Annotated in this window: 55 protein-coding genes, 1 tRNA gene and 4 pseudogenes (2 of these 60 running past the window's edge); 16 read left to right on the top strand and 44 right to left on the bottom strand. The window is 64.9% G+C overall.

Going from position 1 to position 57671, the window contains the following annotated elements; all coding sequences use genetic code 11:
• Together HQ354_RS01325 and HQ354_RS01330 are read left to right on the top strand one after the other, a co-directional pair.
• Positions 1-141, top strand: partial view of a cupin domain-containing protein gene (locus tag HQ354_RS01325; RefSeq protein ID WP_222634025.1) — the 3' end only. 309 nt of this gene lie to the left of the window's left edge; the window shows 141 of its 450 coding nt (coding positions 310-450); the start codon falls outside the window, past its left edge; its stop codon occupies positions 139-141.
• Positions 142-243: 102 nt separating this feature from the next.
• The gene (locus HQ354_RS01330) at positions 244-954 is read left to right on the top strand and encodes a GAF and ANTAR domain-containing protein (RefSeq protein WP_222634026.1); all 711 of its coding nucleotides are present in this window, start codon (positions 244-246) and stop codon (positions 952-954) included.
• Between the two features lie 6 nt (positions 955-960).
• Here HQ354_RS01330 and HQ354_RS01335 read toward each other — a convergent pair whose 3' ends face one another.
• Both HQ354_RS01335 and HQ354_RS01340 read right to left on the bottom strand, forming a co-directional pair.
• Positions 961-2442, bottom strand: a complete 1482-nt coding sequence (locus HQ354_RS01335) for an MFS transporter (RefSeq protein ID WP_222634027.1) — start codon at positions 2440-2442, stop codon at positions 961-963.
• Positions 2439-3035, bottom strand: coding sequence for a PadR family transcriptional regulator (locus HQ354_RS01340; RefSeq protein WP_308115259.1), 597 nt, complete (start codon positions 3033-3035; stop codon positions 2439-2441). Before HQ354_RS01340 ends, HQ354_RS01335 begins: the two co-directional genes overlap by 4 nt.
• A 232-nt stretch (positions 3036-3267) precedes the next feature.
• Between HQ354_RS01340 and HQ354_RS01345 the strand changes: the two genes are divergently transcribed.
• From HQ354_RS01345 to HQ354_RS01360, 4 genes are all read left to right on the top strand, one after another.
• The gene (locus HQ354_RS01345) at positions 3268-7452 is read left to right on the top strand and encodes a molybdopterin-dependent oxidoreductase (protein WP_374107367.1); all 4185 of its coding nucleotides are present in this window, start codon (positions 3268-3270) and stop codon (positions 7450-7452) included.
• Positions 7453-7601: 149 nt separating this feature from the next.
• Entirely contained in the window at positions 7602-8513 is a 912-nt protein-coding gene (locus tag HQ354_RS01350) for a TIGR03619 family F420-dependent LLM class oxidoreductase (RefSeq protein WP_167678998.1), read from the top strand.
• 64 nt (positions 8514-8577) lie between these two features.
• Positions 8578-8859 carry a hypothetical protein gene (locus HQ354_RS01355; protein ID WP_167678996.1) on the top strand — a complete coding sequence of 94 codons (282 nt, stop codon included), beginning with the start codon at positions 8578-8580 and terminating at the stop codon, positions 8857-8859.
• Positions 8860-8878: 19 nt separating this feature from the next.
• Entirely contained in the window at positions 8879-9271 is a 393-nt protein-coding gene (locus tag HQ354_RS01360) for a VOC family protein (RefSeq protein ID WP_068420479.1), read from the top strand.
• Between the two features lie 7 nt (positions 9272-9278).
• On the opposite strand, the gene HQ354_RS01365 is transcribed toward HQ354_RS01360, so the two are convergent.
• Both HQ354_RS01365 and HQ354_RS01370 read right to left on the bottom strand, forming a co-directional pair.
• Positions 9279-10739: an aldehyde dehydrogenase family protein gene (locus HQ354_RS01365; protein WP_167678992.1), complete on the bottom strand. Its 1461-nt coding sequence runs from the start codon at positions 10737-10739 to the stop codon at positions 9279-9281.
• Positions 10740-10779: 40 nt separating this feature from the next.
• Entirely contained in the window at positions 10780-11334 is a 555-nt protein-coding gene (locus tag HQ354_RS01370) for a CbrC family protein (protein WP_068420475.1), read from the bottom strand.
• A gap of 84 nt (positions 11335-11418) precedes the next feature.
• Here HQ354_RS01370 and HQ354_RS01375 point away from each other — a divergent pair, with 84 nt between their 5' ends.
• The 4 genes from HQ354_RS01375 to HQ354_RS01390 all read left to right on the top strand — a co-directional run bounded on the left by HQ354_RS01375 (position 11419) and on the right by HQ354_RS01390 (position 15823).
• Complete coding sequence (locus tag HQ354_RS01375; RefSeq protein WP_206031308.1) at positions 11419-11817, top strand: ASCH domain-containing protein; 399 nt, start codon at positions 11419-11421, stop codon at positions 11815-11817.
• Positions 11818-11968: 151 nt separating this feature from the next.
• Entirely contained in the window at positions 11969-12343 is a 375-nt protein-coding gene (locus HQ354_RS01380; protein ID WP_222634029.1) for a hypothetical protein, read from the top strand.
• Positions 12344-12495: 152 nt separating this feature from the next.
• On the top strand, positions 12496-13767 hold the full coding sequence (locus HQ354_RS01385; RefSeq protein ID WP_222634030.1) for a diguanylate cyclase: 1272 nt from the start codon (positions 12496-12498) through the stop codon (positions 13765-13767).
• Between the two features lie 259 nt (positions 13768-14026).
• Positions 14027-15823, top strand: coding sequence for an alkyl/aryl-sulfatase (locus HQ354_RS01390; RefSeq protein WP_068420471.1), 1797 nt, complete (start codon positions 14027-14029; stop codon positions 15821-15823).
• 250 nt (positions 15824-16073) lie between these two features.
• On the opposite strand, the pseudogene HQ354_RS01395 reads toward HQ354_RS01390, so the two are convergent.
• The 3 genes and pseudogenes from HQ354_RS01395 to HQ354_RS01405 all read right to left on the bottom strand — a co-directional run.
• Positions 16074-16334, bottom strand: a pseudogene (locus tag HQ354_RS01395) (SulP family inorganic anion transporter); the annotation flags it as partial.
• 39 nt (positions 16335-16373) lie between these two features.
• Positions 16374-17035: pseudogene (locus HQ354_RS01400) on the bottom strand (GAP family protein).
• A gap of 325 nt (positions 17036-17360) precedes the next feature.
• Positions 17361-17433: transfer RNA gene (locus HQ354_RS01405), tRNA-Asn, on the bottom strand.
• Positions 17434-17594: 161 nt separating this feature from the next.
• Here HQ354_RS01405 and HQ354_RS01410 point away from each other — a divergent pair.
• Positions 17595-17843, top strand: coding sequence for a hypothetical protein (locus HQ354_RS01410; RefSeq protein ID WP_068420463.1), 249 nt, complete (start codon positions 17595-17597; stop codon positions 17841-17843).
• Here HQ354_RS01410 and HQ354_RS25995 read toward each other — a convergent pair.
• The 8 genes and pseudogenes from HQ354_RS25995 to HQ354_RS01445 all read right to left on the bottom strand — a co-directional run.
• Positions 17840-18343, bottom strand: a pseudogene (locus HQ354_RS25995) (DNA primase); the annotation flags it as partial. The gene HQ354_RS01410 and the pseudogene HQ354_RS25995 overlap by 4 nt on opposite strands.
• Before the next feature lie 71 nt (positions 18344-18414).
• A pseudogene (gene dnaG / locus HQ354_RS01415) lies at positions 18415-19765 on the bottom strand (DNA primase); the annotation flags it as partial.
• 31 nt (positions 19766-19796) lie between these two features.
• On the bottom strand, positions 19797-21068 hold the full coding sequence (locus HQ354_RS01420) for a deoxyguanosinetriphosphate triphosphohydrolase (protein WP_206031311.1): 1272 nt from the start codon (positions 21066-21068) through the stop codon (positions 19797-19799).
• Positions 21069-21070: 2 nt separating this feature from the next.
• Entirely contained in the window at positions 21071-21679 is a 609-nt protein-coding gene (locus HQ354_RS01425) for a YdcF family protein (protein WP_254303370.1), read from the bottom strand.
• 166 nt (positions 21680-21845) lie between these two features.
• Entirely contained in the window at positions 21846-22454 is a 609-nt protein-coding gene (locus tag HQ354_RS01430; protein ID WP_068420457.1) for a response regulator transcription factor, read from the bottom strand.
• Positions 22451-23569 (bottom strand): sensor histidine kinase, encoded by a 1119-nt coding sequence (locus tag HQ354_RS01435; RefSeq protein ID WP_261768603.1) that lies wholly within the window; start codon positions 23567-23569, stop codon positions 22451-22453. The genes HQ354_RS01430 and HQ354_RS01435 overlap by 4 nt, the downstream gene beginning before the upstream one ends.
• A 22-nt stretch (positions 23570-23591) precedes the next feature.
• Positions 23592-24374: an ABC transporter permease gene (locus HQ354_RS01440; protein WP_167678981.1), complete on the bottom strand. Its 783-nt coding sequence runs from the start codon at positions 24372-24374 to the stop codon at positions 23592-23594.
• Positions 24371-25282, bottom strand: coding sequence for an ABC transporter ATP-binding protein (locus HQ354_RS01445; protein WP_167678979.1), 912 nt, complete (start codon positions 25280-25282; stop codon positions 24371-24373). Before HQ354_RS01445 ends, HQ354_RS01440 begins: the two co-directional genes overlap by 4 nt.
• A 113-nt stretch (positions 25283-25395) precedes the next feature.
• On the opposite strand from HQ354_RS01445, the gene HQ354_RS01450 reads away from it, so the two are divergent.
• Positions 25396-27324, top strand: coding sequence for a TPM domain-containing protein (locus HQ354_RS01450; RefSeq protein WP_222654523.1), 1929 nt, complete (start codon positions 25396-25398; stop codon positions 27322-27324).
• A gap of 87 nt (positions 27325-27411) precedes the next feature.
• Here the strand turns inward: HQ354_RS01450 and HQ354_RS01455 are convergent, their stop codons facing one another.
• A complete protein-coding gene (locus HQ354_RS01455; RefSeq protein ID WP_114332122.1) occupies positions 27412-28797 on the bottom strand; it encodes a glycine--tRNA ligase in 1386 nt (461 codons plus the stop codon).
• Between the two features lie 205 nt (positions 28798-29002).
• Here HQ354_RS01455 and HQ354_RS01460 point away from each other — a divergent pair, with 205 nt between their 5' ends.
• On the top strand, positions 29003-29392 hold the full coding sequence (locus HQ354_RS01460; RefSeq protein ID WP_068420448.1) for a metalloregulator ArsR/SmtB family transcription factor: 390 nt from the start codon (positions 29003-29005) through the stop codon (positions 29390-29392).
• Positions 29393-29397: 5 nt separating this feature from the next.
• Positions 29398-29820 carry a Fur family transcriptional regulator gene (locus tag HQ354_RS01465; RefSeq protein ID WP_068420447.1) on the top strand — a complete coding sequence of 141 codons (423 nt, stop codon included), beginning with the start codon at positions 29398-29400 and terminating at the stop codon, positions 29818-29820.
• A gap of 1 nt (position 29821) precedes the next feature.
• On the opposite strand, the gene HQ354_RS01470 is transcribed toward HQ354_RS01465, so the two are convergent.
• The 27 genes from HQ354_RS01470 to hrcA form a co-directional block, all read right to left on the bottom strand.
• Entirely contained in the window at positions 29822-30217 is a 396-nt protein-coding gene (locus tag HQ354_RS01470; protein WP_068420445.1) for a hypothetical protein, read from the bottom strand.
• Positions 30210-31028 (bottom strand): isoprenyl transferase, encoded by an 819-nt coding sequence (locus tag HQ354_RS01475; RefSeq protein ID WP_068420444.1) that lies wholly within the window; start codon positions 31026-31028, stop codon positions 30210-30212. Before HQ354_RS01475 ends, HQ354_RS01470 begins: the two co-directional genes overlap by 8 nt.
• Positions 30985-31809: a DNA repair protein RecO gene (recO, locus tag HQ354_RS01480; protein WP_084423493.1), complete on the bottom strand. Its 825-nt coding sequence runs from the start codon at positions 31807-31809 to the stop codon at positions 30985-30987. The genes HQ354_RS01475 and recO overlap by 44 nt, the downstream gene beginning before the upstream one ends.
• A complete protein-coding gene (locus HQ354_RS01485) occupies positions 31806-32579 on the bottom strand; it encodes an urease accessory protein UreD (RefSeq protein ID WP_114332118.1) in 774 nt (257 codons plus the stop codon). Before HQ354_RS01485 ends, recO begins: the two co-directional genes overlap by 4 nt.
• Entirely contained in the window at positions 32576-33190 is a 615-nt protein-coding gene (gene ureG, locus HQ354_RS01490) for an urease accessory protein UreG (protein WP_167678809.1), read from the bottom strand. The genes HQ354_RS01485 and ureG overlap by 4 nt, the downstream gene beginning before the upstream one ends.
• On the bottom strand, positions 33187-34890 hold the full coding sequence (gene ureC / locus HQ354_RS01495; RefSeq protein WP_261768625.1) for an urease subunit alpha: 1704 nt from the start codon (positions 34888-34890) through the stop codon (positions 33187-33189). The genes ureG and ureC overlap by 4 nt, the downstream gene beginning before the upstream one ends.
• A complete protein-coding gene (gene ureB, locus HQ354_RS01500) occupies positions 34890-35528 on the bottom strand; it encodes an urease subunit beta (protein ID WP_114332115.1) in 639 nt (212 codons plus the stop codon). The genes ureC and ureB overlap by 1 nt, the downstream gene beginning before the upstream one ends.
• A gap of 22 nt (positions 35529-35550) precedes the next feature.
• The gene (locus HQ354_RS01505) at positions 35551-36201 is read right to left on the bottom strand and encodes an urease accessory protein UreF (RefSeq protein WP_222634034.1); all 651 of its coding nucleotides are present in this window, start codon (positions 36199-36201) and stop codon (positions 35551-35553) included.
• Complete coding sequence (locus tag HQ354_RS01510) at positions 36198-36674, bottom strand: urease accessory protein UreE (protein WP_068420433.1); 477 nt, start codon at positions 36672-36674, stop codon at positions 36198-36200. Before HQ354_RS01510 ends, HQ354_RS01505 begins: the two co-directional genes overlap by 4 nt.
• Complete coding sequence (locus HQ354_RS01515) at positions 36671-38086, bottom strand: amidase (protein ID WP_167678807.1); 1416 nt, start codon at positions 38084-38086, stop codon at positions 36671-36673. Before HQ354_RS01515 ends, HQ354_RS01510 begins: the two co-directional genes overlap by 4 nt.
• A gap of 28 nt (positions 38087-38114) precedes the next feature.
• The gene (locus HQ354_RS01520; RefSeq protein WP_068420430.1) at positions 38115-38312 is read right to left on the bottom strand and encodes a hypothetical protein; all 198 of its coding nucleotides are present in this window, start codon (positions 38310-38312) and stop codon (positions 38115-38117) included.
• The gene (locus HQ354_RS01525) at positions 38309-39724 is read right to left on the bottom strand and encodes an amidase (protein ID WP_068420429.1); all 1416 of its coding nucleotides are present in this window, start codon (positions 39722-39724) and stop codon (positions 38309-38311) included. Before HQ354_RS01525 ends, HQ354_RS01520 begins: the two co-directional genes overlap by 4 nt.
• Positions 39721-39903: a hypothetical protein gene (locus HQ354_RS01530; protein WP_068420428.1), complete on the bottom strand. Its 183-nt coding sequence runs from the start codon at positions 39901-39903 to the stop codon at positions 39721-39723. Before HQ354_RS01530 ends, HQ354_RS01525 begins: the two co-directional genes overlap by 4 nt.
• The gene (locus tag HQ354_RS01535) at positions 39900-40712 is read right to left on the bottom strand and encodes an ATP-binding cassette domain-containing protein (RefSeq protein WP_068420426.1); all 813 of its coding nucleotides are present in this window, start codon (positions 40710-40712) and stop codon (positions 39900-39902) included. Before HQ354_RS01535 ends, HQ354_RS01530 begins: the two co-directional genes overlap by 4 nt.
• Before the next feature lies 1 nt (position 40713).
• On the bottom strand, positions 40714-41592 hold the full coding sequence (locus HQ354_RS01540; protein WP_068420424.1) for an ABC transporter ATP-binding protein: 879 nt from the start codon (positions 41590-41592) through the stop codon (positions 40714-40716).
• Positions 41589-42512 carry an ABC transporter permease gene (locus tag HQ354_RS01545; RefSeq protein ID WP_114332109.1) on the bottom strand — a complete coding sequence of 308 codons (924 nt, stop codon included), beginning with the start codon at positions 42510-42512 and terminating at the stop codon, positions 41589-41591. Before HQ354_RS01545 ends, HQ354_RS01540 begins: the two co-directional genes overlap by 4 nt.
• Entirely contained in the window at positions 42509-43468 is a 960-nt protein-coding gene (locus HQ354_RS01550; protein WP_068420421.1) for an ABC transporter permease, read from the bottom strand. The genes HQ354_RS01545 and HQ354_RS01550 overlap by 4 nt, the downstream gene beginning before the upstream one ends.
• Positions 43465-45069, bottom strand: a complete 1605-nt coding sequence (locus HQ354_RS01555; RefSeq protein ID WP_068420420.1) for an ABC transporter substrate-binding protein — start codon at positions 45067-45069, stop codon at positions 43465-43467. The genes HQ354_RS01550 and HQ354_RS01555 overlap by 4 nt, the downstream gene beginning before the upstream one ends.
• Before the next feature lie 280 nt (positions 45070-45349).
• Positions 45350-46078: a response regulator transcription factor gene (locus HQ354_RS01560; protein ID WP_068420419.1), complete on the bottom strand. Its 729-nt coding sequence runs from the start codon at positions 46076-46078 to the stop codon at positions 45350-45352.
• Between the two features lie 183 nt (positions 46079-46261).
• On the bottom strand, positions 46262-47176 hold the full coding sequence (era, locus tag HQ354_RS01565; protein WP_068420902.1) for a GTPase Era: 915 nt from the start codon (positions 47174-47176) through the stop codon (positions 46262-46264).
• The gene (locus HQ354_RS01570; protein WP_068420418.1) at positions 47169-48491 is read right to left on the bottom strand and encodes a hemolysin family protein; all 1323 of its coding nucleotides are present in this window, start codon (positions 48489-48491) and stop codon (positions 47169-47171) included. The genes era and HQ354_RS01570 overlap by 8 nt, the downstream gene beginning before the upstream one ends.
• Positions 48488-49030: an rRNA maturation RNase YbeY gene (ybeY, locus tag HQ354_RS01575; RefSeq protein ID WP_068420416.1), complete on the bottom strand. Its 543-nt coding sequence runs from the start codon at positions 49028-49030 to the stop codon at positions 48488-48490. The genes HQ354_RS01570 and ybeY overlap by 4 nt, the downstream gene beginning before the upstream one ends.
• Positions 49031-49071: 41 nt before the next feature.
• Positions 49072-50073: a PhoH family protein gene (locus tag HQ354_RS01580; protein WP_261768622.1), complete on the bottom strand. Its 1002-nt coding sequence runs from the start codon at positions 50071-50073 to the stop codon at positions 49072-49074.
• Positions 50074-50208: 135 nt separating this feature from the next.
• Positions 50209-50967, bottom strand: coding sequence for an alpha/beta hydrolase (locus HQ354_RS01585; protein WP_222634036.1), 759 nt, complete (start codon positions 50965-50967; stop codon positions 50209-50211).
• Entirely contained in the window at positions 50964-51740 is a 777-nt protein-coding gene (locus tag HQ354_RS01590; protein WP_222634037.1) for a 16S rRNA (uracil(1498)-N(3))-methyltransferase, read from the bottom strand. Before HQ354_RS01590 ends, HQ354_RS01585 begins: the two co-directional genes overlap by 4 nt.
• A 2-nt stretch (positions 51741-51742) precedes the next feature.
• A complete protein-coding gene (dnaJ, locus tag HQ354_RS01595) occupies positions 51743-52897 on the bottom strand; it encodes a molecular chaperone DnaJ (RefSeq protein WP_222634038.1) in 1155 nt (384 codons plus the stop codon).
• 74 nt (positions 52898-52971) lie between these two features.
• Positions 52972-54015 carry a heat-inducible transcriptional repressor HrcA gene (gene hrcA, locus HQ354_RS01600; protein WP_068420403.1) on the bottom strand — a complete coding sequence of 348 codons (1044 nt, stop codon included), beginning with the start codon at positions 54013-54015 and terminating at the stop codon, positions 52972-52974.
• 119 nt (positions 54016-54134) lie between these two features.
• Here hrcA and HQ354_RS01605 point away from each other — a divergent pair, with 119 nt between their 5' ends.
• Positions 54135-54440: a type II toxin-antitoxin system VapB family antitoxin gene (locus HQ354_RS01605; RefSeq protein WP_068378754.1), complete on the top strand. Its 306-nt coding sequence runs from the start codon at positions 54135-54137 to the stop codon at positions 54438-54440.
• Positions 54441-54444: 4 nt separating this feature from the next.
• Here the strand turns inward: HQ354_RS01605 and hemW are convergent, their stop codons facing one another.
• On the bottom strand, positions 54445-55653 hold the full coding sequence (hemW, locus tag HQ354_RS01610) for a radical SAM family heme chaperone HemW (RefSeq protein ID WP_222634039.1): 1209 nt from the start codon (positions 55651-55653) through the stop codon (positions 54445-54447).
• A 377-nt stretch (positions 55654-56030) separates the two neighbouring features.
• Between hemW and HQ354_RS01615 the strand changes: the two genes are divergently transcribed.
• Positions 56031-57671, top strand: partial view of a nitrite/sulfite reductase gene (locus HQ354_RS01615; RefSeq protein WP_222634040.1) — the 5' portion only. Its footprint extends 93 nt past the window's final position; the window shows 1641 of its 1734 coding nt (coding positions 1-1641); the start codon lies at positions 56031-56033; the stop codon falls past the right edge of the window.

The following is a 57671-nucleotide window of genomic DNA, read 5'->3' on the forward strand; positions in this document are numbered from 1 at the left end:
ACCATCGCCGAGGAGGTGGGCGGCGATCACGTGCACGAGGGCATCAATCTGGGCGACGTGCCGGTCGTGCTGTACGCCGCGTACATCGAACCGCCGGGTAAGCCGTTCGCGGAGGATGCACCTGCGCCGGCATGTGCCTGACCAGGCCAGGATTTCAGCCGTCCGGCTACCGTTGGGTATCGTTGCCGCGAGGTACGACCCCGCGACGCGCGTGGTCGACCTGGAGTGTTCAGGGAGGACACGATGTCGAACGAGAGTTCCCCTGCGGATCCTCGTACGGTGTTCAGCGCTTTGGCCGACATCGTCTATCGCGGGACGAACGCCGACGAAATCTATACGGCTATCTGCGTTGCGGCCACGCTCCTCGTTCCCGGATGCGACCACGCAAGCCTGATGCTCGTTCGACGCGGTACGCCGGTGACGGTCGCCGCGTCCGACCACATCGCACGCACAATCGACGACATCGAGCGCGCGACCGGCGAGGGCCCGTGCCTCGACGCACTCTCCAGCGAGACCGCTCAGATCGAACCGGACTTCCTGGCGCCGTCTGCCTGGCCGGCGTTGGGCCGCGGCGTCGTCACTCGCACACCGGTTCGCGGCGCGATGGGCTTCCGGTTGATGCTGGACAACAAGAAGGTCGGTGCGCTGAATCTGTTCTCCGACACACCGAATCGGTTCGACAGCACCGTGGCCGACGACGCCATCGTCCTGACGGCGTTCGCGGCCGTCACCGTCTCCGCCATCATGAACGGCGAAGAAGCGGACACCCTGCGTGTGGGTCTCGAGAGCAACCGCGAAATCGGCAAGGCGATCGGTCTGCTGATGGCAACGCACAACGTGACCGACGACCAGGCGTTCGAGATGCTACGTAAGACGTCGCAGGACATGAACGTCAAGATCGCGGCGCTCGCCCAATCCGTGGTGGCGGCTCACACGCGCGATCTCGACGCCTGACAGCTTCTATCCGCGTGCAGGAGCCCGTCGCGAATCGACACGCTTGGGCAGCGCGAAGACCAGGAGCAGTGCCAGCACTCCGAACGCCGCGCTGACGCCCATCGCCACCGCCGCGGCGTGCATGAAGCCGCTGGCGACGGTGTCGGGTCCGGTGATGTGCAACGACCCGAACAGAACGCTGCCGATCACCGCGATACCCGCGGCACTGCCGACCCGCTGCATCGTCTGGATGACGCCGCTTCCCGCGCCCGCATCCTGCGGATCGACCGTCGCGACGATGAACTGCGCGTTGGGCGCGATGAAGGCCCCGTTGCCCAGTCCGCCGATCAGCAACGGCGGCAACAGCATCCACCCGCTCAGATCCGCGGCGTTCACGGTGGCGAGCAGGATCCACAGCCAGATCAAGGCGACCGCGACGAACGACGTCCCGAGCAGCAGCACCCCGCGCCCGAGACGCTGCGTGAGCTTGTTGCTCTGCGACGACGCGATGATGCTGCCGATCGCGAACGGGACCGTCACGATGCCCGATGCCAGGGCGGAGTTGCCGAGCCCGGTCTGCCACAGCAGCGACAGCGTGAAGAAGATGCTGGTGAATGCGGCGAAGTAGACGAGTGCCAGGATCGTGCCACCGGTGAAGGCGGGGTGCGTGAACAGCTTCGGCGGAACCAACGGGTTCAGACCACGCTTGGTGTAGGACACTTCCCACGCGCCGAACACCGCGATGAGCACTACGCCCCCGACGAGCGAGACGTACGTCCAGGTCGGCCACCCCTGATCCTGTCCCTCGATCAGCGGGACGAGCAGTGCGACGAGACCTGCGGTGATGAGCGCCAGACCGACCCAGTCGATGCCGGACTGCCGCGGCTGACCCGAGTCCACACGCTGCGGAAGCAGAAGGGCCGCAGCGATCAGCGCGACGACTCCGATCGGAAGGTTGACGAAGAACACGCCGCGCCAGCCGTCGGCCTCGCCGAACGCCTCGATGATGAGACCACCCACGATGGGGCCGAGTGCGGTGGATACACCGATGACCGCGCCCATGATCGCGAACGCCTTGCCGCGCACCGGCCCCGGGAACAGGAGCTGGATGAACGCGGTGACCGCGGGCACGAAGATGCCGCCTGCGAGTCCCTGGACGACGCGGGCGAGCACCAACTGGATGTCGTTCTGCGCGAGACCACACGCGAGGCTTGCAAGGGTGAACAGTGCGAGCCCGGTGAAGAACACCCACTTGTGGCCGATTCGGTCACCGACCTTGCCCGCCGGAATGAGCGCCAATCCGAATGCGAGTGCGTAGCCGGAGATGATCCACGACAACGTCGCTTCCGACGCGTCGAGGCTGGTTTCGATCGTCGGCAGGGCAACGTTGACGATCGTCGTGTCGAGCAGCGCCATGAACATTCCGAGCAGCAGGACTATGAGCGCCTGCCATGCCCGGCGTGGGACTTCCACCGAAGGCGCCGAAGCGCGAGAGTTGGTTTCGGTCATGTCGTACAGCCGTCCTTGGTGTTCGGTAGGGGTGGAATTTCTCGGGTTCGTTCGTCGGCGACGATGTCGGGAAGCGCCGCGACGAGGTTCTCGTGCCAGTCGATCTCGGCACGTAAGCGTGCCTCGCGGTGGGCAAGGGCGAATTTCTCCGCGACGGACAGATAAGGCTGCGCTCCTGCGTTCGCGGTTTCGGCGTCGACCAGATGTTGCTTCAGCAGCGCCACCCGCGCGGCGATCACGTCGGGTAGAACGTCGAGACGAGCGGGATCCAGCCTGGTCAGCCCCAGATCGAATGGATCGGGACGAAGCGCGAAGTGACTCAGGGCATCGCTGCGCAACTGCTCGAGTGCGGAGCGCCCGGTGTCGGTGATTCCGTAGACGACGCGGGCTGGGAAGTTTCCCGCCTGCTCGGTTCGGATATCCGCGATGAGCCCTTCGGCGTGCAGTCGCTTGAGCGCGCCGTAGAGGCCACCCACGGAAATGTCGGTCCAGAGGTGTACGTGCTCTTCCTCGGCGAGCAACCTCAGCTGGTGCCCATGCATCTCGCCACGCTGCGCGAGCGAGCCGAGTATGAACAGCCGGATGGAAGACACGCGACTACTCTCGCACGAGTACTCTCACCACGTCAAACGGCTGCACGCCTCTGACCTGCCTTTTGTCCGATTCATCCCATCCTTGGGGGCGAGTTCTGCCGTGCGTCCACAACAAGGATTCGGCCGGAGGCGCAAATATCACCGGCGCCGGCCACCGACGGTGAGGACAACGTCACGCGCGGCTAACGGTCGTGTCATGGATGCGAATCGTCGGATTTGCATCGTGGAGGGCGTGACGGAGACAGGCGTGGCAACCGGAGTGGTCGAGCCCGGCGTGGACACGGTGAAGACAGTGTGCGCGTATTGCGGCGTGGGATGCGGAATCACCCTGCAGATCGGTCGACCCTCCGATTCCGAGCTCCGCGTGATCGACAAGTCGGTCGGCGATACGTCACATCCCGCGAATTTCGGACGCCTGTGCACCAAGGGCTCGACCACCGCGGACATGCTGGCAGCCCCGGGACGCCTCACCACAGCGCGCGTGCGACTCGACCGCGGCGACGACCCCGTCGACGCCGACGTCGTCGACACCATCAAGAAGACGGCACAGAAGCTGCGTGCGCTGATCGACGACCACGGACCCGACTCGTTCGCGATGTATGTATCCGGACAGATGTCCATCGAGGCTCAGTATCTGACGAACAAGCTGACCAAAGGCTTCATCGGCACCAACCAGATCGAGTCCAATTCGCGGCTCTGCATGGCCAGTGCAGGGACCGGCTACAAACGGTCGCTGGGGTCCGACGGGCCGCCCGGGTCGTACGAGGATTTCGACCACGCGGACGTCTTCTTCGTCTCCGGTGCGAACATGGCCGACTGCCATCCCATCCTGTTCCTGCGCATGATGGATCGCGTCAAGCAAGGCGCCAAACTGATCGTCGTCGACCCGCGTCGCAACGCGACCGCCGACAAAGCTCACCTGCATCTGCCGATCGCGCCTGGCACCGACCTCGACCTGCTCAACGGTCTGCTGCATCTCCTCGTCGCCGGAGGACACACCGATCCGGAATTCATCGCGGAGTTCACCGACGGCTGGGACGGCATGGAGGACTTCCTCGCCGACTACACGCCGGCTGCGGTCAGTGCCAGGACAGGAATCGCCGAAGACGATCTGCGGACCGCCGCACGATGGATCGGCGAGGCCGGCAACTGGATGAGCTGCTGGACGATGGGCCTGAACCAGTCCACCCACGGCACGTGGAACACGAACGCACTGATCAACCTGCATCTTGCGACCGGCGCGATCTGCCGGACGGGCAGCGGACCGTTCTCGCTCACCGGCCAGCCGAATGCCATGGGTGGCCGCGAGATGGGCTACATGGGCCCCGGACTTCCCGGCCAGCGCAGCGTCCTCGTCGACGACGACCGCGCCTTCACCGAGGAACAGTGGAACCTCCCGCCGGGCACGCTGCGCACCGACGTCGGTGGCGGCACCGTCGACATGTTCGCCAAGATGGCCGACGGCGACATCAAGGCATGCTGGATCATCTGCACCAATCCCGTTGCGTCCGTGGCGAATCGCAAAACCGTCATCGCCGGCCTCGAACGTGCGGAACTCGTCGTGACGCAGGATGCATTCGACGACACCGAAACCGGCGGATACGCCGACGTGGTTCTGCCTGCAGCGTTGTGGACCGAGTCCGACGGCGTGATGATCAACTCCGAACGGAACATGACGCTCTTCCGCAAGGCAACGGATGCGCCGGGACAGGCGATGCCCGACTGGAAGATCATCGCGATGATGGCGTCGGAACTCGGATACGCCGAAGCGTTCGACTACGCGAGCGCCGAGGACGTGTTCGAAGAAATCAAACGCTTCTCGAATCCCAAGACCGGGTACGACATTCGGGGCGTGACCTACGAACGTCTCGCGCGGACGCCGCTGCAGTGGCCGTGCCCGCCCGACGACGACCGCGACCGCCACCCCATCCGCTATCTGAACGATGGCGTCAGCCAGACGCTGCGGACCCTCGAGGACGGCAGCGTGCCCCGCTTATCCTTCCCGACGCCGACCGGGCGCGCGCAGTTCTTCGCGCGTCCGTCGATGACACCCGCCGAGATGCCCGACGACGACTACCCGTTCCTGCTGAACACCGGTCGGCTGCAACATCAGTGGCACACGATGACGAAGACGGGCAAGGTCGCGAAGCTCACCAAGCTGAACCCCGAGCCGTTCGTCGAAATTCATCCACTCGACGCGGAAAGGATCAAGTGCGTGACTGGCGACCGCATCGAGGTCGCGTCGCGTCGTGGCCGGGCCGTGTTGCCTGCGCGCGTCAGTGACCGGGTCCGCCCGGGCGACTGTTTCGCACCGTTCCATTGGAACGACTCGTTCGGCGAGTACCTGGCGATCAACGCCGTCACCAACGACGCCGTCGACCCGTACTCGCAGCAGCCGGAGTTCAAGGTGTGCGCGGTGACACTGACGAAAGTAGCTGGGCACCAGGCACACGACGCAGCATCCACCCAGAATGCAGTGTCCACCGAGAACACAGTGTCCGCCGAGAACACAGGGGGAACGATGTCTCCGATCGATGCCCTCGCACAGCTTGTCGGCGACCATTCGGGGCCGGACCTGCCCTTGCCCCTGATCGAACAACGGTATGTCGCAGGGTTGTTGGCGGGCTTACGCTCCGACGGGTCGGCGGCCGGAGTCCCGACGTTGCCGACGGCCTCTCCCCTGTCGCCGGAGACGCACGCGTGGTTGAGCGGGCTGCTGGCCGGCGTCTACTCTCGGGCCGACGTCTCCTCCCCCGGCTCGGCTGTAGCCGAGACCGGCGTGATCTCCGAGACCGCTCCGGTTCTGGTGCTGTGGGCGTCACAGACCGGGAATGCCGAAGAGTTCGCGTCGTCCTGCGTAGCCGCACTCGATTCCGCCGGATTCATCGTGAAAAGCCATGTCATGGACGATTTTTCAGCGTCCGACCTGACACGATACCGTGACGTTCTGCTCGTCAGCAGCACCACCGGCGACGGCGACGCACCGGACAACGGCGCTGCGTTCCTGGACGGGCTGACCGGCGACGACGCGCCCGACCTGTCGGGAATTCGGTTCGCCGTCCTCGGGTTCGGCGACTCGAACTACGACGACTTCTGCGGCAACGCCCGGCGACTCGAAAGCCGGTTCGTCGACCTCGGAGCGGAGCGCCTGGTCGGCCGGGTCGATTGCGAGCCGGACTACGACGAGGCGGCCTCGGTCTGGCTCGACCGCGTCCTGGCGAAGCTGGGCTCGTCCGACAGTCGGGCCGTCGCCGATTCTGCCGTGCCCGTCGCGCCCAACGCACCGAAACTCGTTGCGACCTATGGAAAGAAGTCACCACTGCCGACCGCACTGGTCCGCAACACACGGATCAGCGCCCCCGGATCCGCGAAAGATGTGCGCCAGTTCGGATTTCACCTTCCCGAGGGCACGGTGAGCTACGAGGCAGGTGATGCGCTCGGAGTGTGGCCCCGCAACAGCGACGCCCTGGTGGACGAGTGGCTGGATCTGACGAAATTGGACGGTGAGACCGTCGTCGACCTGGCCGGACACGACTCGATGCCGCTGCGGACCGCGCTGCGTCACCGCCTCGAAATCGCGAAAGCTACTCCCGCCCTGCTGAAGTTCGTGCATTCTCGAACCAGAGACGCCGACCTGGAACGGTTGTTGTTGCCCGAGAACAAGAGTGCGCTGTCCGATTGGACCTGGGGTCGCCAGTCGGTGGATGTACTCACCCACCTGCCCGTCCGAGCAGGTATCGACGAGTGGTTGGAGGTGCTGAGTCCGCTTCAGCCGCGGCTGTATTCGATCTCGTCGAGCCCGAAGGTCGATCCCGACGAGGTGCAGCTGACGGTGTCGACGGTCCGCTACAACGTGCATGGCGTGCCGCGGCGCGGAGTCTGCTCGACGTACCTCGCCGACCACGCCGAGGACGAGGACGTGGGCATCTTTGTACAGAAGTCGACACACTTCAAACCACCGGAGGACCCGACGGCACCGATGATCATGATCGGCCCCGGCACGGGCGTCGCGCCGTTCCGTGCTTTTCTCCACGAGCGTCGCGCTCTCGGACACACCGGCCCGAACTGGTTGTTCTTCGGTGAGCAGCACGCCGCGACCGATTTCTACTACCGCGACGAACTGACGGCCATGGTCGACGACGGCTTTCTCACCCGCCTCGATCTGGCGTTCTCCCGCGATCAGAGCTCCAAGATCTACGTGCAGGACCGCATGGCCGAGCACGGCGCCGAGTTGTGGCGCTGGATGCAGCAGGGCGCGAACTTCTACGTGTGCGGCGACGCGTCGAGAATGGCCAAGGACGTCGACGGCGCGTTGAAAGGCATCGTCGCGCAGCACGGGAAATTGGCCCCGGCCAGTGCGGATGCCTACGTGAAGGCCCTGGCGGCGGAGAAACGATACGTGCGCGACGTCTACTGAGTCGGGTACGAAACCTGTCGACGGGCGCTGGGGTCGTAGGATCCACGCGAGGTGTGAGCCACCCGGCAATTAAGCCGACTCCAACCGGACGGCAAGCATCGGCGAGCACTCTTTCTCGTGACACCTCGTACACGAGAGAGAGGTCCACGATGGACATCGGAATCTGCCTACCCCAGCTCGGATCGCAGAGCGGCGGTACCCGCGTCGCCGAGTTCGCCTACACCGCAGAGAAACTCGGCTACCGATCGCTGTGGGTCGGCGACCGCGTCCTGACGCCGTTGCAACCGACGGACCTCTATCCGCTCGGCGGCACCCCGGAACATCCGTATCCGCCGGAGTTCACTGCGGCGCTCGATCCGTTGCTCACGTTGACGGCCGCCGCGGTTGCGACGAGCGCCGTCCGACTGGGTACCAGCACCGTGAACGCGACGTGGCACAACCCTCTCCTGCTGGCACGTGCGGTGACGAGCCTGGATCTGATCTCGAACGGTCGCCTGGTCCTCGGACTCGGCCTGGGGTGGATGCGCGACGAGTACCACGCCGTCGGTGTTCCGTGGACCGGCAAGTCCGAGCGGTTCGACGAGACACTCGACGTGCTGCATACGTTGTGGACCGAGAATCCCGTCGAACATCACGGTCCGTTGTTCGACATTCCGACGTCCGCCGTCGATCTTCGGCCCGCACAGGCGGGTGGCCCACCGGTTCTGCTGGCTGGATTCTCGGAGGCGTCGATGCGACGGATCGGTCGGCGCGCGCAGGGATGGGTGAATTCGTCGGACATGCCCGCGGAATACGCCGCCTATCTGTGGTCGATCGCGCGTTCGGCTGCCGTCGACGCAGGACGTGACCCCGATGCGCTGCGTCGCGAGACCCGAGTCAACATCGCTGAAGGTCGAAGCATCGACAGCCTCGTCGCGGTCGTCGAGTCGTTGGCAGCGGACGGCGTCGACGGCGCGTTCGTCGACCTGCACTATTCGACCCGCTCCGTCGACGAAGCAACCGACCTCGCCGCGCGTATCGCGGAGCGTCTCGGACTCGCGAGTGCGGCCGTGCCTGCGTGACGCTGCACCGGCCCGGGGCAACACATCACCCGTGGACCTCGGTCGGCGTGGTTGACTTCTTCCCATGTCCCAGGAGATCGAACACACCGAGGACGGGCGGTACATCATCGTCAAGGGCCGGCGTTGGCGTGCAACCGATCCCGCGATTCCCGAAGACCGAGGCGCTGAACTCAGATCGATCCTGATGGCGTGGCGACGGGAAGTGAAGCGTACTGGCGGCGCACCCGAATCCAGAGCTGGTGTGCAGGCCACGAAAGTGGCGCTCGGAGAACGTGGCACGCCGTGGTGGGAACAATCCGACGACGAGCGCCGACAACGATGGGAAGCTGATGTGCCGCGGCCCTGAAGACTCCGAAGGAGACACGATGGACATGAAGCTCGAACTGGTTCCGATCGCCGTGAAAGACGTCGACCTGGCGAAGGAGTTCTACACCGAACAGATGGGCTTCGTCGCCGACGTCGATGTACAGCCCGCCCCGGGCATACGCGTCGTACAGCTGACGCCGCCCGGTTCGGCCTGCTCCATCGGCATCGGTACCGGGCTGCCTGCGTACGACATGCCGCCCGGGTCGACGAAGGGGTTGCACCTCGTCGTCGAGAACATCGAGTCGACGCGTGCGGAGTTGATCGAGCGGGGTGTCCACGTCGAGGAGATCCAGGACGTCGGTGGCGGAGTGAAGTATGCGGCATTCGCCGACCCGGACGACAACACCTGGACATTGCAGGAGATGGCCTGGCGTACCGGCAAAAAGTTCTGACCCCGCGTCAGATCGCGTACTGCCGTCGGGAGTGTTGTACCCCGATCCAGTGGTCGGTGGTGAATTCGTCGATCGCCCAATCGCCACCGAATCGGCCTATGCCTGAGTTCTTTTCACCGCCGAAGGCCGTGTTGGGTTCGTCGTTGATCGTGGTGTCGTTGACGTGTGTCATTCCGGCGTCGATCCGGGCCGCGACGCGCACCCCTCGGTCCACGTCGCGGGTGAAGACCGCGCTGGACAGTCCGTACTCGGTGTCGTTGGCGAGTGCGACGGCGTCCTCCTCGTCTCGGGCGCGGATGACGGTCGCGACCGGACCGAAGACCTCTTCCGCAGCGGTCGCCACCTCGTTCGTGCCGAGCACGAGGTGGGGCCCGAGTACCCGCTGGGCCGGTCCGGATCGTGCGCCGCGCACGCGCACTTCCGCACCATCGGCTTCGGCGCGCGAGATCTTGTCCAGTATCGAGTCGACCTGCGAATCGTTGATGATCGGCCCGATCTGCGTCGACGGGTCGGACGGATCGCCGACGGTCAGCGCGCGCACTCGATCGGTCAGACGGTCCACGACCTCGTCGTGCACGCTGTCGACCGCGATGATGCGGTTCGTCGCCATACACACCTGGCCCTGATGAAAGAAGGAACCGAAGATCGCCGCGTCCACCGCCGCCTCGAGGTCCGCGTCGCCCAGGACGAGAAGCGGCCCGTTGCCACCGAGTTCGAGAGACATCTTCGTCAGCGGGGCAGACTCGGCAATCCCCTTGCCCACCGGCGTCGACCCGGTGAACGACACGAGTCGAGTGGTCGGATGTTGCGCTACGGCGTCGCCGATCTCGCTGCTCTTTCCGACGACGACCGACAGTACGCCGCTCGGAAGTCCTGCCTCCTCCAGGATCTTGGCCAGGAGAAGCCCACCGGTCACCGGGGTATCGCTGGCGGGTTTGAGGACGACGGCATTTCCGAGCGCGAGCGCAGGCGCGACCGAACGGTTCGACAGCTGCATCGGGAAGTTCCACGGGCTGATGACGGTGACCACGCCCAGCGGCTGTCGGTAGACCCGGTTTTCCTTTCCGTCGATCAACGCGGCGGGCAGAATGCGTCCGGCGGAACGCGTCGGATAGCTCGCGGCTTCGAGCATCACCGCGCGGACGGCGAGCCATTCCCACTCCGCCCGCGGCCTGATGCCTCCTGCTTCACGGATCAGCCAGTCGACGATCTCGTCCTTGCGCGCATCCATCACCTGGGCGGCACGGAAGAAGACCTCGGCCCGCTCGGTCGGCAGCGTGGCAGCCCAGTCACGTTGGGCGTGAGCAGCAGCGCGAAACGCGTCGTCGACGTCGTCCGCGTTCGCGAGCGGGAGGGAAGTCAGGGTCTCGTCGGAATAGGGGTTCACGTCGTCGGAGACCTCGCCGTAGCTGCCCGCCCGCCACGTCCCGGCGATGGGCATGGTGTCGAATCCGGTGTATGCAGTCATGTTGTTCGGGTGCCCGATCGGTCGACAGGCAAACCGCGGGTCAGCTCGCGTCGACGTGCAGGCGGTGCGCACCGCAAGACAGGCACCGGAACAGGTACCCCGCCAGGTCGCCCTCTCGTTCGAGGAAGGAGCGCACGACCGTCGTGTCGTAGCCGGTGCCGCCGTTCACATCAGCGGCGAAATCGTGTTCGTGCAGGTAGTTCTGAAGGTCGTCAGCGCCGACATCGCCCACGAACGCGCATGGACGCCCACAATGGGACTTCCATTGCTCCTGCTGCCACGTCGGGTACGACGGTGTCCGCTCGGAGACTTCACGCGATTCGTCGACGTCGATGGTGATCGGTTCGTCGGGCGACGACGGAACCCCCTCGATCCCGAGCCAGTCGTTGAACTCACCTCCGAACGTGCGCGCGGCGGTTCCGTCGGCGACGCACCACGGGCACAGGTAGTCGACCTCGTCGACGCAGTAGAACGAGCCACGGTACTTCAGTTCGCGTTCCCGGCCGCACGCATCGCACTTCCCCGATTCGTTCACGAAGTAACCGAGTTCGTATGCGCGAGGGTTGAATCGGAAGTTCGGAAGGTCGGCAGTCACGCATCGATTATGACTGCGTACGTCCGTCTACTGTTGCACGATGGTCCAGTCGGTCGAGCCCGACTGTCGCGCAGAGCAAGGAGCATGATGTTTCCGAGGATCGACGGTCTCCGCGTCATGGAGATCGGAACACCGGGTGCGAGTCGCGACGGGCTCACGTCGCTGATTCGGCAGGGACTCAAACGCGGCACGGCGGGGCTGCGGTCCGAGTACGACGCCGAGGGCGAAGAACTGGAACATGTCGGCGAACGCATGGTCCTCGTCGACAGCAGTGGTCGCGGTATCGGTTACTTGACGATCTCTGCAGTCGTGGTGACCACCTTCGGTGCAGTCACGTGGGAGTTCGCACAATCCGAGGGCGAAGGCGACGCAGACATCGAGCAGTGGCGAGAGAGTCACCGTCGATACTTCGCGCGCGCACATGGATTCGACGTGGCCGATTCGACACCTGTCGTCTGCGTGTCGTTCGAGTACAGCCCCTGAACGCACGTGTGCGGCGTGGAACCACACCCAGGGTTACATCGTCGCCCCCACGCGGGTCGACGAACGTCCCCCTCGGGGGTGTTATCGGGCACCGACTTTCCGGCAAAAGTAGAGCTCGTCCGAAACACACCCCGATTACAGGAGTCCCGCAATGTCCACGATCACCACCCGAACCGCAGCCGCAACCGCAATCGGCGTCGCCCTCGGGTTCGGTGTCGCATTCGCGCAAAGTTCCACTGCCGCAGCAACACCTGCGCTTGCCGGCGCGCCGCAGACCCCGGAGACAGTGCACGTCCGCGACCGCATCGGTTGCGCGAATGCCTGGCCCATGGTGGCATGCGACGCCCCGGACGAGGACGTACCCGAACAGATCGAACTGTACGAGCCGGGCACGTCACTCACCCAGCCCGGCGGCGTCGACCTCATGGGACCGGCCAGCACTCCCGTCCACGCCGCGAGCTATCCCCTCGAGCCCGACGACGGCGTGATCTCTCACCCGCTCGACCCCGACATGCCGTGGATGTGACGTGCCGACCCCACACACGACGTCCGATCCGGTCCGAACGCCGGGCAAGCCGGATATCTTTCGGTCAGGACGCCTGTAACGACCCCGGAATCGGTGTCGACGTGCACACTGAGGATTCTTACCGGTCGGGGTGATGGGTACGAGGTACAGCGATGGACGAGACCACACCGGCCGCCCCGGGTGTGTCGCAGATCGACCCCGACGGTCCGACAATCGGCATCACCCGATTCCATGTCGGTACCCGGACAATGACCTGGGATGCCCGGGCCGCCGCGCTGTTCGACGACACCGGGGACCGGCCACCGTTCGAGATCTGGGCCGAGCGCGTCCACCCGGACGATCACGACGTCGTCGCCGACCTGTACCGGGACGCGTTGGCCTCCATCGGCGCCGAATGCGTCTACCGCATCCGCCGCCCCAACGGCGAGATTCGCTACGTCCTCACGCGTAGCGTCGCCATCGAACCCGGCTCCTGGGGCGGTCCGGACGTGCTCACCGGAGTCGTTCTGGAATTGGACCCGGAGTTGGGTCGCGAAGCGTTGCTCACCCACGTTCTCGACAACGTCACGCTGGGGTTCGTCATCCTGGGCCGTGACATGACCGTCCGCTACATCAACGCGCAGAGCGAGAAGCATCTGGGCGTCCGCCGAAGCCACGTCCTCGGCCACCACATTCACCACGTACTACCGGCGTTGAGAGACACTTATCTCGATTACCTGCACCGAGAAGTCCTCCGCACCGAAGGGGAGGTGACACTGCGCACCGAGTCGATCTACCTTCCCGGCACCACGATGGAAGTGACCGCCACCTGCGTCGACGACGTCGTTGCCATCAGCTATCGCGATGTCACCGAGGAAACGCGGGCGCATTCGAGCACGATCGAGGCATATCGAGAACTACTCATCCGATCCCGGCTCGACGACCTCACCGGTGTCCTGAATAGGGCCGCCCTGTTCGAGCGGATCGCCCGAATCTCCGACGAGCTATCGGTCCCGGATGCGTTGTTGTTCATCGACGTCGACGACTTCAAAACCATCAACGACACGTACGGGCACATCACCGGCGATCTCGTGCTCCGTACGACCGCGCAACGTCTGTCCGCGGAATGCGATTCTTCGATGGTGATCGGCCGGATCGGTGGCGACGAATTCGTCGTCGCCCTGTTCCCGCGCACCGAACTCGGAAGTCCCACTGCTGCAACCGATGTGGCCGACCGGATGCACCGGTCCTCAGCGGCGCCGATTTTCACCGCCAGCGGCGAGATCGGCGTCTCCATCTCCATCGGTATCGCACAGAACCACGCCGGATGCGCAGTCGAGGAATTGCTGTCGAGCGCGGACGACGCGCTCTACCGGGCCAAGAAAGACCACCACCCATCCGATCCGGTGACACCGATCCGGCCTGTTCGACGCCGGCCGCGGTAGCCCGCAAATCGAAATCCACTGGGGACCGTCTTCACTTGATTCGCGACGTGGCCGCCTATCCGCTCGCAGACCTCGAGCACGCAACACTCACCCGTAACGGGCGAGGTCGTCATCTCTCTGTGGGTGCATGCTGTCAATCGGAACAGATCGCGGTCACCGATTCGCGACGGCATGCAGCATCTCGTCCGCCAACCCGGATTGGGTTATCGATGCCCGTTGGTCGACACCTTTGCAATCCTGTGTCCACCGAGGAGGATCGATGTCCGCCGATTTCGCCGACCGCACCGATTTCGCCAACGCCAACCGTGGTCTGATCGACGTTCTGGACCCCGCTCGAGTTCGCACTCCAGACGGCCGGATGGTCTACGACGCTGCGAATTTCGAGGCCGCGACGGCGGGAGAATGCCCCGACACCGTCAATCCGAGCTTGTGGCGGCAAGCGCAGCTCACCGCCATCCACGGACTGTTCGAGGTCACGAACGGGATCTACCAAATTCGTGGTTACGACCTGTCCAACATGACCCTCGTCGAAGGTGACACCGGTGTCATCGTCATCGACCCCTTGGTGTCGGCCGAATGTGCATCCGCAGGCCTCGCGCTCTACCGCCGACATCGTGGAGACCGCCCGGTGACCGCCGTCATCTACACCCATTCGCACATCGATCATTTCGGTGGTGTGCTCGGCGTCGTCGACGCCGACACCACGGTGCCGATCGTGGCGCCCGAGCATTTTCTCGAGCACGCAGTCTCGGAAAACGTATATGCCGGGAACGCCATGCTGCGCCGGGGGATGTATCACACCGGAGTCGTACTTCCGGTGGGCGCAACCGGAACACTGGGCGCTGGGCTCGGGCCCAGCACATCGACTGGAACTGTCGGCCTCCTCGCCCCTACGCTGGACATCACGCACACCGGGCAAACCGAAACCCTCGATGGCGTTCGTATCACCTTCCAGGTCACGCCCGGCACCGAAGCGCCGTCGGAGATGAACTTCTGCTTCCCCGACCACCGAGCTCTGTGTCTTGCAGAGAACGCCACGCACAACCTGCACAATCTGCTGACACTGCGAGGCGCGGAAGTTCGCGACGCACGCAACTGGTCGAGATACCTCGCCGAAGCAATAGAACTATTCGCCTACGACTGCGACGTCGCGTTCGCCTCGCACCACTGGCCGACCTGGGGCACCACCGAGCTCGTCACATTCCTCACCGAGCAGCGAGACCTGTACGCCTACCTGCACGATCAGACATTGCGGCTACTCAACGATGGTTTGGTCGGAACCGAGATAGCCGAAGACTTCTCGATGCCGCCCGCACTCGACGCCGCATGGCACACCCACGGGTACTACGGATCGGTCAGCCACAACGTCAAAGCGATCTATCAGCGCTATATCGGCTGGTACGACGGCAACCCCGCGCACCTATGGCAACACCCACCGCAGGCGGCGGGCGCACGCTACGTCCGTGCGCTCGGAGGCATCGATGTAGCGGTGGCGCGAGCGAAGGAGTTCGCCGACGAAGGCGACCTTCGCTTCGCGGCCGAACTTGCCGCCCACGCGGTGTTCGCCGAGCCAGACCACGCTGAGGCCAAGGGGGTACTCGAGAGCGTGCTGACACGCCTGGGATACGGCTCCGAATGCGCAACCTGGCGCAATAACTTTCTCGTCGGCGCGGACGAGGTGAACGGATCGAACCACCCAGCGGAAGTCAGCGCAGCTGGAATGGCGGCAGCTCTCACCATCACGCAGGTGTTCGACAGTATCGCCATCCGCATCGATGGCCCGAAAGCTTGGGACACAACGATTTCGATCCGTTGGCATTTCACGGACGTCGATGAAATCTATCGAATGGAACTGCACAACGGCGCCCTCATCCACTACCCGACACGTCGAACGGACCCAGCCGACCTCACGGTCACGCTGACGAAGCCGCAACTACTCGGCCTACTCGCAGGCCACGACACCGAGGCCACCATGGACGGCGACACTTCGACCATCAAACGAATTACCGACCTGACCACCCGACCCGACACCTCTTTCTCGATCGTCACACCATGAGCACGAGCATGCATCGCTGGTGCGGATCCCTGATGCAGGACGCCCGAGCCGTCGAGTCTTGGAACGTCGACGCCGTTCGATGCGGCCGTCACTGAGTGCACGGGGGGTCCTCCGCCGACAAGGCGTCGGCGATCGACACGAACACCGGTAGTGGATCTCCTTCTCCGGTGGTTACGAGAACGTCGCGAAATTGTCCGGTGTCACGGGCGATGCGGAACGCAAGGCCCCTGCGCTCCAGTTCGTTTCGTAACGCCGACAGCGCGGCGGTCGCGGACATCGGCCCCACGATCAGGTGTCGCGAACTACCCGCTGCCGCATAGAGAATGAGGGCGGGGACCGCCGCATACAGTCCGACGACAGGCGGAACGCCCGCGATGGTTGCGTAGGCCAATGCTTCTGGGACCAGGACAGCCCACACCGTGAGACCGGCGAGAATATCCGGACGCAGAAAACGAGCCCGATATCCGAACAACGAGGAGAACACGATGTGACGGGGGTAGTGGTTGCTCATCGACCTATCGAGTCCCCTCACGAGTTCTTGCGCTGCGGGTCAGAACAACCCGCCTATGCCTTTCCCGATCAAGACCACCGAAATCACCAGAATCAGAACGCTCATGACGGCGGTATTGTTCGTTTCCAACCATTCTTTGAGCGATGCCAGTGTGGGCGCCATCCGCTGTGCTGCAGCGTGATACGCGATGACGGGTACCGTTACTGTCGAAGCGGCGAGGACGGTGAAAACGGCGACTGCGGTGATGGTCTCCCCGGTGCCATTCGCGCCGCCGCCGATGGTGATGCCTGCAGCGATGCACATCAGTACGTTCTTCGGGTTGATTGCGGCGAGTGCGAAACCAACGCCGGCCCTTTGCCCGCAGTCATGTCGTCGATCGCAGCCATCCATTTGGGTGCCTCGTGCCGGGCTGCACGCGAGCGCCACTGACGAACACCGAGTGCGAGTAGGAACGCGCCGAGGATGAGCTTGATCCACGACGCCGTCGTGGACGGTTCGTCGTCCGGTCCGGTTGCAGCGCCGCCAACGACGGCGAAAATTGTAGTTACGACGATGATCCCGACAACCCATCCAACTGCGAAGCCGATACTGGTGCTGGCAGCTCGTTTTCCGAGCAGCACCAATATCGCCGCGATGATCGGAATCGGAGATATCGCTACCCCCACTGCCAGTGGCAGAAGCTCTCCGATGACCGTTCCCATGGTGCGGTCTCCGTTCAGGAAAGAGAATCGTCGGCTCAGTAGACGGTAGAAGCGGCTCCGCCGAGTGACTTCATCTGTTGCGGGTGAGGTCCGGCCTTCGAAGTGACTCGGTGCGACAGTCGCCGCATCTCGATCACCGTGAGGCCCAGGGTGTCGAACTGACCCGCTATTCCCGACGCGTGGGCTCGGCGGCCCCGGCCACGCGAAATCTACCCTCCTGTTGTGCGCTTTCACGCCCCCCGGACCGCACAACAGGAGGGTAAATTTCCGAACGGCACCGGAACGCGAAAAACCCCCACCCAGTGAACTGGATGGGGGCTCAGCGCTCCCCCGGCTGGACTCGAACCAGCAACCGTCCGATTAACAGTCGGAAGCTCTGCCAATTGAGCTACAGGGGATTACTCCGTGGCTTCGCACTCTCGTGCGGCCGAGAGAAACAATAGCGCACACCCCCATGGAAGTACCAAATCGCCCCCGTCAGGCAGGATGGACAGCACGTGAGAACGGGTATGGCGTGTGGAGCCTGCGGACGACCTGCCGGACATAGAGGAGGACAGTGATGATTCGTGTGGTTCTGGCTGCCGGGGCAGCGTATGTACTCGGAGCCAAGGCGGGGCGTGGTCGCTACGAGCAGATTCGCAAGACCGCGGCCGCCGTGGCGGGCAGTCCGGCGACGAAGAAGGTCATCGAGGTGAGCCGCCAGAAGTTGTCCGACTCGCTGAACACGCAACCGAGGCTCGAGCCGATGAAACCCATCGACGACGAGACCCAGCTGTACATCCCCCAGGATCAGTTGCGTAAGGGCTAGCCGGCGGCGGAGTCGTCCTCGACGTTGCCGATGGCCTGCTCCAGCAGACTCCGTCGGTACTGTTCGAGGGCGATGACGTCCCCGAGCAGCGCGTAGTACTCGTCCTGATTGTCGGCCGGTGACATGCGCTGCATCTTCGACTTCAGTTCGGCGACCTGTTCACCCACCCACACCTCTTGCAGACGCGCGAGCACTCCGCCGATGTAGCGGGTGAGCGCCGCGTCGGCCACGTTGATGTTCTCGACTGCGAGTTCCATCACCAGCGACTGCACGACGGGTCCGTCGGCCTGCTTCGCGACGGCGTCGACCCATGCTCCCCCACCCAACCCGGCCGCGGTACCGCCCGCGGCGGCGACAGCGGCACTGACGGCCGCGTACGCGGGGTGTGTGAACGTCTCCGGCGGCAACGAATCGAACACCGACCCCGCGATCGCCGGATGCTGCAGCACCGACTTGAGCGCGTCGCGCTGCGGCCACAGGACCGGGTCTTTCGGGTGCGGTCGCGCAGGACCCGACGCGACCTCCGGCTCGTTTCGGGGCTTCTCGAACGGCGCCCGTTTGCCTCGGGCATCCCCGCCGCGCGCACCCTTCTTGGCCTCGTCCCGCACGCGCTTCAGCACCATCGCGGTGTCGTCCCACCCGGCCCAGCCGGCGAGCTGGCGTGCGTACTCGTCTCGCAGCGACGCGTCCTTGATGCGTGCGACGACCGGAACCGTGCGACGCAACGCTTCGACGCGTCCCTCGGGCGTGTCCAGATCATGTTCGCTCAGAAGCGATTTGACGACGAACGCGAACATCGGAGTCCGACGCGCAACGAGATCGCGCACCGCGCCGTCACCGGACTTCTGCCGTAACTCGCACGGGTCCATGCCCTCCGGCGCGATGGCGACGAAGGTCTGTCCGGCGATCTTCTGGTCACCCTCGAACGCCTTCATCGCGGCGGCTTGACCGGCGGCGTCGCCGTCGAACGTGTAGATGACCTCGCCACGAAAGTAGCTGTCGTCCATCATGAGTCGTCGCAGCATGGCGAGGTGGTCCTCACCGAACGCCGTGCCGCACGACGCGACTGCGGTCTTCACGCCGGCGAGATGCATCGCCATGACGTCGGTGTAGCCCTCGACGATGACGGCCTGATGCGACTTCGCGATCTCCTTGCGCGCGAGATCGAGGCCGAACAACACCTGAGACTTCTTGTACAGCATGGTTTCCGGCGTGTTGATGTACTTGCCGGGCATGGTGTCGTCGTCGAACAGCTTGCGCGCACCGAAGCCGATGACGTCGCCGCTCTGGCTGCGGATCGGCCAGACGAGCCGTCGACGGAATCGGTCGATGGGTGTTCCGCGCTTGCCCGGCGTCGCCAGGCCGGCGTCGATGATCTCCTTGGCCTCGAAGCCTCGACCGAGCAGATGCTTGGTGAGCGTGTCCCAGCCGTCGGGCGCATACCCGCAGCCGTACGTCAAAGCCGCCTGGCCGTCGAAGTTGCGCTCGGTGAGATAGTCACGGGCGGTCTGCGCATCCGGTTCACGCAGCCGCGCTGCGTAGAACTCCTGCGCGGCGGTGTTCGCAGCTATCAGACGCGCCCGCGTGCCTCGGTCACGTTGGACCGAGGTTCCTCCGCCCTCGTAATTGATCGAGTAGTTCAGTCGATCCGCGAGTTGCTCGACGGCCTCGACGAACGAGATGTGTTCGATCTTCTGGAGGAAGGAGTAGGCGTCGCCGCCCTCGCCGCAGCCGAAGCAGTGAAAGTGCCCGTGATTCGGCCGCACGTGGAAGGACGGCGACTTCTCGTCGTGAAAGGGACACAGCCCCTTCATCGAGTCGCCGCCCGCGCGCTTGAGCGAGACGTAGTCACCGACGACGTCTTCGATCCGTGTGCGTTCGCGAATGGCGGCTATGTCACGTTCAGGAATTCGGCCGGCCACGCACGGCAGTCTAGTACTTCCTGCGGTCGGCTCAGCCCCAGCTGGCTTGAGCTCCCAGGCTGCGCTTGTCGACCAGCTCGAGCCGACTCTCGGTGTAAGACGCGATCTGATCGACGACCACGCGTGTCCGTTCGCCGTCGCTTCCCGCCGCATTCCACGCGGGAACCAGGATCGGGTCCAATTCGGCGGGCGCAGAGCGTAACAACCACTCGGCGACGCGGTGAATCCGGTCACGTTGGCGTCCTTGGCGCACTTTGTGACTCGCGTCGGACATCACGTAGCGCAGCGCCATCGTCTTCAGCAGCGCGACCTCGGACGCGACGACCGCGGGGATCTCCAGATCGGCGTCGTACCGCGACAGCGGATCGGTCCCCCACTTGACCCGGGTGGCGTCGATCGCAGCGGTCGCGAAGCGACCGACCAGTTCACTCGTCAAATGCTTCAGCGCGACCGATGCGGCGAGCGTTCCGTCGTACGTTCCGACCGCGACGACGACGGGCATGCGGGACAGTCTGTCGGCCGCCTCGATCAACTCTCCGGCGTCGAGACCGCGAAACTCGCGGACACCCAGTTCGGCCAACTCGCGCTGAGCTGTCGGATCGCCCAAGGCTCGCAGATCGATGCGGGCATCGATGACGCCGTCCTCGACGTCGTGCACCGAGTAGGCGACGTCGTCGGCCCAGTCCATCGACTGCGCTTCCAGGCATCGCCGACGGTTGGGCGCGCCGTCGCGCACCCAGTCGAGAATCGGCTTGTCGTCGTCGTACGCCCCGAATTTCGCACCGGGCGACGGCCGAAGCCAGGGGTACTTGATGGCTGCGTCGAGCGAGGCGCGCGTGAGGTTCAGCCCGACGCTCCTGCCGTCGTCGCCCAGCACCTTCGGTTCGAGTCCGGTGAGGATGCGCAGGTTCTGGGCGTTGCCCTCGAAGCCACCGCAGTCGGCGGCGATCTCGTCGAGCGCCCTCTCACCGTTGTGGCCGTAGGGCGGGTGGCCGATGTCGTGCGCAAGCCCTGCGAGGTCGACCAGGTCGGGGTCCGCGCCGAGACCTTCGCCGATGCTGCGGCCGATCTGCGCGACCTCGAGCGAATGGGTCAACCGTGTACGTGGGGTGTCGCCGTCGCGTGGGCCGGTGACCTGGGTCTTGTCGGCAAGTCGCCGGAGCGCCGCGCAATGCAGCACGCGGGCGCGATCACGGGCGAACGCGCTGCGGTGCGACGCGTTCTCATGGGTCGCGTCGAGCCCGGCTGTCTTCGGCGCCTCGGCGACGAAGCGCTCGTAGTCGTGTTCGCTGTAGGAGCTCAAGTTCACTGGCCTGCCGTGTAGGAGAAGTCCGCATTGAAGTGCGTCAGTTGGTACCAGAGCAACGCGCCGGTCTCGCGAGCGATTCCGTGCGCCTGCGACTCGCGGGTGTAGACGGCAGGGCCGGTACGCGTCGGCGACGTCCATGCGTCGAGGCCTGCGTCGCGGGCCATCGTGCGCGTGCGCAGCGAATGCCAGGGGTCACTGACCAGTACGACGGACGATTTGCCCTGCGCGAGCAGCGTCTGGCTGACGGCCTCGATGCTCTCGAGCGTGTCCGAGCCCTCCTCGACCGCGATCACGCGATCGGCCGGGACACCCTGCTCGATGAGATAGTTCCGACCCGACGCAGCTTCGGTGTACAGGTCGCCTTCCTGCTTGCCGCCGACGGTGACGACCTCGGGCGCGACGCCCTGCTCGAACAGGTCTGCAGCCTGGGACAGTCGCGCTTCGAACACGCTCGACGGTGTCCCCGAGTACTGAGCCGCGCCGAGCACGACGATCGCGTCGGCGGCGGTGTTGTCGTCGATCCGGGCCACTTGCCACACGCGGAAGGCGGTACCACCGACGACGAGCAGACCGATCAGCACGACGCCCAGCAAGAGCCGTGACACCCACCGTCCGAGCGTGCCGAAGAAGCCGAGCCGCGTGGGCTCGGGATCCGGCGGACCGTACGGGTCGCCGTAATGATCTCCGTACGGATCACGGTCGAGAGTCGAGTTCACCCCTCGAGTTTGCCAGCCACGCCGGCGAGCGCGACACGACGACACGCAGACCGGGTCACAGCCACCCGCGGCTCTCGGCCACTCGAATGGCCTCGGCACGCGTCGTCGTACCCGTTTTTCCGATCGCCGAGGACAGATGGTTGCGCACGGTTCCTTCGGACAGATGCAGCGCCGCGGCGACGCGAGCAGCTGTGCCACCGGCCGCGGCTTCGCGCAGAACATCCCGCTCACGGGCGGTCAGCGGCGAGACGCCGTCGGTGAGGGTTTCCGTCGCCAACGTCGGGTCCACAACGCGCAAGCCCATGTGGACGCGTCGGACGGCGTCGGCGAGCTGGCGGGCGGGAGTGTCCTTGACGACGAATCCATCGGCGCCCGCATCGATGGCACGTCGCAGATATCCGGGCCTGCCGAAGGTGGTGACGATCATCACCCGACACGACGGCACCGCCCGACGCAAGGCTGCAGTCGCGGCGATCCCGTCGAGACCCGGCATCTCCACGTCGAGCAACGCGACATCGGGTAGATGCCGGGCGGCGGCAGCCACGACTTCGTCTCCTCGGCCGACTTCCGCGACGACCTCGAGATCGGACTCCAGGTCGAGCAGGGCGGCCAGCGCCCCGCGCACGAGCGCCTGATCGTCGGCGAGCATCAGACGAATACTCATGGGCACTCCACCTCGAGACTGAACCCACCCGCCGCCGATCGGCCGACGGACAGCGACCCCTGTGCCGCGCGGACGCGATCGGCCAAGCCGCGCAACCCGTTTCCGTCCTCCCCCGAGCGACCGGTCATGCCGGAACCGTCGTCGGAAATTTCGATGCGCGTCGCACCGAGGACAACGGTGCACCGCTCGGCGCCGCTGTGCCGAATCACGTTGGTGACGGCCTCGCGCAACGTCCATCCGAACAGTTCGCGGTTACGCAGCGGCACGACGTCGGCGTCGGCTGGTAGATCGGGTTCGATTCCCGCGGTCGCCAGTGCAGAACGCGCACTGGCCAATTCGGTGGCGATGTCGACCTTGCGCAAGCCTCCGACGGTCGACCGGACGTCGCTCAACGCCTCACGGGCGAGCGACTCCACCTGCCCGATCTCGACGGCAGCACGGGCAGGGTCGATATCGATCAACCGCCCGGCCAGTTCTGCTTTGACCGTGATGACGGTCAGCGAATGGCCGAGGATGTCGTGCACGTCGCGGCCGACGCGTTCCCGCTCGGCGACGATCGCCAGGTCTGCGAGTTGCTGACGCGCAGCGGCAAGTTCGTGATTGCGCTTGAACACCTGCGTGATCCCCCAGGCGGCGACCGCACTGATCACGAGTTGGAACGCGAAGAACGTGCCGGGATTCCATTCGGGGACGAGGCGGGGAACGATCTCGACGACGGCGACCATCACGGCAACCGTCGTCCAGGCCTGTCTGCTGGGCAGCGTCATGACGGCGAGGACGGCCATGTAGATCGTCGCGCCGAACGCCTGGGTACCCACCATTACCGCGAGAGCAACGACGAGAGCGCCCATCACGCCGAGTCCTGCCCACGCGTAGCTCGACCGAATTCGTCGGTGAGCTCGATTCGCGTTGCGGAAACCCCAGAACGTCGCGACGAACGTGGCACCGAACGCGATGATCACGAGCGTCGCGAGCACCTTCTGCCACACGTCCGGCAGTGAAAGAGCTTCTCCGAGTGGGTAAGCGAGGTAGAACAGCCAGATCATGCCGAAAGCCCAGCCGAAACGGGACATCCGACCCACGTTCTCGGATGCCTCCGTCTCGGCTGGTGTCATGGTGCTCACGGTAGTACCGGCCTCAGACACGCCGAGTGTCGCGTCGGAACAACATCGCGGCGCCGACGACGAACACCGCAGCCCACACGACCAGGTTCACCGCGGCGATCGCGAGCGTGCCGGACGACGGTTCCGTGAACGGCGCGCGGGCGACGGTCGCGAGTCCGTACAGCGGGGTGAACCTCGCGAGAATCGGGAACCAGCCGTTGTCGGCGAGCGGAACGAACAACCCGCCCGCGAATGCGAGCACCGCAAGCACGGGTCCGAGTACCTGCATGACGTTCTCCGACGGCAGCAGGTATCCCATGAACAGCCCGAACGCGGCGAACACCGAGCTGCCGAGCCACGCGATGACTCCCGTCGACAACCACACCCACAGCGGCATGTCCGCCCCGAACGCGGCCGCAACGGCGAACACGACGACCACCGACGCCAGTCCCATCGTCATCGCGATTAACATCTTCGTGACGATGTAGGCGACAGGACGCAGCGGGGTCAGTCGCAGTTGTCTACTCCAGCCCTGTGCACGTTCGACCGACACCATCGCTCCCCCGCTCGTCGCGGCGAGCATCGCACCGTAGACCGCCATGCTGATCGCGACGAACGCCGTGACGTTGCCGTTCGCGAACGCGTAGTTGCTCGTGTAGTCGGACTGCGTCCCGAAGATCACGAAGAACACCGGCGGCATCACCAACGTGAACACGACGGTCCGTCGATTGCGGATCAGGCGTGTGATCTCCAGGCCGAGGAACGTCAAGCTGAAACCGCCCAGCGGCAACGTCTTTCGAGATGCAAGCGTGGTCATGTCCAGCTCCCTACGAGGTCGGCGGAACGATCGGTGGTCAGTGCGAGGAACGCGTCCTCGAGATTCCTGGAAACGATTTCGAGATCGGTCGCGCCGACGTCCAGCAAGTACCGCGCGACGGCATCGGAGTTCCGTCCGTGGACGAGTACGCGGTCCCCGCGCGTCTCCACCTTGTCGACGCCGGGCAGCTGCAGGACCGCGGATCGATCGATGCCCGGTGCGGTCGCGGTGACCGTGCGGCCCGATGCGAGATTCTTGACCTCGGCTGCACTGCCGTCGGCGACGATCCGGCCATGGCGCAGCAGCACGATCCGGTCCGCATACGCGTCGGCCTCGTCCAGGTAGTGGGTAGCGAACAGAACGGTTCGGCCGCGGCGGGCGTCGTGACGGATCGCATCCCAGTAGTCGCGTCGGCCTTCGACGTCCATGCCGGTCGTGGGCTCGTCGAGAACGAGCAGGTCCGGTTCCGGCAGCAACGCCAGCGCGAATTTCAGACGCTGCTGCTGGCCGCCCGAACATTTCCCGACGCGTCTGCCGCCGATATCCGCGATGCCTGCCCGCTCGAGCACGTCGTCGACGGGTTGGGTTAGAGGAAACAGCGCTGCGGTGAGACGCACCGTCTCGCGCACGGTCAGGTCACGGATCAGCCCACCGGACTGCATGACGGCGGCGACGCGTCCCGCGCTGATCGCGTCGGCCGGGGAGGTCCCGAAGACTTGGGCGCTGCCGGCGTCCGGGGTCGCGAGACCGAGCATCATGTCGATGGTCGTCGTCTTGCCTGCGCCGTTCGGACCGAGGAACGCGACCACTTCCCCGGGTTCGACGCGCAAGCTGACGTCGGCGACAGCCTGCACGGACCCGTACGACTTGTTCAGATGCTCGAGAAGCACTGCTGGTGTCGTTGTCATGAGAACAACTCTGCTGTCGATGCAGGCCCGGAGCCTCGTTCGAGCGTCACGACCCTGGCATGACAACTGTCACGACTCCGCCCGGAACGACCGTCCCGGTAGATTCTTCTCCCATGGCAGTCCGGCGCTTCTTCGCAGTCAGTGTCCTCACGACGATTCTCGGATTCGCAGCGTTGCTGGGTGCCGCGGCACCGGCGTCGGCCGACCGACCGTCCCGGCTCGCGGGTCAGATCACCGACACCGTACAAGCTCTCGACGACGGTCAGATTGCCGACGTGCAGGCTGCGATCGACGACCTGTACGACTCCGATCGTGTCCGGTTGTGGGTGGTCTACGTCGCCGACTTCGACGACACCGATCCATCGGCGTGGGCACAGGCGACGGCTCAGGCCAGCAGCTTCGGCGATCGCGACGTCCTGCTCGCAGTCGCGACCGTCGACCGTTCCTACAGCATGTGGGTCCCCACCGGGCTGACCGAGATCACCGACGCCGAGATCACGGAGATGCAGACGGACAACATCGAACCCGCTCTGCGCGAGGAGGACTGGGCAGGGGCGGCGATCGTCACGGCCGGCTCCCTCTCCGACGCCTATTCGTCCTCCGGATCCGGTGGATCTGCGACTCCGTGGCTCATCGGCGCGGGTGCGGTCGTCGTCGCCGGTGGCGGTGCCGTCGCCTATTCGTCGCGACGGAAGAAGAAGCACCAGCAGGCAAGCATCGAGGCCGCGGAACGAATCGACCCCACCGACACCGCTGCACTGTCGGCTCTGCCGCTCGACGTGCTCGACGCGCGGGCTCACTCCATGCTCGTCGAGACCGACAACGCGGTACGGGCCAGCGAAGAAGAACTCGCGATCGCGCGATCGGAGTTCGGCGACACGACGGCGGCCCCGTTCATCACCGCGTTCGAGGAGGCGAAGAAGGCGCTCGGCGCCGCGTTCGAAGTTCGCCAGCGTCTCGACGACGCGATTCCCGAAACCCCGGATCAGCGCCGTTCGATGCTGATCCAGATCATCTCGTCGTGCGGCCGGGCCGATCACGAACTCGACTCTCGCGTGGCCGAATTCGAGCAGATGCGTGACTTGCTGATCAACGCGGGGTCGACGCTCGACTCGCTGACGCAGGCGGTCGTCGCGCTGACCGTCCGTGTGCCCGAATCGGAGGCGGTGCTGGCTCGGTTGCACACCGAATTCGCCGAACCGGCCCTCGCATCGATCTCGTCGAACATCGTGATGGCCCGCGAGGACATCGAACTGGCCGAGCGCAACATCGAGGTGGGCCGTGCAGCAGCCGCGAAACCCGCAGGCCAACAGGGCGAACTCGTCTCCGCCGTGCGCACGGCAGAGAAAGCCGTCGACCAGGCGCGGTCGTTGCTCGACGCAGTCGACCACGCGCAGAACGACATTCGGAACGCCATCGCGACGCTGCCAGCGGCGATCGAGGACGTGCGACGCGACATCGCGAACGCGGCCACGCTGACCGAGCACGGCGGTCAGGAACTGCAGACCGCCCGCGCCGCGGCCGAGGAGGCGCTACGGAGCGCGGTGGCGTCGCAGTCCGCCGATCCGCTGGGCAGCTTCAACCGACTCGTGGAGGCGGATCGGCATCTCGACGCCGTGATCGACTCCGCGACCGAAGCCAAGACGCAGGAGGACCTTCTTCGCGCTCGGCTGCAGCGGGACCTCGGCGGCGCACAATCCCAGATCACCGCCGCCAAGGACTACATCTCGACCCGGCGTGGTGGTGTCGGCGCCACTGCCAGGACACATCTCGCCGAAGCCGAACGGCACTTCGACGCGGCACGGCACCTCGAGGCGTCGGATCCCGCCACGGCACTCCAACATGCCCAAGCTGCAGCACAATTGGCGTCGCGGGCGTCGCAGCAGGCACAGGCCGACGTCCGGGACTGGGAAGACAGCCGACGCCCGCGCGGAGGATCCGGGGGCGGTACCGCAGGTGCTGTCCTCGGCGGCATCCTCATCGACAGCGTGCTCCGCGGCAGCCGTGGGGGCGGCGGACGCGCAAGCGGTGGCCGGTTCTAGTCCGCGGGTTCCCCCGGATAGAGCGAATGACGCCCTCGGTCACTCTGAGTGACCGAGGGCGTCATTCGGTAGTGCTGCTAGCCGGAATCACGCACCCAGCAGGCGCGCTCCCAGGTAGGCCTCGACCTGATCGAGGGCGACCCGCTCCTGCGCCATCGTGTCACGCTCACGGATGGTGACGGCCTGGTCGTCGAGGGTGTCGAAGTCGACGGTGATGCAGAACGGTGTACCGATCTCGTCCTGGCGACGGTAGCGACGGCCGATGGCACCGGCGTCGTCGAATTCGACGTTCCAGAACTGACGCAGCTGCTGAGCGAGGTCCTTCGCCTTCGGCGTCAGGTCGGCGTTACGCGAGAGAGGCAGAACCGCGACCTTGACCGGCGCCAGACGACGGTCGAGCTTGAGCACGACGCGCTTGTCGACGCCGCCCTTGGCGTTGGGGGCCTCGTCCTCAGTGTACGCGTCGACGAGGAACGCCATCAGCGAACGCGTCAGACCTGCTGCAGGTTCGATGACGTACGGCGTGTAGCGAGTGTCGGTGGCCTGCTCGTAGAAGCTGAGGTCCTGGCCCGACGCCTTCGAGTGCACCGACAGGTCGTAGTCGGTGCGGTTGGCGATGCCTTCGAGCTCGCCCCACTCACTGCCCTGGAAGCGGAAGCGGTACTCGATGTCGACCGTCCGCTTGGAGTAGTGCGACAGCTTCTCCTGAGCGTGCTCGTAGAGACGCAGGTTCTCCGGGTCGATGCCGAGGTCGGTGTACCACTTCATGCGGTAGTCGATCCAGTACTGGTGCCACTCGTCGTCCTCGCCGGGCTTGACGAAGAACTCCATCTCCATCTGCTCGAACTCGCGCGTGCGGAAGATGAAGTTGCCGGGGGTGATCTCGTTGCGGAAGCTCTTGCCGATCTGACCGATACCGAACGGCGGCTTCTTCCGCGACGTCGTCAGCACGTTGGCAAAGTTGACGAAGATTCCCTGTGCCGTTTCGGGGCGCAGGTAGTGCAAGCCCTCTTCGTTGTCGACGGGACCGAGGTAGGTCTTGAGCAGACCGGAGAACGCGCGCGGCTCGGTCCACTGGCCAGGGTCGCCGGTTTCGGGATCGCGGATGTCGGCGAGGCCGTTCTCGGGAGGGTGCCCGTGCTTTTCCTCGTACGCCTCGATGAGGTGGTCGGCACGGTAGCGCTTGTGCGTGATGAGCGACTCGACCAGCGGGTCGGAGAACGTCTCGACGTGGCCGGAAGCCTCCCACACCTCACGCGGCAGAATCACCGACGAATCGAGGCCGACGGTGTCTTCGCGACTGGTGACCATGTTGCGCCACCACTGCTTCTTGATGTTGTCCTTGAGCTCGACGCCGAGGGGGCCGTAGTCCCAGGCAGACTTGGTACCGCCGTAGATCTCGCCGCAGGGGTACACGAGTCCTCGACGCTTGGCGAGGTTGGCGACGGTTTCGACTTTGGACTTGGGTGCCACTGGCGGAGCTCTCCATCTTGTGTCTGGTGAGAGGGACTTTCTTCAGGCACCGAGCCTATCGGTCGTGACCACTTTCTCCGAACACTGCCTACCTCGTTTGACATGCGCACTTGTGCATATCAAAATGGAAGTGATTTGCATTAACAGTCGCTGGACTAGTCTGTAGCGATACCCCGACACCACCCGAAGGAGTTTTCCGTTGGCAATGCTGGAAACCGACCCTTCACCTCTCGGGGACGACGATCGCACGGACGAGGGCCTGGCTGCCCACTCCCACGACCCGTTCGCGTCGGTCCCCCCTGCTCCCGTTCCTCCGAAGGACACGCTGGTCGCAGCCGGTGACATTCTGCGCGCATTGGCAGCGCCCGTACGCATCGCGATCGTTCTCCAACTGCGCGAGTCCGAGCGATGCGTCCACGAGCTCGTCGGTGCGCTCGGCGTCACCCAGCCCTTGATCAGCCAGCACCTGCGTGTGCTCAAGTCGGCAGGTGTGGTCCGCGGTGAACGCAACGGTCGTGAGGTGCTCTATCGTCTCGTCGACGATCATCTCGCACACATCGTCGTCGACGCCGTCGCCCACGCAGAAGAGAGCTGATATTCGTGACCGAATCTCCCGCGCCGCGCAAACCTGTGGCCGTCGGCGTCCGCGCAACCAAGCAGCGCAGCGCCATTTCCGATCTTCTCGACAACATCGAGGAGTTCCGGTCGGCACAGGATCTGCACGACGAACTGCGCAAGCGCGGTGAGGGAATCGGCCTGACCACGGTGTACCGAACGCTGCAGACGCTGGCCGACGCGGGCACCGTCGACGTATTGCGCACCGACACCGGCGAATCCGTCTACCGACGCTGCTCGTCCGGTCACCACCATCACCTCGTGTGCCGCGACTGCGGTTACACGGTCGAGGTCGAGGGCCCGACGGTCGAGAAGTGGTCGCAGAACGTCGCCGAGAGCAACGGGTTCAGCGACGTCAGCCACACGATCGAGATCTTCGGCACCTGCAGCGAGTGCAAGGCCAAGTAGCTCAGGGCAGGAGTCCCTCGCGGGCCTTCTCGACTCCGGCCAGGACGAGAACGAGCATTGTCATCAACGGCTCGTCGTTCAGGCCGGATGCCGGAAAGATGTAGCGCAGCAACACATCTGCCATCTTGCCGTGTACGTTCACGGAGATGGATCCGAACTGCGACTCGGAATTGCGATCCGCCACCTTCTTGTGCAGCGATGCTTTGACGGGCCGATCCCACGCCAAGACCGCCGTCAACGACAGCACTTCCAGACCCGGTGCGAGCTCGACGGACCTGAGCGAGCACAGCGCGCCCGCATAATCGAATCCGAGCGAACCGTCCTCCCCCACGTTCACGGTCGCGAACTGCGACAGCGCGATCTCGGCTCGTGACTGCAGCGTCAGGCCCTCACTCATACTTGACTCCCCCGAATCTGCGGTCGCGAGAGGCGAATTCGACACACGCTTCCCATAGGTCTCGGCGGTCGAAGTCCGGAAACAGCTTCTTCTGGAACACGAACTCCGCGTACGCCGACTGCCAGATCAGGAAGTTCGACGTGCGCTGCTCCCCCGACGGGCGCAGGAACAAATCGACGTCGGGCATGTCGGACTCGTCGAGATACTTGGCGACGGTTGCCTCGGTGATTCGTTCCGGATCCAACCTACCTGCCGCGACCTCGCGTGCAATTTCCTTTGTCGCATCGGCGATCTCGGCGCGGCCGCCGTAGTTGACACACATCGTCAACGTCATGACGGTGTTCTTCTTCGTCAGTTCCTCGGCGATCTCGAGTTCCTTGATGACGCTGCGCCACAACCGCGGTCGTCTACCTGCCCACCGGACCCGAACACCCATCTCGTTCATCTCGTCGCGTCGACGACGAATCACGTCGCGGTTGAAGCCCATCAGGAACTTCACCTCGTCCGGACTGCGCTTCCAGTTCTCCGTCGAGAACGCGTACGCCGACAACCACTTGACGCCGATGTCGATGCATCCGCACACGGTGTCCATAAGCACTGCCTCGCCACGCTCGTGGCCCGCAGTACGCGGCATGCCACGTTCCTGCGCCCAGCGACCGTTACCGTCCATGACGAGTGCGACGTGCTTCGGAATCAACTCCGGCTGCAGGATCGGCGGCTTGGCCCCCGACGGGTGCGGATCCGGAGGACGTACCCCCCGCATCCCGTCAGGCTGAGTGCGCGGCTCGCGTCGAAGAATCACGGTCTTCATCCTGCCCGACGACCGGCGCCGGGGCCGAATCAGGCTCGCTGCGATGCGGCGCTTCTCTTTCGATGAGCGGCAACGTCCGCAGTTGCCGCTCCAGATGCCACTGCAGGTGGGCTGCGACGAGACCGCTGGCCTGACCACGCACGGCCACCGACGTCGTCTCGGTGAAGGCCCACTCCCCGCGTTCGAGCGCGACCATCAAGTCGAGGACACCGCTCGTCGGCGTCGCCGAGCCGGGAGGCCTGCAGTGCACGCACACCGAACCACCCGCGGCGACGTGAAACGCACGATGCGGTCCAGGCGCCGCGCAGCGTGCACATTCGGTCAACGACGGCGCCCAGCCTGCGAAACCCATCGCACGCAGCAGGAACGCGTCGAGAATCAGTTCGGGGGGCCGAGTGCGGTCGGCCAATGCACGCAATGCCCCGACCGTGAGCTGATGCAGCCGCTTCGCCGGCGCGTGTTCTTCACCCGCGAGCCGCTCGGCGGTCTCGAGGATCGCGCAGCCGGTGGTGTAGCAGCCGTAATCGGTGACGATGTCGCCACCGAACGCGTTGACCGTGTGCACCTGGGTGATGATGTCCAGATTGCGGCCAGGGTGGAGCAGAACGTCGATGTGCGCGAACGGCTCCAACCTCGCGCCGAATTTCGATTTCGTGCGGCGCACCCCCTTCGCAACGGCTCGGACGATGCCGTTGTCGCGCGTCAGGAGCGTGACGATGCGGTCGGCTTCGCCCAGCTTGTGCTGGCGCAGCACGACTGCGTTGTCCCGGTAGAGCCTCACGTGGTCCAGTGTCCCACGACCTCCGCCATCGCAGCTCGCAAGAGTCCTCCTCCTGTCGCTGCGAGCCGAACCGCACGCCCAACGCCGTTCGGCAGCGAGGTCACCGCTGCGTAGACGCCGGATCGACCGTCCATCTTGTCCAGTGGTGCGGTCGTACGCTTCATGACCGCATCATCGGGGCGACGCCCAAGCAAATACACCGTTGCGAAGGCACGCAGGCCCGAGCGTGGAGACGGCAACGACGACGCATGCTGGGCGTCGAGCGCCAGGATGCGACCGGCCGTAGTCACCCTGACACACGAGCGAAAGCTGCCGAACGTCTCGGCCGTCACCTCGGTGTGCACGACGACCGCGTCGGTGAGCACTACGATTCCCGACCCCAACTTCACGTGCGTGTCCTGACGCGCATGCGCGAACGCAGTGAGTATCCGCGGTTCGGGTCGGAAGGCCAGCTCCGCACCGTCGTCGACGCGTAGCTCGGTGCGCTCGGCACCTGCGCGACCGTCGGGCACACCGGTGACGAGCATCGCCCCCTGCCCGACGACCTCGATGCGGGCGCCAGTCGTTGCCGCGATCCGTTGTCCGATCCGATCCCCCGGATGCAGCGACGCACCCGAGTTCTGCACGATGACCCGACCACGACCGGGATCCGACGCGTCGAGGTAAAACATCCGGCCCACCGTCTGGGGCCAGCGATAGCGTCGCCGATCGAACACCGTGCGCGCCCCGGTCGTGGTGAACGACAGGTCCAGTGCCAGCGGAGTGGTCACACGAACAGAACCTCGCGGTCGAATACGTCGACCACCTCGCCGATTCCGATTCCTGCGCGCGCGTTGGTGCACACGATCGGACGTCCGCCGCGCACGTCGTCGGCTTGTTTCAGCATCAGTTGCAGATCGGCACCCACGTACTGCGCGAGGTCGATCTTGTTGACCACCAACAGATCACAGCGCACGACGCCCGGTCCGCGCTTACGCGGTATGTCGTCTCCCCCGGCAACGTCGATGACGAACACCCAATAGTCGACGAGGTCGCGCGAGAATGTCGACGCCAGGTTGTCACCGCCGCTCTCGAGCAGCAGAACCTCGGTGTCGGGAAATTCGGCTTCGAGCCGGTCGGCCATCGCGATGTTCAGCGACGGGTCTTCTCGGATCACGGTGTGCGGGCATCCCCCAGCTTCGACCGCACGGACGCGCGCCGGGTCGATCAAGCCCGATCGCCGGACTCGTTCGGCGTCTTCCTCGGTCACCAGGTCGTTGGTGATGACCGACACCGACCGATGTCGCCTGGCGAACTCCGCGATCAATTGTTCGACCAGAGCCGTCTTTCCCGAGCCGACGGGTCCGCCGATTCCGATTCGTGCCGCCCGTAATGCGTTCATCGAAGCATGTACCTCCGCGAGAAGGGAACCGACGTTGCCGGCTCACCGGTGAGCAGTTGTCCGTCGGCACGCACGTCGAATGTGCGGGGGTCGACGTCGATGTGTGGCAATGCCGAATTGCGCACCATGTCGCTCTTGCGCAAGTGCCGTACGGAGTCGATCGTCACGACGTTCTTCCGCAGGCCCAGCGCCTCGGGAAGTCCGGCGTCGGTCGCCAAGGACGACATGAAGACGAAACCGAGCTTCTCGGGCGCGCTGCCGAGTGAACCCCAGTTCGCCCTCTGCACAACGGGTTCGGACCGTGAGATGCTTCCGGCGGCGTCACCGAGCGCTGCCCACGCGACGAATCCGTTCTTCATGACGAAGTTCGGCTTCACCCCGAAGAACGCAGGTGACCACAGGACGAGATCCGCGATCTTGCCGACCTCCACGGACCCGAGGTGCCGTCCCGCACCGATCGAAATCGCCGGATTGACCGTCAGCTTCGCCACATACCGCTTGACGCGTTCGTTGTCCGACGCGGCCGTTGTCTCCTCGGGAAGCCGCCCGACGCGCTGCTTCATGACGTCCGCCAACTGCCAGCAATTCGCGGTGTTCTCGGCGACTCGACCCATTCCCTGGGTGTCGCTTCCGAAGATCGAGATCGCTCCTATGTCGTGAAGGAAGTCTTCGGCGATCATCGTCTGCGGCCGAATCCGTGCTTCTGCGAACGCGACATCCTCCGGCGCGTTCCAGTTCATGTTGTGCGCTTCCATCGTCATCGGTACACCTTCGTCGAGCGCGTACGCGGTGTACGGATTCGTCGGATTGGTCGACGCCGGAATCACATTGTCGTATCCGACGCATCGGATCAGGTCGGGTGCGTGCCCTCCGCCTGCTCCCTCGACGTGATACATGTGGATGGTGCGGTCGCCGATGGTCGACATCGTCGTCTCTGCGAATCCGAACTCGTTGATGGAGTCGGTGTGCAGGTGGACGGCGAAGTCCGCCGAATCAGCCGCACGCAACGTGGCGTCGATGACCGCGGGCGACGCACCGAAGTCCTCGTGGATCTTCACCGCCCCCGCCCCTGCCGCAACGGATTCCAGGACGGAATCCGCGTCGGACGACCCACGTCCGAACGCCACGAAGTTCATCGCGGAATACTCACCGCCCCGGAGGAACAGTCCGAGGTTGCGCGTACTACCGGACCCGACCTCGAACGCCGGGCCCGGTGAACCACCGATCAACGTCGTCGTGCCCGTGGACAAAGCATGTTCGGACTGTTGCGGAGAAATCAGATGTGCATGAGTCTCGATCGTGCCGGCCGTGACTATCAAGCCTTCGGACGGAATCGGTGTGGTCATGTGCCCGACGGTCATCCCCGGAGTCACGTCGGGCATGACGTCGGGATTACCCGCCTTGCCGATACCCACGATTATTCCGTCACGAATACCTATGTCCGCCTTTATGATTCCCGTAACCGCATCGATGATGGTCGCGTTCGTGAACACGTAGTCCAGCGCCCCGGTCGACGACGTCGTATTCGGTCGATATCCCTCGCCGTCACGTACGTTCTTCCCTGCGCCGGCCAGCAACTCGTATCCGGATGTCGTCAAATCCTTCTCGATCTCGACGAACAGATTCGAATCCGCCAGCCGGATACGGTCTCCCGTCGTCGGGCCGAACATGCGGATGTACGACGCACGATCGATGCGCATCACGCGGCCTCACCTCCATCGAGCGGACCGTTGACCAGACCGCGAAAACCGTGTGCAACGCGATCGCCCTGCATCGGCACGAGCCGGACCGTCACCGCAATCCCCGGCTCGAAGCGGACTCCCGCTCCCGCCGCGACCTCGAGCTTGTGTCCCCACGCCGCCCGCCGGTCGAACTCGAGTGCGTCGTTGACTTCGAAGAAATGCGTCTGGCTACGGACCTGCACGTCCCGGTCTCCGGTGTTGACGACGCGCACTTCGATCGATTCGAGATCGCCGAACACCTCGACGGGCGAGTCCGACGCGAGAATTTCACCGGGCACGATCTCGTCAGGGCCGCCCGCAATCGGGTCGACGACGGTGACGAGCTTGGTTCCTTCCGCGAACGGGGCGTCGACGAGCAGGATCGAAATCATCTGCGGCACACCGTCCATCACCTGATCGGCGGTCAGCACGTGGCACGCGTGGTCGATGACCGCGTCGAACGTCATGTCCTTCCTGGCGGCCAGCATGATTTCGTCGGTCAAAAGAGCGACGGCCTCGGGGTGGGTGAGCCGGACGCCCTCGGCTAGATTGCGCCGAGCGATCTGCGCTGCGGTGAACACCGTCAGACGCTCCATCTCGGTAGGGGTGAGCAACACCGATGTCTCCTTCGGAAGAAAATTAGCTGGCGAACAATCGGATTCCGTCGCTGCGACGCTGCGCGGCGATATCTGCGAACGCGGTGAACGACGACGGTTGTCGGTCGACGGGCGCGTCCAGGATCTCGGACAGCACGGCCTCTGCGGCTAGCATCACTCGCTGCGACCCGATGTGTCCGGTCACACCGAGTCGCAGTGCAGCGCTGGCGATTCCGGACAGAACCTGCCATCCGCTGATTGCCTCGGCCGCCGACGTACTCAGACCGAGGCCGCGGTAGGAGACTGCCTGTGCGACCGGGAGATGACCGGGTGCATCGCCTGTCAGGACCATGGCCCGATAGGCGACGGCGTCGGCATTGTCGAGCGAGGCGAAGGTCGACAGCAACGCCGCTCCCGATCGCCGCGACGCCTCGCGGAGGGTCGACGTCACGGTCGACGCCTCCGCAAGGTCGTCCGCCTCACGAGGATCGTTCCATGCCCGCCGAAGCACGACACGATCTTGGGCGTGCCACCGAGAAGCAATGGCTTCCTCCGCGAACGCGGCGACGTCGGCCTCGTCGACGACGAATCCGTCACGGACGGCGCCTTCGAGTCCCGAGGAGAAAGCGAATCCTCCCGATGGGAAGGCGCTGTCCGCCAACCGGAGAACAGCGAGTAGCTCCGTCGACGTCACTCGGGAATCTGTTCGACGCCGCCCGATGCGAGTAGGTCCTCGATGCGTGCACGGTAATCCGATTCGGGTCCTTCGAGCGTCACCGTCATCGTCGCGTCCACCATCGCTGCCTTCCAGTGCAGGTGCCCTGCCAGGAAGCCCAACCGGAGTGCCGATGCTGCATCCGTCGCGTGCAGGACCATTTCACGTGGTTGCCCGGCACGGACGACGACCGCGCCGCTGTCGTTCATCAGCAGGACGGCCCCGTCGACCAACCTCTTGTCTCGCGGCAGTGCGATCGCGTAGTCGACACCGGCGTCGGACGTCACCCGAAGACGACTGCGATCGAGATCGGCGGGATCGAGGTGCACGTACTCGACGCGATGCCCGTGACGCAGTTCGTGCAAGACGGTCGCGATATCGGACTCGAGCTCGTGCCCCACGATCTCCTCGATCACGACGATAGACGAGACCGCGGCACGTGAGGCCGTCATACCGGTACTGGCGCCGCAGAGGCCACCGGCGCGATACGTCCGACGACGTCGCTCGCCTGCTCCAGCGCGTACCCGACCTGCAGGATTTCGGCTTCGTGGAATGGCTTGCCGATGATCTGGACACCGATCGGGAGGCCCATCGCGGAGAACTCTGCAGGGACCTGCAACGCGGGAAGGCCGGTCACGTTGGCCGGAGCGGACATTCGCGAATACGCGCTCGTCGCGCCCTCGACCACACCGTCGTTCCAGCGGAAGTACGGGTCCTCGCGCAACGCTGCGACACCGGGAACAGTCGGACCGAGTAGAACATCGATGTCCTTGTACATGTCCCGCCACGCTTCCTGAATCCGAGTGCGCAGGCGAATGGAGTTGATGTAGTCGGTGGCCAGAACGGCTTCGCCTGCCTCGACGAGAGTCCGGACTTCCTCGGTGAACTTCTCGGGAGAGTGCCGCAGCGCATCCATGTGGTAGGCACTGGCTTCGGCCGTCAGGATGCCCCATTCGACCGGCAGAATGTACTCGGCCAGCGGGATCTCCACCTCGACCAGTTCTGCTCCGAGGCCCTGCAGCACCTCCGCTGCGCGTCGCGCGACGTCTTGGGTCTCCTGCTCGACGTGATAGGTGTAGAAGTTCGTCGGGATGCCGATTCGCTTGCCTGCCACACCGCCGTCGATCCCGGTGACGAAGTCGGGAATGCCGAGATTCACCGAGGCCGGGTCGCGACGGTCGTATCCCGACATGGCTGCCATGACGAGGCCTGCGTCGACGACGTTGCGTGTCAGTGGTCCGACATGGTCGAGCGACCACGACAGCGACGCGACGCCTGCTCGCGAAGCGCGTCCGAACGTCGGCTTGAGCCCGACGGTTCCGCACAGACCCGCCGGAATACGGATCGAACCGCCCGTGTCGCTACCGAGAGCCACGTGGACGATGCCTGCACCGACGGCCGCGCCCGATCCACCCGACGACCCACCGGGTGTGCGTGTGGGATCCCACGGGTTTCCGGACGTCGGAGTCGTTGCGCCGTAGGCAAACTCGTGCGTGTGGGTCTTGCCGACCATGATCATGCCCGCGTCGTACAACTTCGCCACGGACGCCGAGTCCGCCGTCGGCACGTTGTCGGCACGCTGCGCCGAACTGGAGGTGGTGAGGATCCCTGCGGTGTCGTAGAGGTCCTTGACGCCGAGCGGAATTCCGTGCAGTGCGCCCTTGTAGTTACCTGCGGCGATCTCCGCCTCGGCGGCCGCGGCCTGCGCGAGTGCGTGCTCCCCCGTCACCGTGACGAACGACGTGATGGCGGGTTCGACCTCGGCGAGACGATCGAGTGAGGACTGCGCGACCTCGACGGGCGAGACTTCCTTCGATTTGATCTTGTCAGCGACGTCGGACAGCGAGAGTTCGTAGAGTTCCATGTGCGTGCCTTTCCGATGCTATGTGTGCCTATTCCCAGGACGCGTTGAATGCTGCGGCGGGGACGGTTTCGCCGATGCCGCGGATGCTGGCTTTGCGGATGAGCGCGAGAGTGGAGCTGTAGGTGTCGAATTCGGAGTCGAGACGCTGGGCACTCACCGGTAATCCGGCGTACTCGAACACCGTCGCGAGCTGCTCTTTCGACGGCTGGAAATCGTTGTCTGTCATAGTAATTCTCCTGTCTTGACGGATGCCGCGGAGGGTACTGCCGCGGCGAAGTCGGTCCGGGCTTCGAATGCCTGCCCGACGGCGAAGGCAAGTGCTTCCTGGAATGGTGGTGTCATGATTTGCAAGCCCACCGGCAGCCCTCCGTCGAATCCGCACGGCACCGACAGCGCGGGCATCCCGGTGACGTTGGCGGGGACTGTCAGTGCGTTGAGTGCGTTGAGCACGTCGATGTCGTTGTCGCCCAACGGCGATCGGACGGAGCCAAGAACGGGTGCGGTACCGGCGATCGTCGGCGACAGCAACGCGTCGACGCCGGCGAAAACGCTGTGCATGCCGGCCGTGACGACGGATCGGGCGCGCTGCGCGTCCACGTATGCAACTCCCGTGTGAAGGTGACCGGCGCGGAGCGCGTCGACGACGTCGGGGCCGAACAGATCCGGGCGTTCGTTCGCGCGGTGCTGATGGAACGACGCCGCTTCGACGCTGGCGACGACTCCGACAATGTCCGGCGACAATTCGACGCCGGGGAACGTCACCGGCACGATGGTCGCGCCCGCCCGTTCCAGTTCGCGAACGGCGTCCTCGAACGCCGACGCCACGCCGGGCTCCAGGCGATCGCAGAAGTACTGCTCGCTGACTCCGAGACGCAGGCCGTCGACTCCGCGGTCCAGCATCGCGGTGAAATTCGGTACCGCGATCTGCGCACTGTACGGATCCTGCGGGTCGTGACCCGCGAGCACACCGAGAGCGGCGGCCGCGTCGGCGACGGTGGTCGTCAACGGTCCGGCATGGTCGAGCGTCCAACTGAGTACGGTCACACCGCGTTTGCTGACTCGGCCGTACGTCGCCTTCATGCCCGTGACCCCGCACAGTGCAGCCGGGATGCGGATGGAACCACCGGTGTCGGTTCCCATCGCGATGGGCGTTAACCGAGCACCGACCGCCGCACCCGAACCACCGCTCGACCCACCGGGGACACGATCGAACCCCCACGGGTTCTTCGTCGGTGGCGTCGTGACGCCGTACGCGTACTCGTGCGTCGTGGTCTTGCCGATCAAGATTGCACCAGCGTCCCGCAGTGCCGTCACCGTTGCCGCGTCGGCTGCCGCCGGTGCATCCGACGACGCGAGCGATCCGGATCGGGTGGGATGCCCGACGGTGTCGTACAGGTCTTTGACCGCGAACGGAACTCCGCGCAGCGGCCCACCTGGGATGCCGGACCGCACGGCTTCACGCTGCAGCAGCGCATCGGCTCGTGCTTCTTCGGCAGCGACGAGGACGAACGATTCGAGAGCTGGGTCGACGGCCGCGATCCGGTCCAAGTATGCGTCCACGACGTCGACGGGGTCGAGCTCGCCCGATTCGACGCCGCGATTGATGGCCAGCGCGGTCGCCTGTGTGGGTTCGATCATCGCGGGCCTCCTGCGGTCGTGTCGAGAATCAGCGGCAGTGGATCGCTGGGTGCGACGGCCGCAGCCAGTCGCTTCGCCGATGCCAGCGATGACCCAGCCGCCTGGTCGACGTCGCCGACGATTGCGTCTGGAATTCCGTGAGAGCGCAGATATTCTGCTGCCCAACTGTATTCGCTCACGATGCCACCGCCGCGGGTTCGAGGACCGCGTCGACGAGAGCGCGTGTGATGGCAGTCTCGGGTGTGGTCAGCAGATCGTCGACGGGCCCCGATTCGACGAGCGTTCCGTGGTCGAGGACACCTGCGTGGTCGCACATGTGCTCGACCAGCGCGAGGTTGTGGGTGATCAGAAGCATCGTCAGATCTCGTTCCTGTTGAAGGTCTTTGAGAAGGTTCAGGATCTGCGCCTGCACCGAGACGTCGAGGGCTGCGGTGGGTTCGTCGAGTACGAGGAAGTCGGGGTCGGTGATCAGCGCCCGCGCGATGCCCAGGCGCTGACGCTGACCGCCGGAGAATTCGTGGATGTAGCGGTCGTAGTGCGCCGCTTCCATGCCGACGCGGCTGAGCATGTCGAGGACGCGGCTGCGAATCTCTCCCTTGTCCGCCATGCGGAATCGTTCGAGCGCGAATCCGATCTGCGCGCCGACGCTGCGACGCGGGTTGAATGCCGACCCGGAATCCTGGAACACGATCTGCATGCGCTTGCGGTAACGACGCATGTCGAGCTCGGACATCGTGGTGATGTCGTTGCCCTCGAAATGAACCGAACCCGATGTGGCCTTCTCGAGAGCGAGGACCATGCGGCCCGTAGTGGTCTTACCCGACCCGGATTCCCCGATCAGGCCGTAGGTTTCGCCCTTGGCAATGTCGAAACTGATCGAGTCGACGGCGACGAATTCAGTGGCGGCCTTCTTGTCACCGCGAACCTTGTACACCTTGCGCAGGTCGCGCACGGCAATCAGGGGGTCGGCAAAGTCTGGTTCGATCATCTCAATTACCTCCGGCGGTGGCGAGTTGCTTGAATTCGAAGAGCCGGCGGTTGCGGCGCGGTATCGCACGCGCCGACTCGTCCAGATGCAGTTTCGGTACTGCGTTCATCAACCCCTGCGTGTACGGGTGCTGCGGACGTTCCAGTACGTCGGAGGTCGCACCGGATTCCATGACCTCGCCGTGACGCATGACCGTTACCTGAGAGCACAGGTGGGCGACGACGCCGAAGTCGTGGGTGACGATCAGAACCGCCGTTCCCAGTTCACGATTGATGTCGAGCAGCAAGTCGAGAATCTGCTTCTGCACGGTGGCGTCCAGAGCCGTCGTCGGCTCGTCCGCGAGCAGAAGTTCCGGCCTGCACGCCAACGCGATCGCGATGACGACGCGCTGACGCTGACCACCACTGAGCTCGTGCGGGTAAGCCTTCATGCGCCGTACCGGATCTGGCAGCGCGACCAATTCGAGGGATTCGAGCGCCTTCTTGCGTGCGGTCTCCTTGTCGACCTTCTGGTGCAGCCGGATGACCTCGATCAGCTGCGAGCCGATCGTGAACGACGGATCGAGCGCGCTCAAGGCATTCTGTGACACGAGTCCTATGTGACTACCGCGGATTCCGCGCATGTCCTTGTCGGACTTCTCCAGCAGATTCTCTCCGCGGAACATGATCCTTCCGCCCTCGATGCGGGCGCGGTCGGTCCCCAGCAATCCGAGGACGCTGAGCGACGTGACGCTCTTACCGGAACCTGATTCGCCGACCAGGCCGCGAATCTCGCCCGGCTGCACCGTGATCGACACGTTCTTGACGGCATGTACGACGCCGCCGTCGGTGTGAAAGTCGACGCGCAGATTCTGCACGTCCAACAAAGGCTGGTTGGTCATCGTGTCTGCTTCCTGGGGTCGAGAGCGTCACGGATTCCGTCGCCGACGAGGTTGAACGCGAGAGCGACGAAAAGAATGACAAGGCCGGGGATGGTGGCGATGTGATAGATGCCTTCGAGCAGAACGCTCGAGCCGTCGGAGGTCATGATGCCCCAGTCCGGCGTCGGAGGCACGACACCGACACCGAGGAAGCTCAATCCGGCCGCGACGACGATCATCAGGCCGCACAACGTCGTTGCGTACACGATCAGCTGCGCGACGACGTTCGGTGCGAGTTCGCGGAACATCAGGTGCCCGGGGTTGGCTCCGTACGCCCGAGCGGCTTCGATGTATTCCTTGCTCGCTTCCTGCACGGTCGCGGTGTAGGCGACGCGGGCCATGTACGGCACCAACGTCACGCCGATCGACAGCATCACGTTGCCCAGCCCCGCACCGAGAACAGCAGACAGCGCGATGGCGAGAAGCACCAGCGGGAACGCGAACAGCACGTCCAGTACCCGCATGAGGACCTCGCCCGCACGGCTGCGCTTGTAGCCTGCGAACAGTCCGATCAGCAGTGCCAGCGGGAACACGACGAGCACCGGAATCACTGCCACGAGAAGCGAATTCCTACCGCCGTAGAGTAGGCGTGCGAGAATGTCTCGACCTTGGCCGTCGAGACCGAGGATGTGCCCGTCGGTTCCGATGCCGGCCAATCTGTTCACCGGATCGCCCGCGATCGGACTGTACGACGTCAGCATCGGCGCGAAAATCGCGGCGAGTGCCACCAGGATCAGAAAGATCGCCGAGACCAGTGCCACCTTGTCACGACAGAACGTGCGGAGCCCCAATCTCCACTGCGACGTAGAGGCTTCGGGAGCAGCTGCTCCCTGCGCCGCGGCAGTGGTCGTACGAATATCGATGTCGACTGCGGCGTTCATGCGTTCACCGTCTTTCTGGTACGCGGATCGAGGAGTCCGACGGCAATGTCGGCGATGAGGTTGACCACGACGAATGCGAGTGCGATGAACAGCACACCCGCTTGCACGACGGGAATGTCGCGTTGGGTGATCGAGGTGTAGAGCTGCTGACCGAGGCCAGGCCATCCGAAGACCACCTCGACGAACACCACGCCACCGAGCAGGTAGCCGACCTGCAGGCCTATCACGTTCACGATGGGCGGCAACGCGTTTCGGAGTCCGTGCCGCCACAGTATCGACTGCTCGGACAGGCCCGACGCGCGCAGGGTACGGATGTAGTCCTGCTGCAGGACGTCGACCATGACGCTTCGCGTCATGCGAGCGATCACGGCAAGGGGCACGAGTGCCGCCGCGAGCGCCGGAAGGGCGAGGTGCGTCAGCATGTCGACGAAGCCACCCGGGTGCCGGCTGTTGTACATGCCCGACGTCGGAAAGATTCCGAGGTTGATCGAGAAGAAACCGATCAGGACAAGCCCGAACCAATACACCGGGACGCTGGCACCGGCCAGCGACACGAACATCGCGATGCGGTCGAACACGCCGTTCTGCTTGCGGGCCGCAGCAATTCCGAGCGGAACACCGATGACGATGCACAACGCGAGAGCAGCGACGGTCAAGATGATCGTGTTCCAGAACCGCGGCATCATGATCTCGGTGACGGGCTTGCTGACCGTTAGCGACCGTCCGAGATCGCCTTGGAGCAGGCCGCCCATGTAGTCGAGGTACTGAACGGGCAGGGAGCGATCGAGCCCCAGCTCGCTCCGGACTGCCGCGACGGATTCCTGTGTCGCGCCCGAACCCAGAATGGTCAAAGCAGGGTCACCCGGGACCAACTGAAGGAGCAGGAAGACGATAAGACTGACGCCGAGAAGTACAGCGACGGTGGACAGTAGTCGTGAACGCAGAGTTCCGGTCATTGCTCGAGCCTCACTTCTTTCAGGTCGTACCACTCCTCGCTGGCCGAGACGAATCCCGAGACGTACGGCGCGAGAACGTAAGGAGCTTTGTCGTTGACGACCGGCGCCAGTGCCGCGTCCTCGGTGACGATGTCGTTCGCCTGCCGCCAGAAGTCGTTCGCGACGTTCTCGTCGGTGGCCTGAATCGCCTTGTCCATCACCGCATCCAACTCCGGACTCGAGTAATAGCCGACGTTGACGCCGTTCGGCGCCTGCAGCTTCGACGATGTGACGATGTACAGCCAGTACGGCGTCGTCATTCCCCAGGACATCTGCGCCATTCCGGTCCCGGGCTTCATTCCCTGCGCCCAGGTACCGAGGTACGAGATCCATTCCTGCGTCTCGATGTTCATCGTGATGCCGATCTCGGCGAGGTTCTGCTGGAGGTATTCGGCCATCTGCGTCGGAATGATCTGGCCGGAGCCGTCGACCGACGTGATCAACGTGGTCGAAAAACCATCCTGTAGTCCGACGGACGCGAGAAGCTCCTTTGCCTTGTCGATGTCACGTGTGTAGGCGTCCGTGCGTTCGACGTAGGCACCGTTGGCGGGTGCCTGCACTCCGTAGGCCGGATTCACCGTGCCACGCAGCAGGTCCGTGGCCATTCCGTCGCGATTGATCGCGAGGTTGATCGCCTGGCGAACCTCCTTGATGGCCATGTTCGGGTCCTGCATGTTGAACGAGAGGTACCAGACGTGAGGCGGAGTGCCCTCGGACAACTGGTAACCCTCGTCGACGAGGTTGTCGACGCTGTCCGGACTCGGCACGGCGATCATGTCGACGTCACCGCTGCGCAGTGCGGCGACGCGGGCCGACGCGTCGGGAAGGGGGCGGAATACGACACCCTGGATGGACGGCTCGGTGCCCCAGTAATCGTCGTTGCGCTTCAGGCTGATCCGCTCACCGCGGATACGCTCGTCGAACACGAACGGGCCGGTGCCGACGGGGTGATCGGCGATGTCCGCGCCGTACGTCTCGATGGCCGTCGGGCTCATGATCGCAGTGGACCCGTTGCCGCCCTGTGCCAGCATACGAAGGAATGGTGAGAACGGAGTGCTCTGCTTCACGACCAGCGTGAATTCGTCTGTCGCCTGGATCGATTCGGTGTTCTGCCAGATGAAGTTCGTCTGGCCAGCCGCCTTGGCCGAGTACTGCGGAGCCTCTTTGTCCCACATGCGGCGGAAGTTGTACTCCACGGCTGCGGCGTCCAGCGGCGTCCCGTCGTGGAACTTCACGCCCTGCCGAATATGGAACGTATAAGTCAGCCCGTCGGGCGAGATGTCCCACGATTCGGCCAGACCGGGTTCCAGCGCGGGCACGGGCGCTTCGCTGGACGGAGTCCGCAAGTCCTCGGTGACGAGAGGTTCGAAGATCTGCTGATTGATACGCCACGTCACCCAACCGCCCGCGACTTGCGGATCGAGGACGTCCGCTTCGGATTCGATGGCGATGACGAACGTGTTGTCGGTGACGACGGCGTCGGCAGTACTGCACGCAGTGAGGGACGACATCGTCAGCACAGCGGCGACAGCGAGGCCTGCCAGTGTACGACCGGGCTTCATTCGTTCAACCCGTCAAGAGCGATGTTCATGGAAGTTGTTCCTTCGATCTACGGGTCTGAAGGAGAGCGATACGCCTCCGTTTTGCCGAACGGTGCACCGTCGAACCGAGCGGGATAGTGCAACCGTAAGGAACCGAGAAGCCGGAAGGAATACGTCGAAATGCGTATCTCTTCACTCTTCGAAATGCCGTGCGTCACAGAGCATATGAATCTATCGGGCATGACAAAGCCCGATGTTTCCGCCGTGTAACGGCCGTGTTGGAAGTGTGTGAGAAAGTACGCTACGGCGCCGCAAGCGCCATCGAATCGACGGTACGTCGGTCGTCACCGAGGCCGAGTTCGGTGGCGTAGACCGCAGCCATGACGCGGTTGGGTACACCGAGTTTGCGCAGAATTTTCTCGACGTGGGTCGTGACCGTGCGTGGGGACAGCACCAAAGTCTCCCCTATCTCGGCGTTGGACAGTCCCTGACGCACGAGCGACAAGATCTCCGTCTCGCGTGCGGTGAGCCGGAAGCGCGACTTCGCGCGCAGATCACTCGCGTACCTGGTGAATGCGGGCCGCATTCGCTCGAGGATAGCCTTCGCGGGATCGGGAAACTGCTCCCGCTCTACGTTTCCGTGACACATTCCGATGATCGAACCGGCGTCGTCGTGCAGGAGCATGAGGACGCCGTTGGCGAACCCGCCGGGGCGCAACACCGTCACCGCCGTCTCGGATGTCCCGAAGCCCGGGACCTCGGTCCAGTCGAAGACCTCGTCCAGGTGGCTGAACTGTTTCTCGAACTCCGGCAGCGTATCGATGTCGCCGGTGAGGAACTGCGCTACGTCGTCTCCGTATCCGCGCTGTTCGACGGTCACGAACCGTTCGGTCGACTGGTCTCGGTATGCGAGAAGGAAACTGTCGCAACGGCCTTCGTACCGAAGGTAATCGATTGCGCCGTGCATACGTCGCGGCGCCGCTGACGAGGACATGGCAGCAACAATGGACGCGATGTCGTGATCGGGCATAATGTGCGTCCTTCGGATCGACGGGCAGTCGATCCGAGTAAACAGCAGAACGCTTTCAGTGGTGTTAACTCACCGTTTCAACTGTTGGATCGCCGAACCCGCACAAATGCACATGCGTTTGCGTGGGAAGGGCACCCAGTTCACGCAAATGCATATGCGTTTGCGTGAACCGTGGGGCGAGACTCAGAAACCAAGCCTTCCCATCTGCTTGGGGTCCGTCTGCCAGTCCTTGGCGATCTTGACGTGCAAATCGAGGTAGATCCTCGTGCCGAGAAGCTTCTCGATCTGAAGTCTGGAGGCAGTTCCGACTTCCTTGAGCCTCGATCCACCCTTGCCGATGATGATGGCCTTCTGGCTGGGGCGCTCGACGTAGAGGATGGCGTGCACGTCGAGCATGTTGTCGTGCCCCTCGCGAGGGTTGACTTCCTCGATGACGACGGCGAGAGAGTGCGGCAATTCGTCGCGCACGCCTTCGAGTGCGGCCTCACGGATGAGTTCGGCCATCAAGATCTCTTCGGGCTCGTCGGTCAGCTCGCCGTCGGGGTAGAACGCGGGGCCCTCGGGCAGCTCGGCCGCGAACAGATCGACCAACTTCTCGACCTGCTCACCCGACGCGGCGGACACCGGGATGACGTGGCTGTTCTCGCCGAGGAGGTTCGACAGCGCCATCAACTGCTGGACGACGCGCTCTTTCTTGACCTTGTCGATCTTGGTGACGATGCCGATCAACGTGGTCTTGGGCGCGATGTGACGCACCTGCTCGAGGATCCAGCGGTCACCGGGGCCGATCTTCTCGTCGGCGGGGATGCACAGTCCGATGATGTCGACCTCGGAGTACGTGTCCTGCACCAGGTCGTTGAGCCGTTGCCCGAGAAGCGTTCGGGGACGGTGCAATCCGGGAGTGTCCACGAGGATCAACTGCGCGTGCTCGCGATGCACGATGCCGCGGATCGTGTGACGCGTGGTCTGCGGCCGCGACGACGTGATGGCGATCTTCGTGCCGACCAACGCATTGGTCAGCGTGGACTTCCCGGTGTTCGGTCGTCCGACGAAGCAGATGAAGCCGGAATGGAAGTTTCGGTCGTTCGATTCAGGCATCGGCATCCTCGGTGTCGTGGTCGTCGTCGTTCCCGGACGGCTCCGAGGACTGCGCTTTCTCGACGAGAACAGTAGTCACCCGAACTCGCCCCTTCTGATCCGCACCGCCCTCGCCGACGAGAATCAACCCGTGCGACTCGACGCGCGATCCGGGCAACGGCACGCGGCCGAGCTCGTAGCCCAGCAGCCCGCCGACGGTGTCGACGTCCTCGGATTCGATGTCCAGGCCGAACAATTCGCCGACGTCCTCGAGCGGAACTCGCGCGGAGACACGGAAGCTGCCGTCACCCAGATCGTCGATCGGTGCGACCTCGTCGGCGTCGTACTCGTCGGCGATCTCACCGACGATCTCTTCGAGAACATCCTCGATGGTCACCAATCCGGCTGTGCCGCCGTACTCGTCGACGAGCACAGCCATGTGATTGCGTGAACGCTGCATGTCCGCCAACAGGCTGTCGAGCGCCTTCGAATCGGGTACGAACACCGCAGGGCGCATGACCTGATCGACCTTGACTCCACGTCCGCCGTCGGTGGAGTAATACGTCTGCTGCACAAGGTCTTTGAGGTAGACGACGCCGACGATGTCGTCGACGTTCTCGCCGATCACCGGGATTCGCGAGTGACCGCTGCGTACGGCGAGCGACGTCGCCTGGCCCGCGGACTTGCCGGATTCGATCCACACCATTTCCGGACGCGGCACCATCACCTCACGCGCCGACGTGTCTCCCAGCTCGAACACCGACTGGATCATCTTCCGCTCACCGTCCGCGACGACGCCGCGCTCACGCGCCATGTCGACGAGCTCGCGCAGTTCGATCTCGGATGCGAACGGGCCGTTGCGGAAACCACGGCCGGGGGTGATGGCGTTACCGATCAGGATGAGCAGACGGCTGATGGGTCCGAGTATCCATCCGAGCCCACGCAACGGGAGCGCGGCGGACAACGCGATCGAATACGCGTGCTGACGACCGAGCGTTCTGGGACCGACACCGACGACGACGTAGCTGACGAGGACCATCACGACGGCGGTGACAACGAGCGCGAGGGTCTCGTCGAGAAGCTCGATCAAGCCGCCCGCCAGCAGGACCGTCGCGCCGATCTCACACAGAATGCGCATCAGCACAGTCAGATTGACGTACCGCGGCCGATCGGCGACGACCGTCAGCAGTCCGACGGCTCCCGGACGTTCGTCCTTGGCCATGTCCTCGACACGTGCGCGCGAGACGGTGTTGAGGGCCGAGTCGACTGCCGCGAACAATCCCGCGACCGGAACCAGAATCACTGCAGCGACGATGAGAACCGGCGCACTGATCACAGGTTGTCGCCCCGGGCGAAGCCAGTCTTGCCGAGCAGTCGACGATCGCGCGCTGCCTGCAATTCTCTCTCCTCGGCACGGCGCAGATCCTCGTACCACTCCTCGAGAATGCGGTTCTGCAGGCCGAACATCTCTTTTTCCTCGTCCGGTTCGGCGTGGTCGTAGCCCAGCAGGTGCAACACGCCGTGGACGGTCAACAACGCCAACTCGTGTTCGAGGGGATGCCCTGCCGCTGCCGCCTGGTCCGCCGCGAACGACGGGCACAGCACGATGTCACCGAGCATCGACGGGCCTGGTTCGGGCGCGTCGGGACGGCCACCCGGTTCCAATTCGTCCATCGGGAACGACATGACGTCCGTGGGACCGGGGAGGTCCATCCACCGCATGTGGAGATCGGCCATCGTCGCCGAGTCGACGAGAACCATCGACAGTTCCGCTGCAGGGTGCACGTCCATGCTCGCGATGGCGAACCTGGCGACGCTCACGAGCTCCGCTTCGGAGACGTCCATCCCCGACTCGTTGGACACCTCGATGCTCATTACTGCTCTCTACTCTTTCTCGACAATGTGACCAGCAGACCTTACCGGCGTGCCGAGCGCGCACCGCCGGAGCGTCGCTGCGCACGGTTACCCACCCCGAGATCGCTGTTGCTCGACGACTCGAACCGCTCGTACGCGTCGACGATTTCCGACACCAGGCGATGCCGGACCACGTCGCTGCTGGTGAGCTGCGCGAAGTGAATGTCGTCGACGCCGCCGAGGATTTCCGTCGCGGCACGCAGGCCCGATCTCGCGCCACCGGGCAGATCTACCTGGGTGATGTCACCGGTCACGACGATCTTGGAACCGAAACCGAGACGGGTGAGGAACATCTTCATCTGCTCGGCCGTGGTGTTCTGCGCCTCGTCGAGAATGATGAACGCGTCGTTGAGGGTGCGTCCACGCATGTACGCGAGCGGCGCGACCTCGATGACTCCCGCCTGCATCAACTTCGGAATGGCCTCGACGTCCATCATGTCGTGGAGTGCATCGTGCAGCGGGCGCAGGTACGGATCGATCTTGTCGTGCAGCGTGCCGGGCAGGAATCCGAGCCGCTCACCGGCCTCGACGGCAGGACGCGTCAGGATGATGCGGCTGACCTGCTTGGCCTGCAACGCCTGCACGGCCTTGGCCATGGCCAGGTACGTCTTGCCCGTACCGGCGGGTCCGACACCGAACACGATGGTGTTGGCGTCGATCGCGTCGACGTACCGCTTCTGGTTGAGTGTCTTGGGCCTGATGGTCTTGCCGCGACGCGAGAGAATGTCGAGGCTGAGCACCTCTGCAGGCGACTCGGAAACTCCGTCGGTGAGCATCCCGACCGTGCGCCGGACGGCGTCGGGGGTCAGCGGCTGCGCCCGCTTCACGACGGCGGCGAGCTCGGTGATGGCACGTTCCGCCAGCGCGACGTCGGCTACCTTGCCGCTCAGGGTGACCGTGTTGCCTCGGACATGCACATCGGCGGACAGCAGCTGCTCGAGGGTCCTGAGGTTCTCGTCCGATGCGCCGAGAAGCGGAAGCACTGCCTCGGGCGCCAGTTCCATGCTGGACCGAACCAGACGTTCGGCGGGAAGATCGCTGTGTTCACTCACGTGGTGTGTATGGCCTGCTTTCGGGTGTCGCGGACGGGGCTCGAACTGCCCACGAGTTTAACGCGCGCAGCGGGGCTCGCATTCCAATTACCCGGCGGTGGGCGCGGTCGCGGCCGCGATGGACTCGGTCCAGCACGTCGATCCCGGCCTCAGGAAGTCGAAGTGGTCCTCCCCGTCGACCACCGACAACGTCGCGTCGTCGCCGGCGTCGAGGGCCGCGGACACGTAGCGTTCGCTCTGCGACACCGGCACCTGCACGTCGCGCGAGCCATGAATGCAGTGCATCGGAACGCCGGTCGGCAGCAGGCACAACGGAGATGCCGAACGGTACAGATCGGGGTCGTTCTCGAAACTCGTCCCGAGCAGTTCCCGCACCGCAGGGTTGATGTCACCTGCCGCGGGCCCGACGACGAAGTCGAGCACCCCTGCCTGCGCGACGACCCGCGCCGGCCTGATCGGCAACTCTCGTCGACTCGCCAGCCATGCCGCGAGGTGACCGCCCGCGGAGTGACCGAGAAGCCGAACATCGCCGGTGTCGAGTGGGATCGACGAGCGCTCCTGCACGACGCCGCCCACGGCCTGCAGTGCGTCGACGACGTCTCGGCTCACCTCCGGCCACAACCCGCCCGCACCGACGCGTCGGTACTCGACGTTCCAGGCGGCGAACCCGGCTCGCGACAATTCGACGGCATACTGCGTACCGAGGTTCAGCGCGTAGCGGCCGTGCCAGAACCCTCCGTGAACCACCATGACCACCGGAACCGGAACGGTCACAGGGGTTTCCGGGAGGTAGAGATGACCGAACTTTTCGGGATGGTCGCCGTAGGAGATGGTCTGCCGGGTCACCGAGTGGCCTGAAAATCGAGCGGGGCCTGTGCCCAGCGATTCGTCATGACTCCGAGCGCGCCGAGCGCGACCGCTGCAGCGGTCGACGTCCGTAACACGGTGGGCCCCAACATGACCGGGGTCGCACCGACACCGGTCAGCGCAGCGACCTCGGAATCGGTGAGACCACCTTCGGGACCGACGACGAGCAGAACTTCGGGCACCTCGCGGAACGACAGTGACGAGAAGGGAACGGACGCCGCCTCGTGCAGCACCGCGACGATTCCACCGCGCTCGACGACGCCGCGGGCCAGCGCGACAACTGCCGAATTGGTGTGCAGCGGTGCAACTTCCGGGACGAACGGACGACGCGACTGCTTCGCCGCAGCGGTCGCGACGGACTGCCACCGGGCGACGCCCTTGTCGGCCTTCGCCCCCTCCCACTTGGCGACACAGCGTGACGACTGCCACGGCACGATGCTGTCGATCCCCGCCTCGGTCGCGAGTTCGACGGCCAATTCGGAACGGTCGGCCTTGGGCAGCGCCTGGACCACCCCGACCGACGGCGTCGGGCGGGGAACGTCGGACCGGGTTTCGACGGCCATCTCGAGCCGGTCACGTTCGGCGGCCGTGACGACGGTCTCGGCGATACCGCCGTGACCGTCGGACAGCAGAATGCGCTCACCGACCCGAATGCGTCGCACCGTGGCGGCGTGACGCCCTTCCTTGCCGTCGAGAACGGCCGTACCGCCGACGTCAGGCAGAGGATCGAGGTAGAAGACCGTCGCCGCCATCGTCAGCGACCGCTGAACGCTTCCCGCAGCCGGGAGAACAACCCGCCGCTGTGCTGGGAGCCGGTGGTGACCACCTCGGCCGCGTCACGGTCGCGGAGCGCGCGCAGGTCTTCGAGCAACTGCGTCTGCTTGTTGTCGAGCTTCGACGGCACGACGACCTCGAGGTGAGCGTGCAGGTCGCCTCGGACGCCGGAACGCAGCTTCGGCATGCCGTGTCCGCGCAGGACCGCGATCGAACCGGGCTGTGTGCCCTGATCGACGACGATGTCGGTCGGGCCGTCGAGAATCGCGTCGACCGACACCTTGGTGCCGAGGGCCGCGTCGACCATGGGGACGCGAATGGTGCAGTGCAGGTCGTCGCCGTCGCGGACGAACACCTCGTGCTGCTGCTCGACGATCTCGACGTACAGGTCACCTGCCGGGCCACCACCCGGGCCGACCTCGCCCTGCGAGGCCAGACGGATACGCATGCCGTTGCTGACGCCGACGGGAACCTTCACGGTGATGTCGCGGCGCGAACGAACCCGACCGTCGCCTGCGCACTTGCGGCAGGGGTCGGGAATGGTCTCGCCCGCACCGCGGCAGGTGGGGCACGGACGCGACGTCATGACCTGACCGAGGAACGAACGCTGCACCGACTGGACCTCACCCGCGCCGCCACAGGTCTCGCACCGAACGGGCTTCGAGTCGCCGTTGGTGCCCGAACCGGTGCACAGGTCGCACAGAATCGCCGTGTCGACGGTGATGTGCTTGGTGACGCCGGTCGCGCACTCGTCGAGTGTCAACTTGGTGCGCAGCAGCGAGTCGGCTCCTGGCTGGACGCGCCCCCGCGGACCACGGCCGGCTCCCCCGCCACCGCCGCCCAAGAACGCCTCGAACACGTCACCGAGTCCACCGCCGAAGCCCGCGCCGCCGAAGCCGCCACCTCCGCCGCCGCCCTGCTGCAGCGGGTCTCCGCCGAGATCGACGATCCGGCGCTTCTCCGGGTCGGACAGCACCTCGTACGCCGTCGAGATCTCCTTGAAGCGAGCCTGCGCGGCCTCGTCCGGATTGACATCGGGGTGAAGTTCGCGCGCGAGCTTGCGATACGCGCGCTTGATCTCCTGATCGGTCGCCTTCTGGCCGACCCCGAGCGTCCCGTAATAGTCCCGTGCCACGTAAGTCTCTTTCGTCCTCGTCGAATTTCCGTGTGCGCCGACGTCGTCGACGCGTCATGAGTGGATGACGGCCCTCAGCGTTCCGCGAGAACCTCTCCGATGTATCTCGCAACGGCTGCGACCGATGCAATTGTTCCTGGGTAGTCCATTCGTGTGGGTCCGAGCACGCCCATGCCCCCGAGCACCATGCCAGCCGAACCGTATCCGGTGGAAATCACCGAGGTACCGCGCATCTCCTCGACCTGCGTCTCCTCCCCGATACGCACGGTCACCGTGCGCGTGTCCTGCGTCACGGCCAGCAGCTTCAGGACGACCACCTGCTCCTCGAGCGCTTCGAGCACCGCGCGCAGCGAACCGGGGAATCCCGCGTCCCCGGCGAAATCGGCGGCGTTGCGCGTCAGATTGGCGGTGCCGCCGAGAACCAGACGCTCCTCGGGATGTTCGACGAGCGATTCGATCAACACCGTCGCCGACCGAATCATGGCGTCGCGCAACGCGGGCGGCGAATTCTCGGCGAGTTCCGCGACAGCGGCCGACGCGGCCGCGAGGCGCTTGCCTTCGAGCGCGCCACCGAGCAGGTTGCGCAGCTGGGAGAGATTTTCGTCGTCGATGACGTCGCCCAACTCGACGATGCGTTGGTCGACGCGACCGGAGTCGGTGATCAGAACCAGAAGAAGGCGTGCAGGCGTCAACGCGACCACTTCGAGGTGCCGCACCGACGACACCGACAGCGTCGGGTACTGCACGACGGCCACCTGTCGGGTCAGCTGCGCGAGCAACCTCACACCGCGGCGCAGGACGTCGTCGAGGTCGACGCCGTTCTCGAGAAATTCGAGGATCGCGCGACGCTCGGACGTCGACAGCGGCTTGACGTCGGCGATGCGGTCGACGAACTGCCGGTACCCCTTGTCCGTCGGGACACGCCCCGAACTGGTGTGCGGCTGCGCGATGTACCCCTCGGCCTCCAGAACAGCCATGTCGTTGCGCACTGTCGCACTGGACACCCCGAGGTTGTGTCGCTCGACGAGAGCCCGCGAGCCGACGGGTTCCTGGGTGGAGACATAGTCGGCGACGATCGCGCGTAGAACCTCGAACCGCCTGTCTTCGGTGCTCGACATCGGTGCCCACCTCCATTCCACTGTTCACGTCGGAGTTCGAGTCTAGTGGCCCTACCGCCGTCGGTGACGGCAAGGCCTTACTGTGGTCGGGTGCCCCATTCGACGACGACGGATACCGAATGATCTTCAAAGGCGTTCGCGACGGCAAGCCCTACCCGGAGCACGGGTTGTCGCTGCGTGACTGGTCGAAGATCCCGCCGCGCCAGCTCAGACTCGACGAGATCGTCACGACCACGAAGGTGCTCGAACTCGATCGTCTGCTGTCCGAGGACTCCACGTTCTACGGCGACCTGTTCCCACACGCCGTGCACTACCGAGGCGTCGTGTACCTGGAAGACGGCTTGCACCGGGCCGTGCGCGCCGCGCTACGCAACCGAACCGTCCTGCACGCCCGCGTCTTCGACTACGACCTGTTGGGAGCCTGAGCCCTCACGCAGCGATGCTGCGTACGACGGCGTCGGCGAGCAGTCGGCCGCGATCGGTGAGTACGAATCGCCCGTCGTCGAACGTCATCAACCCATCGGCGACGACCTGGTCCGCCGCGTGACGCTCGTCCACGTCGAGCACGTCGGCCGGAAGGCCCGTCCTGAGCCTGATCTTCAGCATCAGTTCTTCGAGATGCCGATCCTCGCGCGTCAACAATTCGCTGCCTGCCACCGGGAACGCGCCCGACGCCAGCTGATCCGCGTACCGCGCAGGGTGTTTGACGTTCCAGAACCGCGTACCGCCGACGTGGCTGTGCGCACCCGGCCCGGCACCCCACCAGTCTCCGCCGTCCCAGTAGCCGACGTTGTGCTTGCACTCCGCGTCGGCGTCGCTCGCCCAGTTGGACACCTCGTACCAGCTCAGCCCCGCACCGGACAGAACGGAGTCGATCCGTTCGTAGCGGGCGGCGAGGACGTCGTCGTCGGGCATCGGCAGCTCCCCGCGACGCACCTTGCGTGCCATGGCCGTGCCGTCCTCGACGATGAGCGCGTAGGCCGAGACGTGGTCGACGCCTGCCGTCAGCACCGCGTCGAGCGAGCTGTCGAGATCCTCGGGACGCTCCCCCGGCGTGCCGTAGATGAGATCGAGGTTGACGTGGCCGAAGCCGGCCGCCTTCGCTTCCCTCGCGGCGGCCACTGCCCGGCCCGGGGTGTGCGTGCGATCGAGAACCCGAAGGACGTGCGGTGCCGCGGACTGCATTCCGAGCGAGACACGCGTGAACCCTGCCGACAGGAGCGCGTCGAAGAACTCGGGTGACGTCGACTCCGGGTTCGATTCCGTCGTCACCTCGGCCCCCGGGGTCAGACCGAAACTGGCGCGGACGGCATTCAGAACGTCGGTCAAGCCGTCGCCTCCGAGCAGCGACGGCGTCCCGCCTCCGACGAACACGGTGTCGGCCGTCGGCACGACGCCCGCGCGATCGGCGAGCAGCGACGCAGCCGCCTCCAACTCCCGACGCATCGCCTCGCGCCAGGACTGCGGCGAGGCGGAAGTTCCGAGTTCCCCGGCGGTGTAGGTGTTGAAATCGCAGTAGCCGCACCGCGTCGCACAGAACGGAACATGGACGTACACACCGAACGGCCGTTGCCCGACGCCGTCGAATGCCGCGTCGGGCAGCTCGAAGGGCACGGGTGGAGCGGCAACGATGTTCACCCGTCCAGTGTTCCAGACCGAGTGCGGCACACTTTCCGGCGTGAGGGCAACGTCTCTGCCAGCCTATTTACCGTGAAATTCGGGTAAATAGGCGTCCATGGTCGGACCTGGCCGAATGACGTGGCACAATGGTCGCCGTGACTGACACCGGGATCCGACTCGTGGCGCGCCGCCACGTCGACCTCAAGCGTGTCTGCAGCTCGTCGTGTCGATGCTGTCGAGTGTGTTGCTGAGCCCGTTGCCGGCTCCCCCTCGACCCACAGCTCGTTCCCGGTAGTTCCCCGCCACACCCCCGATCCGTCCGGACGCGTGTGCAAGTGGTGAGTCTCAGCCCCTCCCCTTGGCCGCCCGGTAGAGAAAAGATGCAGGAGCAGTAGATGTCGTCGACCACCGACGCCCCGACCGACGCGGGTTCGTCCGCCCCGGCGCGCGTAGCCCCGCGGGAACGCACGCCGCGTCCGGCCAAGCGACGGGCCGAGGGCCAGTGGGCGCTCGGATACCGCGAGCCGCTCAACCCCAACGAGCAGTCCAAGAAGGACGACAACCCGCTGAACGTGCGGGCTCGCATCGAGAACATCTATTCCAAGCAAGGCTTCGACAGCATCGACAAGAGCGATCTGCGCGGCCGCTTCCGCTGGTGGGGTCTCTACACCCAGCGCGAGCAGAGATACGACGGCACGTACACCGGCGACGACAACATCGATCTGCTCGAAGCCAAGTACTTCATGATGCGCATTCGGTGCGACGCAGGCGCGCTGAACGTCGAGCAGGTGCGCACGCTCGCCGGTATCTCCAAGGAGTTCGCTCGCGACACCGCCGACCTCTCCGACCGCGAGAACGTTCAGTACCACTGGATCGAGGTCGAGAACGTCCCCGAGATCTGGCGTCGCATCGAAGCCGTCGGCCTGAAGACCACCGAGGCGTGCGGTGACTGCCCCCGCGTCGTGCTCGGGTCGCCTCTCGCAGGCGAGGCCGTCGACGAGATCCTCGATCCGACGCCTGCCATCGACGAGATCGTCGAGCGCTACATCGGCAAACCCGAGTACTCGAACCTGCCCCGCAAGTTCAAGACGGCGATCTCCGGCCTGCAGGACGTCGTGCACGAGATCAACGACGTCGCGTTCATCGGCGTGAACCACCCCGAGCACGGACCCGGTCTCGACCTGTGGGTCGGCGGCGGACTGTCGACCAACCCGATGCTGGCGCAGCGCGTCGGCGTCTGGGTGCCGCTCGCCGAGGTACCCGACGTCTGGGAAGGCGTCGTCTCGATCTTCCGCGACTACGGCTACCGTCGCCTCCGCACGAAGGCGCGCCTGAAGTTCCTGATCAAGGACTGGGGCATCGAGAAGTTCCGCCAGGTTCTCGAGGACGAGTACCTGCACCGCAAGCTGATCGACGGTCCCGCGCCCGAGAAGCCCGCGCGTCCGCGCGACCACGTCGGCATCCAGAAGCTCAAGAACGGTCTCAATGCCGTCGGCGTCGCACCGATCGCCGGTCGTGTCTCGGGCACCATCCTCGGCAAGGTTGCCGACGCCGCGGAGAAGGCCGGATCGGACCGCATCCGATTCACGCCGTACCAGAAGCTCATCGTGCTCGACGTCCCGGACGACAAGCTCGAAGATCTCATCGCCGATCTCGACGCACTCGGGCTGCCGGCTCGGCCGTCGCACTGGCGCAAGAACCTGATGGCGTGCAGCGGAATCGAGTTCTGCAAGCTGTCGTTCGCCGAGACGCGCAAGCGATCGCAGGTCCTCGTTCCCGATCTCGAGGCTCGGCTCGCCGACGTCAATGCCCAGCTCGACGTCCCGGTGACCATCAACATCAACGGCTGCCCCAACTCGTGCGCGCGCTCGCAGATCGCGGACATCGGCTTCAAGGGACAGCTCGTCGACGACGGCGACGGGAATCAGGTCGAGGGCTTCCAGGTTCACCTCGGTGGCAGCCTCGGCCTGGACAGCGCGTTCGGCCGAAAGCTGCGCCAGCACAAGGTGAACAGCACCGAGCTGGGCGACTACATC

This window comes from Rhodococcus sp. BP-261, assembly GCF_019835205.1.
GTDB classification, from domain to species: domain Bacteria; phylum Actinomycetota; class Actinomycetes; order Mycobacteriales; family Mycobacteriaceae; genus Rhodococcoides; species Rhodococcoides kyotonensis_B.

Bases quoted from the DNA above. Each gene is read 5' to 3' on its own strand.
- HQ354_RS01330 (WP_222634026.1), top strand. From the start codon at position 244: ATGTCGAACGAGAGTTCCCCTGCGGATCCTCGTACGGTGTTCAGCGCT.
- HQ354_RS01335 (WP_222634027.1), bottom strand. From the start codon at position 2,442: ATGACCGAAACCAACTCTCGCGCTTCGGCGCCTTCGGTGGAAGTCCCA.
- HQ354_RS01350 (WP_167678998.1), top strand. From the start codon at position 7,602: ATGGACATCGGAATCTGCCTACCCCAGCTCGGATCGCAGAGCGGCGGT.
- HQ354_RS01355 (WP_167678996.1), top strand. From the start codon at position 8,578: ATGTCCCAGGAGATCGAACACACCGAGGACGGGCGGTACATCATCGTC.
- HQ354_RS01360 (WP_068420479.1), top strand. From the start codon at position 8,879: ATGGACATGAAGCTCGAACTGGTTCCGATCGCCGTGAAAGACGTCGAC.
- HQ354_RS01365 (WP_167678992.1), bottom strand. From the start codon at position 10,739: ATGACTGCATACACCGGATTCGACACCATGCCCATCGCCGGGACGTGG.
- HQ354_RS01375 (WP_206031308.1), top strand. From the start codon at position 11,419: ATGATGTTTCCGAGGATCGACGGTCTCCGCGTCATGGAGATCGGAACA.
- HQ354_RS01380 (WP_222634029.1), top strand. From the start codon at position 11,969: ATGTCCACGATCACCACCCGAACCGCAGCCGCAACCGCAATCGGCGTC.
- HQ354_RS01385 (WP_222634030.1), top strand. From the start codon at position 12,496: ATGGACGAGACCACACCGGCCGCCCCGGGTGTGTCGCAGATCGACCCC.
- HQ354_RS01390 (WP_068420471.1), top strand. From the start codon at position 14,027: ATGTCCGCCGATTTCGCCGACCGCACCGATTTCGCCAACGCCAACCGT.
- HQ354_RS01410 (WP_068420463.1), top strand. From the start codon at position 17,595: ATGATTCGTGTGGTTCTGGCTGCCGGGGCAGCGTATGTACTCGGAGCC.
- HQ354_RS01430 (WP_068420457.1), bottom strand. From the start codon at position 22,454: ATGAGTATTCGTCTGATGCTCGCCGACGATCAGGCGCTCGTGCGCGGG.
- HQ354_RS01435 (WP_261768603.1), bottom strand. From the start codon at position 23,569: ATGACACCAGCCGAGACGGAGGCATCCGAGAACGTGGGTCGGATGTCC.
- HQ354_RS01440 (WP_167678981.1), bottom strand. From the start codon at position 24,374: ATGACCACGCTTGCATCTCGAAAGACGTTGCCGCTGGGCGGTTTCAGC.
- HQ354_RS01445 (WP_167678979.1), bottom strand. From the start codon at position 25,282: ATGACAACGACACCAGCAGTGCTTCTCGAGCATCTGAACAAGTCGTAC.
- HQ354_RS01450 (WP_222654523.1), top strand. From the start codon at position 25,396: ATGGCAGTCCGGCGCTTCTTCGCAGTCAGTGTCCTCACGACGATTCTC.
- HQ354_RS01460 (WP_068420448.1), top strand. From the start codon at position 29,003: ATGCTGGAAACCGACCCTTCACCTCTCGGGGACGACGATCGCACGGAC.
- HQ354_RS01470 (WP_068420445.1), bottom strand. From the start codon at position 30,217: ATGAGTGAGGGCCTGACGCTGCAGTCACGAGCCGAGATCGCGCTGTCG.
- HQ354_RS01475 (WP_068420444.1), bottom strand. From the start codon at position 31,028: ATGAAGACCGTGATTCTTCGACGCGAGCCGCGCACTCAGCCTGACGGG.
- ureG (WP_167678809.1), bottom strand. From the start codon at position 33,190: ATGAACGCATTACGGGCGGCACGAATCGGAATCGGCGGACCCGTCGGC.
- ureC (WP_261768625.1), bottom strand. From the start codon at position 34,890: ATGCGCATCGATCGTGCGTCGTACATCCGCATGTTCGGCCCGACGACG.
- HQ354_RS01510 (WP_068420433.1), bottom strand. From the start codon at position 36,674: ATGACGGCCTCACGTGCCGCGGTCTCGTCTATCGTCGTGATCGAGGAG.
- HQ354_RS01515 (WP_167678807.1), bottom strand. From the start codon at position 38,086: ATGGAACTCTACGAACTCTCGCTGTCCGACGTCGCTGACAAGATCAAA.
- HQ354_RS01520 (WP_068420430.1), bottom strand. From the start codon at position 38,312: ATGACAGACAACGATTTCCAGCCGTCGAAAGAGCAGCTCGCGACGGTG.
- HQ354_RS01525 (WP_068420429.1), bottom strand. From the start codon at position 39,724: ATGATCGAACCCACACAGGCGACCGCGCTGGCCATCAATCGCGGCGTC.
- HQ354_RS01535 (WP_068420426.1), bottom strand. From the start codon at position 40,712: ATGATCGAACCAGACTTTGCCGACCCCCTGATTGCCGTGCGCGACCTG.
- HQ354_RS01540 (WP_068420424.1), bottom strand. From the start codon at position 41,592: ATGACCAACCAGCCTTTGTTGGACGTGCAGAATCTGCGCGTCGACTTT.
- HQ354_RS01545 (WP_114332109.1), bottom strand. From the start codon at position 42,512: ATGAACGCCGCAGTCGACATCGATATTCGTACGACCACTGCCGCGGCG.
- HQ354_RS01550 (WP_068420421.1), bottom strand. From the start codon at position 43,468: ATGACCGGAACTCTGCGTTCACGACTACTGTCCACCGTCGCTGTACTT.
- HQ354_RS01555 (WP_068420420.1), bottom strand. From the start codon at position 45,069: ATGAAGCCCGGTCGTACACTGGCAGGCCTCGCTGTCGCCGCTGTGCTG.
- HQ354_RS01560 (WP_068420419.1), bottom strand. From the start codon at position 46,078: ATGCCCGATCACGACATCGCGTCCATTGTTGCTGCCATGTCCTCGTCA.
- era (WP_068420902.1), bottom strand. From the start codon at position 47,176: ATGCCTGAATCGAACGACCGAAACTTCCATTCCGGCTTCATCTGCTTC.
- ybeY (WP_068420416.1), bottom strand. From the start codon at position 49,030: ATGAGCATCGAGGTGTCCAACGAGTCGGGGATGGACGTCTCCGAAGCG.
- HQ354_RS01580 (WP_261768622.1), bottom strand. From the start codon at position 50,073: ATGGAACTGGCGCCCGAGGCAGTGCTTCCGCTTCTCGGCGCATCGGAC.
- HQ354_RS01590 (WP_222634037.1), bottom strand. From the start codon at position 51,740: ATGGCGGCGACGGTCTTCTACCTCGATCCTCTGCCTGACGTCGGCGGT.
- hrcA (WP_068420403.1), bottom strand. From the start codon at position 54,015: ATGTCGAGCACCGAAGACAGGCGGTTCGAGGTTCTACGCGCGATCGTC.
- HQ354_RS01605 (WP_068378754.1), top strand. From the start codon at position 54,135: ATGATCTTCAAAGGCGTTCGCGACGGCAAGCCCTACCCGGAGCACGGG.